This is a genomic window from Nonomuraea sp. NPDC002799, from assembly GCF_053592075.1.
Genome location: NZ_JBSFVA010000004.1, coordinates 115344 through 170241, shown reverse-complemented (window position 1 = coordinate 170241; position 54898 = coordinate 115344). Strand labels below are relative to the sequence as shown.

The 54898-nt window shown below is 69.7% G+C and carries 59 protein-coding genes and 1 pseudogene (2 of these 60 only partly in view); 22 read left to right on the top strand and 38 right to left on the bottom strand.

The genetic code is table 11. From position 1 onward, the window contains the following. Both ACWD0F_RS10140 and ACWD0F_RS10135 read left to right on the top strand, forming a co-directional pair. Positions 1–2012, top strand: the 3' portion of a protein-coding gene (locus tag ACWD0F_RS10140) for a SpoIIE family protein phosphatase (RefSeq protein ID WP_449873836.1). 31 nt of this gene lie to the left of the window's left edge; the window shows 2012 of its 2043 coding nt (coding positions 32–2043); the start codon falls outside the window, past its left edge; it ends in the stop codon at positions 2010–2012. A 303-nt stretch (positions 2013–2315) separates the two neighbouring features. Next, on the top strand, positions 2316–2756 hold the full coding sequence (locus ACWD0F_RS10135) for a hypothetical protein (RefSeq protein WP_449873834.1): 441 nt from the start codon (positions 2316–2318) through the stop codon (positions 2754–2756). Between the two features lie 164 nt (positions 2757–2920). On the opposite strand, the gene ACWD0F_RS10130 is transcribed toward ACWD0F_RS10135, so the two are convergent. Then, positions 2921–4081, bottom strand: coding sequence for a glycerophosphodiester phosphodiesterase (locus tag ACWD0F_RS10130; protein WP_449873832.1), 1161 nt, complete (start codon positions 4079–4081; stop codon positions 2921–2923). A gap of 327 nt (positions 4082–4408) precedes the next feature. On the opposite strand from ACWD0F_RS10130, the gene ACWD0F_RS10125 reads away from it, so the two are divergent. From ACWD0F_RS10125 to ACWD0F_RS10110, 4 genes are all read left to right on the top strand, one after another. Next, positions 4409–4777 carry an STAS domain-containing protein gene (locus tag ACWD0F_RS10125; protein ID WP_449873830.1) on the top strand — a complete coding sequence of 123 codons (369 nt, stop codon included), beginning with the start codon at positions 4409–4411 and terminating at the stop codon, positions 4775–4777. Next, complete coding sequence (locus ACWD0F_RS10120) at positions 4774–5163, top strand: STAS domain-containing protein (RefSeq protein ID WP_449873828.1); 390 nt, start codon at positions 4774–4776, stop codon at positions 5161–5163. Before ACWD0F_RS10125 ends, ACWD0F_RS10120 begins: the two co-directional genes overlap by 4 nt. Positions 5164–5382: 219 nt before the next feature. Next, on the top strand, positions 5383–6213 hold the full coding sequence (locus ACWD0F_RS10115) for a hypothetical protein (protein WP_449873826.1): 831 nt from the start codon (positions 5383–5385) through the stop codon (positions 6211–6213). A 12-nt stretch (positions 6214–6225) separates the two neighbouring features. Then, positions 6226–7122: a hypothetical protein gene (locus ACWD0F_RS10110; protein ID WP_449873824.1), complete on the top strand. Its 897-nt coding sequence runs from the start codon at positions 6226–6228 to the stop codon at positions 7120–7122. Between the two features lie 105 nt (positions 7123–7227). Here the strand turns inward: ACWD0F_RS10110 and ACWD0F_RS10105 are convergent, their stop codons facing one another. Next, positions 7228–8370: a N(5)-(carboxyethyl)ornithine synthase gene (locus tag ACWD0F_RS10105; protein WP_449873822.1), complete on the bottom strand. Its 1143-nt coding sequence runs from the start codon at positions 8368–8370 to the stop codon at positions 7228–7230. 408 nt (positions 8371–8778) lie between these two features. Here ACWD0F_RS10105 and ACWD0F_RS10100 point away from each other — a divergent pair, with 408 nt between their 5' ends. Genes ACWD0F_RS10100 through ACWD0F_RS10085 form a run of 4 tightly spaced genes read left to right on the top strand, consistent with a single transcriptional unit; the run spans position 8779 to position 11030 of the window. Then, positions 8779–9129, top strand: a complete 351-nt coding sequence (locus ACWD0F_RS10100; protein ID WP_449873820.1) for a GntR family transcriptional regulator — start codon at positions 8779–8781, stop codon at positions 9127–9129. Next, complete coding sequence (locus tag ACWD0F_RS10095; RefSeq protein WP_449873818.1) at positions 9126–9281, top strand: hypothetical protein; 156 nt, start codon at positions 9126–9128, stop codon at positions 9279–9281. The genes ACWD0F_RS10100 and ACWD0F_RS10095 overlap by 4 nt, the downstream gene beginning before the upstream one ends. Beyond that, positions 9268–10218 (top strand): ABC transporter ATP-binding protein, encoded by a 951-nt coding sequence (locus ACWD0F_RS10090; protein WP_449873816.1) that lies wholly within the window; start codon positions 9268–9270, stop codon positions 10216–10218. Before ACWD0F_RS10095 ends, ACWD0F_RS10090 begins: the two co-directional genes overlap by 14 nt. Further along, positions 10215–11030 carry an ABC transporter permease subunit gene (locus ACWD0F_RS10085; protein ID WP_449873814.1) on the top strand — a complete coding sequence of 272 codons (816 nt, stop codon included), beginning with the start codon at positions 10215–10217 and terminating at the stop codon, positions 11028–11030. The genes ACWD0F_RS10090 and ACWD0F_RS10085 overlap by 4 nt, the downstream gene beginning before the upstream one ends. 97 nt (positions 11031–11127) lie before the next feature. On the opposite strand, the gene ACWD0F_RS10080 is transcribed toward ACWD0F_RS10085, so the two are convergent. From ACWD0F_RS10080 to ACWD0F_RS10025, 12 genes are all read right to left on the bottom strand, one after another. Next, the gene (locus tag ACWD0F_RS10080) at positions 11128–11589 is read right to left on the bottom strand and encodes a S24/S26 family peptidase (RefSeq protein WP_449873812.1); all 462 of its coding nucleotides are present in this window, start codon (positions 11587–11589) and stop codon (positions 11128–11130) included. Then, positions 11586–13598 carry an ABC transporter ATP-binding protein gene (locus ACWD0F_RS10075; protein ID WP_449873810.1) on the bottom strand — a complete coding sequence of 671 codons (2013 nt, stop codon included), beginning with the start codon at positions 13596–13598 and terminating at the stop codon, positions 11586–11588. Before ACWD0F_RS10075 ends, ACWD0F_RS10080 begins: the two co-directional genes overlap by 4 nt. Next, on the bottom strand, positions 13595–14167 hold the full coding sequence (locus ACWD0F_RS10070; RefSeq protein ID WP_449873808.1) for a peroxiredoxin family protein: 573 nt from the start codon (positions 14165–14167) through the stop codon (positions 13595–13597). The genes ACWD0F_RS10075 and ACWD0F_RS10070 overlap by 4 nt, the downstream gene beginning before the upstream one ends. 28 nt (positions 14168–14195) lie before the next feature. Then, on the bottom strand, positions 14196–14738 hold the full coding sequence (locus ACWD0F_RS10065) for a MauE/DoxX family redox-associated membrane protein (protein ID WP_449873806.1): 543 nt from the start codon (positions 14736–14738) through the stop codon (positions 14196–14198). A 140-nt stretch (positions 14739–14878) separates the two neighbouring features. Continuing rightward, positions 14879–15082: a hypothetical protein gene (locus ACWD0F_RS10060; RefSeq protein ID WP_449873804.1), complete on the bottom strand. Its 204-nt coding sequence runs from the start codon at positions 15080–15082 to the stop codon at positions 14879–14881. A gap of 105 nt (positions 15083–15187) precedes the next feature. After that, on the bottom strand, positions 15188–15739 hold the full coding sequence (locus tag ACWD0F_RS10055; protein ID WP_449873802.1) for a peroxiredoxin family protein: 552 nt from the start codon (positions 15737–15739) through the stop codon (positions 15188–15190). 137 nt (positions 15740–15876) lie between these two features. Further along, entirely contained in the window at positions 15877–16845 is a 969-nt protein-coding gene (locus tag ACWD0F_RS10050; protein ID WP_449873801.1) for an alpha/beta hydrolase, read from the bottom strand. Between the two features lie 428 nt (positions 16846–17273). Beyond that, complete coding sequence (locus ACWD0F_RS10045) at positions 17274–17579, bottom strand: hypothetical protein (protein WP_449873799.1); 306 nt, start codon at positions 17577–17579, stop codon at positions 17274–17276. Further along, a complete protein-coding gene (locus ACWD0F_RS10040; protein WP_449873798.1) occupies positions 17576–17866 on the bottom strand; it encodes a hypothetical protein in 291 nt (96 codons plus the stop codon). The genes ACWD0F_RS10045 and ACWD0F_RS10040 overlap by 4 nt, the downstream gene beginning before the upstream one ends. A 736-nt stretch (positions 17867–18602) precedes the next feature. Further along, on the bottom strand, positions 18603–19457 hold the full coding sequence (locus tag ACWD0F_RS10035; protein ID WP_449873796.1) for a hypothetical protein: 855 nt from the start codon (positions 19455–19457) through the stop codon (positions 18603–18605). A gap of 34 nt (positions 19458–19491) precedes the next feature. Beyond that, positions 19492–19692: a hypothetical protein gene (locus ACWD0F_RS10030; protein WP_449873794.1), complete on the bottom strand. Its 201-nt coding sequence runs from the start codon at positions 19690–19692 to the stop codon at positions 19492–19494. A 39-nt stretch (positions 19693–19731) separates the two neighbouring features. Then, the gene (locus ACWD0F_RS10025; RefSeq protein WP_449873792.1) at positions 19732–20481 is read right to left on the bottom strand and encodes a metallophosphoesterase; all 750 of its coding nucleotides are present in this window, start codon (positions 20479–20481) and stop codon (positions 19732–19734) included. 97 nt (positions 20482–20578) lie between these two features. On the opposite strand from ACWD0F_RS10025, the gene ACWD0F_RS10020 reads away from it, so the two are divergent. The 5 genes from ACWD0F_RS10020 to ACWD0F_RS10000 all read left to right on the top strand — a co-directional run bounded on the left by ACWD0F_RS10020 (position 20579) and on the right by ACWD0F_RS10000 (position 24333). Beyond that, positions 20579–21184, top strand: coding sequence for a CGNR zinc finger domain-containing protein (locus tag ACWD0F_RS10020; protein WP_449873790.1), 606 nt, complete (start codon positions 20579–20581; stop codon positions 21182–21184). Positions 21185–21202: 18 nt separating this feature from the next. Beyond that, a complete protein-coding gene (locus ACWD0F_RS10015) occupies positions 21203–21808 on the top strand; it encodes a hypothetical protein (RefSeq protein WP_449873788.1) in 606 nt (201 codons plus the stop codon). 127 nt (positions 21809–21935) lie between these two features. Continuing rightward, a complete protein-coding gene (locus tag ACWD0F_RS10010) occupies positions 21936–22556 on the top strand; it encodes an L-threonylcarbamoyladenylate synthase (protein WP_449873786.1) in 621 nt (206 codons plus the stop codon). A 170-nt stretch (positions 22557–22726) separates the two neighbouring features. Next, positions 22727–23260 (top strand): SigE family RNA polymerase sigma factor, encoded by a 534-nt coding sequence (locus ACWD0F_RS10005; RefSeq protein WP_449873784.1) that lies wholly within the window; start codon positions 22727–22729, stop codon positions 23258–23260. After that, positions 23257–24333 (top strand): ABC transporter substrate-binding protein, encoded by a 1077-nt coding sequence (locus tag ACWD0F_RS10000; protein ID WP_449873782.1) that lies wholly within the window; start codon positions 23257–23259, stop codon positions 24331–24333. Before ACWD0F_RS10005 ends, ACWD0F_RS10000 begins: the two co-directional genes overlap by 4 nt. On the opposite strand, the gene ACWD0F_RS09995 is transcribed toward ACWD0F_RS10000, so the two are convergent. The 7 genes from ACWD0F_RS09995 to ACWD0F_RS09965 form a co-directional block, all read right to left on the bottom strand. Continuing rightward, positions 24330–25811, bottom strand: coding sequence for an apolipoprotein N-acyltransferase (locus tag ACWD0F_RS09995; protein WP_449873780.1), 1482 nt, complete (start codon positions 25809–25811; stop codon positions 24330–24332). The two genes, ACWD0F_RS10000 and ACWD0F_RS09995, sit on opposite strands and share 4 nt — an antisense overlap. A gap of 100 nt (positions 25812–25911) precedes the next feature. Continuing rightward, the gene (locus tag ACWD0F_RS09990; protein WP_449873779.1) at positions 25912–26253 is read right to left on the bottom strand and encodes a histone-like nucleoid-structuring protein Lsr2; all 342 of its coding nucleotides are present in this window, start codon (positions 26251–26253) and stop codon (positions 25912–25914) included. Between the two features lie 711 nt (positions 26254–26964). After that, positions 26965–27945, bottom strand: coding sequence for a SpoIIE family protein phosphatase (locus tag ACWD0F_RS09985; RefSeq protein WP_449873777.1), 981 nt, complete (start codon positions 27943–27945; stop codon positions 26965–26967). After that, positions 27942–28340 carry an ATP-binding protein gene (locus ACWD0F_RS09980; RefSeq protein WP_449873775.1) on the bottom strand — a complete coding sequence of 133 codons (399 nt, stop codon included), beginning with the start codon at positions 28338–28340 and terminating at the stop codon, positions 27942–27944. The genes ACWD0F_RS09985 and ACWD0F_RS09980 overlap by 4 nt, the downstream gene beginning before the upstream one ends. Beyond that, positions 28340–28720: an STAS domain-containing protein gene (locus ACWD0F_RS09975; RefSeq protein ID WP_449873773.1), complete on the bottom strand. Its 381-nt coding sequence runs from the start codon at positions 28718–28720 to the stop codon at positions 28340–28342. The genes ACWD0F_RS09980 and ACWD0F_RS09975 overlap by 1 nt, the downstream gene beginning before the upstream one ends. Next, the gene (locus ACWD0F_RS09970; protein WP_449873771.1) at positions 28720–29586 is read right to left on the bottom strand and encodes an STAS domain-containing protein; all 867 of its coding nucleotides are present in this window, start codon (positions 29584–29586) and stop codon (positions 28720–28722) included. The genes ACWD0F_RS09975 and ACWD0F_RS09970 overlap by 1 nt, the downstream gene beginning before the upstream one ends. 195 nt (positions 29587–29781) lie before the next feature. Further along, positions 29782–30132 (bottom strand): PRC-barrel domain-containing protein, encoded by a 351-nt coding sequence (locus ACWD0F_RS09965; RefSeq protein WP_449873769.1) that lies wholly within the window; start codon positions 30130–30132, stop codon positions 29782–29784. A 295-nt stretch (positions 30133–30427) separates the two neighbouring features. Here ACWD0F_RS09965 and ACWD0F_RS09960 point away from each other — a divergent pair, with 295 nt between their 5' ends. The 3 genes and pseudogenes from ACWD0F_RS09960 to ACWD0F_RS09950 all read left to right on the top strand — a co-directional run bounded on the left by ACWD0F_RS09960 (position 30428) and on the right by ACWD0F_RS09950 (position 32413). Further along, a complete protein-coding gene (locus tag ACWD0F_RS09960) occupies positions 30428–30793 on the top strand; it encodes a hypothetical protein (protein ID WP_449873768.1) in 366 nt (121 codons plus the stop codon). After that, positions 30790–31572 (top strand): annotated as a pseudogene (locus ACWD0F_RS09955) (NB-ARC domain-containing protein); the annotation flags it as partial. The gene ACWD0F_RS09960 and the pseudogene ACWD0F_RS09955, both read left to right, overlap by 4 nt. Before the next feature lie 13 nt (positions 31573–31585). Then, positions 31586–32413 (top strand): tetratricopeptide repeat protein, encoded by an 828-nt coding sequence (locus tag ACWD0F_RS09950; RefSeq protein ID WP_449873766.1) that lies wholly within the window; start codon positions 31586–31588, stop codon positions 32411–32413. Between the two features lie 169 nt (positions 32414–32582). Here the strand turns inward: ACWD0F_RS09950 and ACWD0F_RS09945 are convergent, their stop codons facing one another. From ACWD0F_RS09945 to sigJ, 5 genes are all read right to left on the bottom strand, one after another. Beyond that, complete coding sequence (locus tag ACWD0F_RS09945) at positions 32583–32993, bottom strand: HIT family protein (RefSeq protein ID WP_449873764.1); 411 nt, start codon at positions 32991–32993, stop codon at positions 32583–32585. Positions 32994–33201: 208 nt separating this feature from the next. Further along, the gene (locus tag ACWD0F_RS09940; protein ID WP_449873762.1) at positions 33202–33453 is read right to left on the bottom strand and encodes a hypothetical protein; all 252 of its coding nucleotides are present in this window, start codon (positions 33451–33453) and stop codon (positions 33202–33204) included. A gap of 202 nt (positions 33454–33655) precedes the next feature. Beyond that, complete coding sequence (locus ACWD0F_RS09935; RefSeq protein WP_449873760.1) at positions 33656–34210, bottom strand: GNAT family N-acetyltransferase; 555 nt, start codon at positions 34208–34210, stop codon at positions 33656–33658. A gap of 38 nt (positions 34211–34248) precedes the next feature. Next, entirely contained in the window at positions 34249–35436 is a 1188-nt protein-coding gene (locus ACWD0F_RS09930; RefSeq protein ID WP_449873758.1) for an NAD(P)/FAD-dependent oxidoreductase, read from the bottom strand. A 93-nt stretch (positions 35437–35529) separates the two neighbouring features. Beyond that, positions 35530–36474: an RNA polymerase sigma factor SigJ gene (gene sigJ / locus ACWD0F_RS09925; protein ID WP_449873757.1), complete on the bottom strand. Its 945-nt coding sequence runs from the start codon at positions 36472–36474 to the stop codon at positions 35530–35532. 87 nt (positions 36475–36561) lie between these two features. Here sigJ and ACWD0F_RS09920 point away from each other — a divergent pair, with 87 nt between their 5' ends. Beyond that, entirely contained in the window at positions 36562–36831 is a 270-nt protein-coding gene (locus ACWD0F_RS09920; RefSeq protein ID WP_449873755.1) for a hypothetical protein, read from the top strand. A 454-nt stretch (positions 36832–37285) separates the two neighbouring features. On the opposite strand, the gene ACWD0F_RS09915 is transcribed toward ACWD0F_RS09920, so the two are convergent. Together ACWD0F_RS09915 and ACWD0F_RS09910 are read right to left on the bottom strand one after the other, a co-directional pair. Next, the gene (locus ACWD0F_RS09915; RefSeq protein ID WP_449873754.1) at positions 37286–37990 is read right to left on the bottom strand and encodes a TetR/AcrR family transcriptional regulator; all 705 of its coding nucleotides are present in this window, start codon (positions 37988–37990) and stop codon (positions 37286–37288) included. Further along, positions 37981–39288: a cytochrome P450 gene (locus ACWD0F_RS09910; RefSeq protein WP_449873753.1), complete on the bottom strand. Its 1308-nt coding sequence runs from the start codon at positions 39286–39288 to the stop codon at positions 37981–37983. Before ACWD0F_RS09910 ends, ACWD0F_RS09915 begins: the two co-directional genes overlap by 10 nt. Before the next feature lie 192 nt (positions 39289–39480). Between ACWD0F_RS09910 and ACWD0F_RS09905 the strand changes: the two genes are divergently transcribed. After that, positions 39481–39603, top strand: a complete 123-nt coding sequence (locus ACWD0F_RS09905; protein WP_449873751.1) for a hypothetical protein — start codon at positions 39481–39483, stop codon at positions 39601–39603. Here ACWD0F_RS09905 and ACWD0F_RS09900 read toward each other — a convergent pair. Together ACWD0F_RS09900 and ACWD0F_RS09895 are read right to left on the bottom strand one after the other, a co-directional pair. After that, complete coding sequence (locus tag ACWD0F_RS09900; RefSeq protein WP_449873750.1) at positions 39600–41537, bottom strand: ABC transporter ATP-binding protein; 1938 nt, start codon at positions 41535–41537, stop codon at positions 39600–39602. The genes ACWD0F_RS09905 and ACWD0F_RS09900 overlap by 4 nt on opposite strands. After that, the gene (locus ACWD0F_RS09895; protein ID WP_449874282.1) at positions 41534–43252 is read right to left on the bottom strand and encodes an ABC transporter ATP-binding protein; all 1719 of its coding nucleotides are present in this window, start codon (positions 43250–43252) and stop codon (positions 41534–41536) included. Before ACWD0F_RS09895 ends, ACWD0F_RS09900 begins: the two co-directional genes overlap by 4 nt. 203 nt (positions 43253–43455) lie before the next feature. Here ACWD0F_RS09895 and ACWD0F_RS09890 point away from each other — a divergent pair, with 203 nt between their 5' ends. Further along, a complete protein-coding gene (locus ACWD0F_RS09890; RefSeq protein ID WP_449873748.1) occupies positions 43456–44172 on the top strand; it encodes a PIG-L deacetylase family protein in 717 nt (238 codons plus the stop codon). A 74-nt stretch (positions 44173–44246) separates the two neighbouring features. Here the strand turns inward: ACWD0F_RS09890 and ACWD0F_RS09885 are convergent, their stop codons facing one another. From ACWD0F_RS09885 to ACWD0F_RS09850, 8 genes are all read right to left on the bottom strand, one after another. Beyond that, complete coding sequence (locus ACWD0F_RS09885; protein ID WP_449873746.1) at positions 44247–44837, bottom strand: Crp/Fnr family transcriptional regulator; 591 nt, start codon at positions 44835–44837, stop codon at positions 44247–44249. A gap of 209 nt (positions 44838–45046) precedes the next feature. Continuing rightward, on the bottom strand, positions 45047–46261 hold the full coding sequence (locus ACWD0F_RS09880) for an alpha/beta fold hydrolase (protein ID WP_449873745.1): 1215 nt from the start codon (positions 46259–46261) through the stop codon (positions 45047–45049). A gap of 45 nt (positions 46262–46306) precedes the next feature. Next, positions 46307–47254, bottom strand: a complete 948-nt coding sequence (locus ACWD0F_RS09875) for a chlorinating enzyme (protein WP_449873743.1) — start codon at positions 47252–47254, stop codon at positions 46307–46309. Between the two features lie 3 nt (positions 47255–47257). Continuing rightward, positions 47258–48994: an amino acid adenylation domain-containing protein gene (locus ACWD0F_RS09870; RefSeq protein ID WP_449873741.1), complete on the bottom strand. Its 1737-nt coding sequence runs from the start codon at positions 48992–48994 to the stop codon at positions 47258–47260. Then, positions 48991–49890 carry a DUF6039 family protein gene (locus tag ACWD0F_RS09865; RefSeq protein WP_449873739.1) on the bottom strand — a complete coding sequence of 300 codons (900 nt, stop codon included), beginning with the start codon at positions 49888–49890 and terminating at the stop codon, positions 48991–48993. The genes ACWD0F_RS09870 and ACWD0F_RS09865 overlap by 4 nt, the downstream gene beginning before the upstream one ends. Before the next feature lie 79 nt (positions 49891–49969). Continuing rightward, positions 49970–51343, bottom strand: a complete 1374-nt coding sequence (locus tag ACWD0F_RS09860) for an acyl-CoA carboxylase subunit beta (RefSeq protein WP_449873738.1) — start codon at positions 51341–51343, stop codon at positions 49970–49972. Then, on the bottom strand, positions 51340–52533 hold the full coding sequence (locus ACWD0F_RS09855) for a cytochrome P450 (RefSeq protein WP_449873737.1): 1194 nt from the start codon (positions 52531–52533) through the stop codon (positions 51340–51342). The genes ACWD0F_RS09860 and ACWD0F_RS09855 overlap by 4 nt, the downstream gene beginning before the upstream one ends. 98 nt (positions 52534–52631) lie before the next feature. Further along, positions 52632–54113 carry an MFS transporter gene (locus tag ACWD0F_RS09850; protein WP_449873735.1) on the bottom strand — a complete coding sequence of 494 codons (1482 nt, stop codon included), beginning with the start codon at positions 54111–54113 and terminating at the stop codon, positions 52632–52634. A gap of 139 nt (positions 54114–54252) precedes the next feature. Between ACWD0F_RS09850 and ACWD0F_RS09845 the strand changes: the two genes are divergently transcribed. Then, a protein-coding gene (locus ACWD0F_RS09845; RefSeq protein WP_449873733.1) for a class I adenylate-forming enzyme family protein crosses the window boundary here: on the top strand, positions 54253–54898 show its 5' portion. Its footprint extends 674 nt past the window's final position; the window shows 646 of its 1320 coding nt (coding positions 1–646); the start codon lies at positions 54253–54255; its stop codon lies beyond the right edge, outside the window.

Below are 54898 nucleotides of genomic sequence, written 5' to 3'. Positions count from 1 at the left end.
GGCTGGCGTTCGAGGTGCTTGATGCGGCGCCGGTGAGTGTGGCGGTGACGCGTGGAGCCGATCACCGGCTGCTGTATACCAACACGATGTACCGGTCACAGTTCGGTGACCGCCTGATCGGGGCCGCGCATCCGGAGGCGTTCGCCGAGCCGCTGCGGCACCGCTACGGTCCGCTGTTCGACCAGGTGTTCACGACGGGGGAGCCTGCCGTTCTCACCGCCGCGCCCCTGAGCACGGCCGGCGGGCGCCCCGAGGAGGCGGAGCGGTTCTTCACCGCCAGCCTGTCGCGGATCTCCTTCGGGCCCGGCGACCACGGTGTGCTGGTGATGGCGATGGAGGTCACCGAGCAGATCGCCGCCGCACGGCAGGTTCAGGAGCGGGCCGACGAACGCAGTCACATCCTGCGGCGTTATCAGAGCCTGATGCAGGTCAGCGCGCAGATCGTGTGGGTGGCCGACCCCGAGGGCGACGTGATCGAGCCGAGCCCCAGCTGGGAGCGGGTGACCGGTCAGCCGTGGCACGAGTTTCGCGGGCCGGGCTGGCTGCGGGTGGTTCATCCCGATGACCGTGCCGAGACTTCGACGGTGTGGGCGGCGGCCCTCAACAGCGTGGCGAAGGAGTATGACCACGTCTACCGGCTGCGCACCGCCGACGGCGGCTACCGGCACTTCCGGGTGCGCGCCGTGCCGATCTACGAGAACGGCGAGCTGGTGGAGTGGGTGGGGGCCTGCAGCGACATCGAGCAGCAGTGGCAGGAGCAACGCTGCCAGGACCTGCTCGACCGGGCCGCCGCGGTGACGGCCGACCTGTCGAACCTGCCGGACATGCTCGGCGCCCTGGCCAACGTGATCGTGCCGGAGCTGGCCGACGGTTGCAGCGTCCATCTGATCACCGATCTCACCGGAGAGCAGCGGGGTGCCCCGTTCATCGTCGAGCGGGTCGCGACCGCGGCGCGAACCGGCCTGCCCCGGTTGTCGTCCTACAGCGAGGAGCGGCTGGGAGCCGAGAACGCCTTCGTCAGAGCCGTGCGACGGCGGCGTCCGGTGCTGCGGCAGTTCCCGCCGGGCTCTCCGCCGCCCGATCTCGCCCCCTCGGGGACGCAGTCGTGGATGACGGCGAATGCCGCCAACAGCCTGCTGATCCTCCCCGTCGTGGTGGACGGCGCGGTCCCCACGGCGGTCACCGCCGCGACCTGCGGGGACCGGACGCCGATCAGCGGGGCCGACATCGCGCTGCTGAGCCGGATGTTCGACCACGCGCACGACGCCTTGAGCAGCGCCATCCGCTTCCAGCGGGCGCAGCAGATCGCCTTGGCGCTCCAGCACGGCATGCTCTCCGAGCCGCCACGCCTGCCCGACCTGAACATCGTCGCCCGCTACCGGGCCAGCCCGTCCGCGGCCGAGGTGGGCGGAGACTGGTACGACTCCTTCGTGCTGCCCGACGGCGCCACCATGATGGCCATCGGCGACGTGGCCGGCCACGACCTGTACGCCGCCGTCGGCATGAGCCAGCTGCGGAACATGTTGCGGGCGCTGGCCATGGACCGCTGCGAGCCGCCAGGGGAGATTCTCACCCGGCTCAACACCGTGATGGAGTCGCTGTCGGCGGATGTCACGGCCACCTGCGTGCTCGCCCGCGTCGAGGCGTTCGACGGCGGTCATCGGCTGCACTACGCGATAGCCGGCCACCCGCCGCCCCTGCTCGTCACCCATGAGGGCTCGGGCTCTTTCCTGGACGCCGTCCCCAGCCCGCTGCTCGGTGTCCCGCACGACCAGGGCCGGCCTTCCTCGGTGATTCCGCTGCCGCCGCGCAGCACGCTGCTGCTCTACACCGACGGCCTCGTCGAACGGCCGCGCGAGCACCTCGACCGAGGTCTGCGGCGGCTGCGTGAGCTGGCCGAGACGCTGGCGGACGAGCCGGTGGAACGATTCTGCGATCAGCTGCTCGGCGGGCTGCCCACCACGGGGCTGGACGACATCGCCGTCATAGCGCTGCGGCTGCCGGACGAGTGACGCCTGCCTCTCAAACGCCCGGCTGCTGGACAGGCCCTCGGCCACCAGGCGGACGACCTCGCGCTCGCGGGCGGTGAGCACCGTGAGGGCATCGCGGCTCACCAGGGCGGGCCGGTGGCTGAACTGCTCGACCACCCGCCGCGTGACGCTCGGCGACAGCAGTGCCCCTCCCGCGGCCACCACCGATCGGTGTACGCACACTCGGGAAGCGTCTCGGTATTGCTACACATCGACGTGCGGCCCACGCGGAGGCCCGGTCAGGAGGAGACTACGACGAACAGACTGACCTTCTGGAGGACCGACATGAGCTGGAAGGATCACGACCTGCCCGTACTCAAGGCGATCGTGCAGATGGCGGACGAAGGGATGGCTCCGATCCAGCCGCACCAGATCGTCGACCGGTTGCACATGGATCCGGCGGACGTGCGGCGGGCCCTTGCCGCGCTCGCCGGGGAGAGGCCGCCCTTCTTCCAGTTCACCGACGTCACCGGCGCCGGTTCGGCGGAGCGGGAGATCGACGGTGTGCACAGCCCGACCGGAGAGGCTCGCCGGGTGGTGGGCACCCTGCCGGCCGAGATGCTGGCCAGGCACATCGTCGCCGGTCTGGAAGCCGCCGCCGAGGCCGAGCCGGACGAGGAGAAGCGGAGCGAACTCAAGCAGACGGCACAGTTCCTGGGCGGGACGGGCTGGTCCGTCCTGCTCGGAGTGGCGGGAAACGCCGCGTCCGCCGGCATCGGCCTGTGACGGAACCGTCGACCGGGATCGGGCGACCCTGGTGCGGTCAGGACCGTGGCCGGAGAGGTTTGTGGATCCGCCACCTGCTCGGCTCGGACCTCTCGCGGTAATTACGGTCGTGACCATAATTTGGAGCCGGAACGGCCGCCTCCCCCGGAGGCGGCCACCCCCGCCTACGCCTGGCCCTCCTCCGGCAGCCCGTTGTCGAACTGCCGGGGCTGCACGTGCTCGCCCGGCTTGCCCCGCTCGGCCCTGGCCAGGGCGGCGGCGTCGGGGTAGTCGGTGACGAAGGCGTCCACACCCTGGTCCAGGTGCGCGCGATACTCCGCCAGCGCGTCACCGTGGTCGGTCGGGAGCTGGCCTCGGCGCAGTTGCAGCGGCAGGTACTGGTTCTCGGTGCGGAAGGTGTACACCCCGATCTTCAGCCCGGCCTTGTGCGTGTCGGACACCAGCGTCGTCGGGGCGCCCCAGCTGCCGTCCGGGTTGAGCGGGAGCACCGAGGACTTGTCCGGGCCGATCCACTGCGCGTACTGCGCGATCTTCGCCAGCCCCTCGGGCTTCATCATGTCCGCGTAGGTCGTCGGGTCTCCGGCCACCGTCAGGTCGTACGGCCGGCCGCCGGTGCCCAGCGCCTGCCACAGCGGCACCCGCAGTTCCTTGCCCACCCGCTTCAGGCTGGACGGTTCGAAGGACTGCACCACCACCGCGCCCTTCTGCCGGTCGAGCCCGTTGCGCTTGACGGTCTCGATCAGCGGCTCCTCCAGCGGCAGCCCGATGGACCTGAAGTAGGTCGGGTGCTTGGTCTCGGGGAAGACGCCGACCTGCTTGCCGTACTGGCGGGAGAGCCGCTTGGCCAGGTCGATCACCTCCTGGAAGGTGAGCACCTGGTAGTAGCCGTTGTACACGGTGTTGCGCTGCCGGATCGCGGGCAGCCGCTCGACCGCCCGCAACGTCTTCAGCTCGGCCAGTGTGAAGTCCTCGGTGAACCAGCCGGTCACGTCGCGCCCGTCGACGACCTTGGTGGTCTTGCGCGCGGCGAACTCCGGGCGCAGGGACACGTCGGTGGTGCCGGAGATCTCGTTCTCATGCCTGACGACCAGCACGTGGTCCTTGGTCGGCACCAGGTCGGGCTCGATCCAGTCGGCGCCCAGGGCCACGGCGAGCTCATAGCCGCCCTGCGTGTGCTCGGGGCGGTGGCCCGCCGAGCCGCGGTGGCCGATGATGACGACCTGCGACCGGTCGGGTGCGGACTCGGCCCCCGCCGCGGCCGGAGCCGCGCCGGCTCCGGCGAGAGGGGTGAGGATGGCGATGCCGGCGGCTGCGATCTTTCGCACGTGACGCTCCCAGCGGTAGCTGCACCGGAGACTCTCACCGGTGATCACCGCGGCGATTATGGTACAGACCGAAATCGACCTATGGGCCAATTTTCTCGAAATCTCCGGCGAACAGCTTGACTGACGGAGTGATAGAGAGGCCGCCCGGACGTACTTCTCCAGAGATCAAATGCCGAAGCGTCTTTCCGGTATCTGTCTACCGGATTAGGCTGAGACGACGGCAACCCGCCGTCGGCCCGGTTGACCTACTCACGAGGACGCCATGCTGGTCACCGTCGCGCAGCCGCCGCGCTGAAGTCGCCAGGTCGAGACATTCCGATGTCGCCCTTGAGCCTGGAGTGCCGCTGGCTGGCCGGCGGCGTGCTGATCACCGTCAGCGGTGAGGTCGATCACACCAACGCCGACCGGCTGGAGTCCTACGCCGGCCGCGTGCGCCAGCCCGGCCGGCCGCTGCTTCTCGACCTCGGCCGCCTGACCTTCATGGACAGCAAGGGCCTGTACGTACTGCTGCGCCTGAACGCCGCCACCCGCGAGCAGGGCGGCGGCCTGCACCTGGTGGCGGTGCACGACGTACCGGCCCACCTGCTGGCGATCACCGGTGTGTGGGACGCCCTCACCACTCATGACAGCCTGGCGCAGGCCCTCGCCACCCTGGCCGGCACACCGTCCACGCCCGCCCCGGGGAAGATCACGTGAACCTCGCCTCTCATCGCCGCCTGGACCGGGTCACCGTGATAAGCGTCGCCGGGGAAGTGGACGCCACCAGCTCCGCCCGGTTGGAAACCTACATCGACGACGTCCGCCCGCGACTGGACGAGCACCTGATCATCGACGCGGGCCGGCTGGTCTTTCTGGACAGTTCCGGCCTGTCCGTGCTGGTCGCCGCCGCGGCGAACGCCCGCGTACACGGCGCAGGACTGCATCTGGCCGCACTCCAGCCACGCGTGGCCCGGCTGCTGGCGATCACGGGCGCCTGGCGGGTGATGAGCGTCTACGACCACGTCGAGCAGGCCGTCGCCGCGGTGGAGGCGATCATCGGGCCGCAACCGCCGGAAACCGTCCGGCCGGCTGAGCCCGTATAGCCCGCCGGCCGGCACGGGGACGCCTCCCCCACGAGGGGGTCAGCCGTCGTAGCGGGCCTGGCCGGCGCCGGGCACCCGCTCGCGGGCAAGGGCAAGGATTCACCTGCTCATGGTGATCGGTGGGTTCTGCGGGAGTACATCCCGCCCTGGTGCGGTACGACGTGGTTTTGACGGCAGCATGCGATCGGGGGAACGGTGGGAAGGACCTGGCCGGTTGTGGTGACGGTGTTCGCTGCCGCCGTGCTGCTGACGAGCGGCTGCGGCCCGGAAAGGTCCGGAACAAGCGGATCCGGCCCCGGCGAGGCCGGGCCCGGCTCGCCCGGCCAGGCCCAGCCGGTCATCACGCCGGAAGGCCGGCTGGTCTCCTCCGAAGACAGCGGGGACCTGCCCGAGGCCACGGCGCAGGTGGGGCTGGACTGCCAGAAGCTGCTGGACAACCGTGATTTCACGGGTGCGGCCACCAAGATGGACGAAGTGGCGGCCGCGGCCGGCAGCTCAGACGGCGAGCGCGCTGTCGCGCAGGTCTGCGGGGCGGCGGCGAAGGCGAACCTGCGGCAATGGGATCAGGCGCTCGAAGACGTCGACGCGGCCAACGAGCACCCCGAAGACCTGCCTCCGCAGATGCGCCCGCAACTGAGGATGTTGCTCGACGAGACGGAGCTGGTCAGCGCCGTCGCCTTGGACGACCGCGACCGGGTCCGCAGGGTGGTCGCCCGCCTCAAGAAGCTCGGCCGCATTCCGGACGAACACCTCAGGAACGCCTGCTTGGTGGCGTCCGATCCCGCCACGCTCCCAGAGTGCGCGGCGATCACACCTTCATCCGCCACGACCGGGCCCCCGCCGGGCGGAGAGTCTCCGTCGAACGAGCCGACGCCCCGGCCCGAGGAGTCCGGCACCGAGCCGACCACTGGGCCGACCACTGGGCCGACCACTGAGCCGACCACTGGGCCGACGTCTGAGCCGACGGAGACCGGCGGCGCCACCGAGCCGCCCGATGAGGACGATTCCACGCCGCAGGACGACACCGGCCCAGCGCCGAACGAGTCGTAGAGATCTCCGTCCATGAGCACCTCCGCACGTAAGGGTGACGGCGCGGTCGGTCAGGACTTCTCCCGCATGTGGGGCATCCTCGCCCACATCGTGACACCCACCACCTTCGTCACCGCGATCATGATGTATTTCGGCGCCGTGCGCGCCAACACCATGTACGGACGCCTCGGCGTGGATCAGAGCATGCTGGGCCTGTCCATCCAGGACTACGTCCTGCGCAGTGTCACCCTGACGATCGAACCGCTGGTCCTGGTCCTGATGGTGGCCCTGATCGCGCCCCCGGCGCACGCGTGGCTGGTCCGGTCCGCCGGCCGGCATCGCACCGCCGCGACGCGGGCGATCGCGGCGGCGGCCGTGCTCGGAGTCGCGGGCGCCGTGGTGGGGATCCTGGGGATGGCCGGCTGGGCGGGACTCCCGCCGTTCGTCATGCCGATCTGCCTGGGCCTCGGCATCTTCGTGCTCGTCTACAGCGCCTCCCTGTACCGCAGGGTCGACCCGCGGCCGACTGCCTCCGGCACCGACCAGACCGTCCGGCGCACCGTCTGCGTGGCGCTCCTCCTGGTCCTGCTCCTGTGGGCGGTCACCGAGTTCGCCCAGCTGAGAGGACGGGAGGCGGCCGACCGGTATCGCATGGACCCGGGCAGGCTGCCGAGCACGGTGGTCTACGCGGCGCGACGCCTGTACTTGGAGGGCCCCGGCATCACGGAGACCACGCTGCCGGACCCCCAGGCGATGTTCCGCTACCGATACACCGGCCTGCGCCTGCTGATCCATTCGAACCAGCGCTACTTCCTCCTCCCCGCCTGCTGGGCGACGAGCCCGTGGGCCCGGGCGATAGCGCTGCCCGCCGACGCTTCGGTGCGGCTGGAGTTCTTCGTGCTCAAGGTGCCGCCGGTGTGCCCGCGCTGATCGACGTTCAGGGTTCGGCGCCCCCGCGCGGGCAGCCCGCTGCGGACCGACCACCTCCTCCGGGCGGGGACGCGACCTGTGCATGTCACCTCGCCGCATCGGGCTCTACTCGTGCGGATGCGGGTAGGCGGGTGAGCGGTGCTGGAAGGACAGAATGGCGGGGTTCTGGATGACACCGTCCCGGATCTCGATGGCCCGCCGGACGGTGTCGGCCTCGTCCCACGCCTTGGGGCCGCTGAGCACGGTGCGCAGGTGTGGCAGCAATGCCGCGCTGATCTCCCAGGTGGCCGAGTCCCACAGGTACGACGGGCTGTGGTCGACGCCGTAATAGTCGATGTTGTCGCCCACCTTGAGCATCGGCTCGGTGAACGACGTGGGCCGTGCCCAGCTGAAGCCCATCCCCTCATCGCAGGACACGTCGATGATGAGCGTGCCCGGCGCGAAGGCGGCCAGATCATCCTCGGTGACGAACGTCAGCGGGTCGTCGGTGTTCTGCAGCACGCAGTTGACGACGATGTCGTGGTCGGCGATGAAGGACGCGAGCGGCACCCGGCCGTCGTCGGTCAGCGCGTAACTGCGGTTGAGGTCGTCGGCCTCGTGCTCGAAGCGTACGATGCGCGCCGAGTGGATCGGCGAGGCGACCGCGGCGACGTCACGGATGGTGAGCAGGTCGATGTCGTGCACACCGTGCGCGCTGAGGGCCGTGACCGCTCCCCTGCCGGTCGCCCCGAAGCAGATGACGACCGCGCGCAGGCGCCGGCCGTAGTCCCCCGTGGTCCCGGTGAGCGCCATGGCGTGCAGGACCGAGCAGTAGCCCGCCAGCTCGTTGTTCTTGTGCAGAACGTGCAGGTTGAACGTGCCGTCGCTCTTCCAGTGGTTCATCGCTTCGAAGGCGATCAGCGTGAGCCGCCGGTCGATCGCCGACTGCGTGACCTCCGCGTCCTGGACACAGTGCGGCCACCCCCACAGGATCTGCCCCTCGCGCAGCTCCCTGAGGTCCTGGACCAGCGGCTTGGGCAACAGGATGACGTCACACTCCGCTACCAGACGCTCCCGCGAGAGGAAGCCCGCGACGTACGGTGCCAGGTGCTTGTCGGAGATGCCGAATCGCCGGCCATAGTCGTGTTCGAGGTAGATACGGTCCCGGAGATCGGCGTCGATCCGATCGAAGTGCAGCGGGTGGATCGCCAGCCGGTGCTCGTTCTCCTTGCGCGACTGTGACACGACTCCGAGACTGAGCTGATCCATGGGGCTCCCTCTATCGCCCCCACACGCCACACCCGGGACATCAGGCGACGTTCCATCACATGCTCACGTATGGGAGGTCAGCCAGAGTACTGCCGGAGCCGACCGGCCGATGCCTCAGATGCGGTTCGACCCCTGCGGAAGACGGCGGCTACCTCGGGGAACACACCCTTCCGGAAGCTGGTGAGGTACTGGAAGGTACCGAGGACATCTCGTGCGCCGGCACTCAGGCCGGCCCTGACCGCTCCGCGCCCGCACATGTCCCGGCTGCTGCACATCACCGGTCTGGACCGGGGTCTGCCGATGGTGATCGACCTGTAGTCTCCGTACCCCCGAAGGCCAATAGTCCTAGTTGCGATAGGACTATTGGGTTAGCGTTTCGCCCCTTGCGAGGAAGGCTCAGGTGTCCTGATGCTGATTTCCATCGATCCGGCGGACGGCACTCCTCTGTTCGAGCAGATCGCCGCCGCGGTTCGCTCCGGGATCGTGGCCGGCTCGATTCGCAGCGGGGAGCGGATGCCGACCGCGCGAGAGTTGTGCGCGTCGCTCGGCGTGAACCGGAACACCGTCCTGCACGCCTACCAGATGCTGCGTGACGAAGGGCTGATCGAGCTGAGGCGGGGGCGCGGGGCCACGGTCACGGCGCAGGCGGAGCAGCTCAGCCGGTTGTCGGCCGCCGTGGGCCTGCTCGTGAACGAGGCGCGGGAGCTGGGCGTCTCGGCTGAGACACTGTCCCGTCTCGTGAAGGAGTCGTACGCGTGAGGTTGTCCGCGGCGTTCTTCCTCTGGGCGGTCCACCGCGCGACGTGGACCGAGGCCGGCATCCAGGCTCGGCCGCTGATCGCTCGACCCGCGTTCACGTACTCGCCGAACGCCATCCACCACGAAACGGTGAACCACCATGAACAGCCCTGACCAGACACTGACGGCGACGGGCCTGACCAAGCACTTCGGCAGTCGCGAGGCCGTATCGGACCTCTCGTTCGAGGTCCGTGCCGGCCGGGCCTTCGGACTCCTCGGACCGAACGGCACCGGAAAAACCACCACCGTGCGGCTCCTGACCGGCCTGCTCACCCCGACCCGCGGTTCGGTGACCCTGTTCGGTCAGACGCTCAGCCGCTCCAACGCAGACGCGCTGCGGGCCCGCGTGGGTGTCCAGACGGACACCCGCCTCTACGAGAATCTCAGCGTCCGCGACAACCTGCGGACCTGGGGGGCGCTGTACGGGCTCGCCCCGCGCGTCATCGAGCGACGGATCGGGGAAGTGCTGGAGGTGCTCGGCCTGTCCGACCGCATCGGCTCGCTGGCCGGGGAACTGAGCAAGGGCATGCGGCAGAAACTGTCGGTCGGCCGAGCGGTGCTGCACGAGCCCGACCTCCTCTTCCTCGACGAACCGACCGCCGGACTCGACCCCGAGGCCGCGATCGAGCTGATCGACTACGTCAGGGGCATGATCGAGACTCTGCGCACCACGGTCGTCATCTGCACCCACCAGCTCCACGGCCTCGAAACGCTCTGCGATGACGTCGGCATCCTCAACAAAGGTCGCCTCGCCGTGACCGGCGAGGTGCGAACACTGCTACGTCAGCGCTGGCCGGAACACCGCTACCTCCTCGAAGTCGACGGTGATCCCGCCTCGGCCCGCGACGTCATCTCCTCCGCCATGGGCAGAGCGGTGGAGTTCTCGACCGTCGAGGGCCGGCTGAGCTTCGCCCTGAGCAAGGAGGAGACGATCTCGTCGGGCGTCGCCGCACTGGTGCACAGCCGCATCCAGGTCCGAGCCGTCATCCCCCGCCGGCCCACGATCCAGGACCTCTACTTCGCCACCATCAACGACGGAAGCACAACATGATCAATCGCTACCGGCTCCAGGCCCTGATGCGCAAGGACTGGCGCGAGCTCGCCCGCAACAAGCAGGTCATCGCCCCCCTCGTCATCCTGCCGCTGGTATTCGTCGTCATCATCCCGGGGGCCGTGCTCCTGCTGGGAAACAACTCCGCCGCCCTGACGACGACGGTCGCCGGCCTGCAAGGTTTCCTCGACAACCTGCCCGCGCAGGCCCTGCCGGCCGGATACTCCTCCGAGCAGCTCATGGTGTACGCGATCATCGTCTACTTCATGGCCCCGTTCTTCCTGCTGATCCCGGTGATCGTGGCGAGCCTCACCGCCAGCTCCAGCTTCGTCGGGGAAAAGGAACGCGGAACCATCGAGGGACTTCTCTACACGCCTCTCACCGACCGCGAACTCGTGCTGGGCAAGGTGCTCGCCTCCGTGATCCCCTCCGTCCTGCTCACCTGGGCGTCCTTCCTGGTCTACACCGTGCTCGTCAACACGCTCGGGGCGTCACTGATGGGCGGCCTCTTCTTCCCCACCTGGACGTGGGCGATCAACATCTTCGCGCTGGCACCGCTCGTGGCGTTCCTGGCGACCTGCCTCATCGTGGCGATCTCCGGGCGCTCCACCACCATGCAGGGCGCTCAGGGGACGGTGGTCCTCATCGTCGTGCCCGTCATCGCACTGATCGTCGGTCAGGCGACCGGACTCATGCTGTTCGACACCGTGATCGCGGGCGTCGTCGCCGCCGGGCTCCTCGTGATCGACGTCGCGATCTTCATCCTGGCCGTCGGCCGATTCCAGCGAGAGCGCATCGTCACCCGCCTGTAGCCACCTGGCGCGGACCTCCCCCGAGCAACCGGCCCGGAGTGACCGGGTGACCGGCCCCGGGTGACCGGCCCGGAGTGACCGGCCTCGGGTGCGCCGGTCAGGCGGCGGCACGCTCGCCTCCGGTGGACAACCGCAGCAGTACCACCCCGTACATGCGGTCCGCCGGGCACAGACCCCACTGTTTGGAGTCCTCCGAGCTTGGGTGCTCTCCGCGCAGCACCAGCATGCCCGGCGGCACGCGGGCGGGCCGGTCCCCCGCCACCCAGGGCGGCACCGGGTCCCCGGCCACCGCGACGACCCGTTTGACGTACCATCCGGCGGCTCCGGAGAGGTCGATGGGACTGTTCCACCCGGTATGACGGTCGGGCCGCTGGACGACCACGATCTGGCCGGGCCGGGCCCGGCGGCGATGGCGCAGCACCAGCAGCACATCACCGTGCAGCAGGGCCGGGGTCATGCTGCCGCCCCGCACGGTGACGGTGGACAGCAGCAGCCGGGCCGCCAGCCCGGCCCCGATGACCAGTGCCGCCACGCCGGCCCAGCTCAGAACCTGGTTCATCCGGCGCCCACCACAGTCGACGCCTCACCGCTCGCCCCGCGCGACACCTCACCGCTCACCCCGGGCGGTGGCCCGACGCTCGCCCCAGGCGGTGGCCCGGCGTTGCCCGCCGACGGGGCCGGGGACTCCCGGTAGCCCTCCGCCTGGGTGCGGAAGAGCTGGGCGTAGACGCCGTCCGGCGCCACGGTGAGGGAGTCGTGGTCGCCGCTCTCCAGGACCCGGCCGTCCTGCACGACGACGATCCGGTCGGCCCGGCGGACGGCGCCGAGCCGGTGGGAGATCAGGACGCTGGTGGAGCCGGCGCGCAACTCCCGCAGCCGGTCGTGGACCGCCGCCTCGGCCACGGCGTCGAGGCCGGAGCTGGGCTCGTCCAGGATCATCAGGTCGCGGCCCTGACGCATGAGCCCGCGGGCCAGCGCCAGGCGCTGCCACTGCCCGCCGGAGAGGTGCACGCCGCTCACCAGCGCGGCCTCCGCACTGCCGTCCGCACTGCCGTCCGCGCTTTCCGCGTGGAACAGCCTGCTCAGCATCGTCCGGTAGCCGGCCGGCAGTTGCTCGACGGTCTCGTGGACCCCGGCGCGCTCGGCGGCGGCCCGGATCCGGTCCTGATCGTCGATCGCCGCCAGGTCCCCGAGCCCGATGTTCTCGGCGGCGGTGAGGTCGTAGTCCATGTAGTCCTGGAACACCGCGCCGATCCGCTGACGCAGTTGCGCCACCGGCACGTCGCGGATGTCCACCCCGTCCCACAACACGGAGCCGCGCTGCGGATCGTAGAACCGGCAGAGCAGCTTGACGAGTGTGCTCTTGCCGGCCCCGTTGAGCCCGACCACGGCCAGGCTGGTGCCGTACGGGATGGTCAGGTTCAGCCCGCGCAGCACCCACGGGAAGTCCTCGCCGTAACGGAACCACACGTCGCGCAGTTCGATGGCGTGGGCGAGCGGGGGCAGCTCGCGGGGTCGCGAGGGCGCGGCCAGGTCGTCCTTGACCCCGACCACCGTCAGATAGTGGTGGAAGACCAGAGTGGACTGATGTCCCGACGCGATGCCCTGCACCAGGACGCTGAGCCCGGACTGGAGCCCGGCCAGGGAGGCGATGAAGATCGACACATCACCGATGCTGATCGTCCTGGCGGCTGCGGCCTGCACGGCCCACAACAGCCCGGCGGCCGACAGCAGCGCCCCGAGGGCGGCGAGGCAGACCTGGACGCGCACCACGCCCCGCTCCAGCCGGTCTTCGGCGTTGTTGGCCGCGCGCAGTTCGGTGAGCATCCGGCCGTGCAGGAACTTGCCCAGCCCGAACAGGCGAACCTCCTTGGCGGCCTGTAAATCCGTCAGCAACATCTGGTAGAAGAGCTTGCGCCGCATGCCGGGGCTGGTGCGCCACATCAGCCCCGCCCGCCGCCGGCTCAGCGTCAGATGGGCGATCATCGCGGGTGCGGCGGCCACCAGCGCGGCACCCGCCATGACCGGGCTGATCGCCACCAGGGTGCCCAGGAACCCGGCGATGCCCAGGATCCCCTGCAGGGTGGACAGGCCCATCTGGACAAGCTGGTCCGGGGCGTGTTCGGCGGACTGCTGGGCCAGCCGCAGCCGGTCGTGGAAGCGCGGCTCCTCCAGGCGTGCCAGCCCGCCCATCCGGCTGACCGCGTTGAACAGCCGGTCTTGTGAGTGCAGGCCGATGGCGCGCCGGGCGCGCCCCTGCGCATAGGTGGTGACGGCCGAGGTGGCGGCCATCGCGATGCCGAGAGCACCGATGCCGGCCGCCATCCACACCAGCGCCCCGGTACGGGGGGTGGGGGCGGCGAGTTCGTCGAGCGCGACCTTGGTCAGCCAGGCGGCGGCCACCGGCGCGATGCCACCGATCACCGCCGTGACACCTTGGAGGAGCAGCATGCCGGGGCTGGCCTGCCAGGCCAGCGCGTAGGCCGCCTTCATCCCGCGAACGACGGAGGCACCGGGCTCCGTACCGGAATCGTCGCCGCTCACGGCACCGGAATCGTCGCCGCTCATGGCGCTGACGGCCGTGCGGTCTCGCCCAGCCCCTGCAGGCCGACGCTGGCGGCGGTGACGACCCCGTCGGAGCCGTAGTGCGCGAACCCGGGATAGAAGCGGGCCCCGAAAAGAGCGCCGACCGGCGCGTCGAGGAATTCGGGCACCACATAGTCCGCGACGCCCGCGAGCCGGGCGGTCAGCTCGCCGCCGGCCGCGTCGACGCCGACCACCGTGGCCAGCACCCGGCCTCCCGCGGCACGCACCCGGCGCGCGTGCTCGCCGAATTCGGGCACGCTGTCGTCGCAGCCCGAGCAGTCGAGCGACAGGAAGGCGATCAACGCCAGCCGGCCTGCCAGCTCCGCACGGGTGACCGTCGTGCCGTCGGCGGTGGTCGCGGTGAAGTCGGGCATCCGGTCTCCGGGCGCGATGCCCAGCTCCGGGTCACCGGCGGAGACGGGACCGTGCTGGTGGGCGCCCGGCGGAGCGCTCGGACGGGCCCGCCGGCGACGGACCACGGCCAAGGTCAGCACGACGTTCAGCGCGGTGAGCGCCGCGACCAGCAGCAGTCCTGCGACGAGGTATTCCACGAATGTCCTTTCCGGCGCCGGTGCCGTCTCACCGGCCGCTGTTCCCGGCCGTGACCGGGGACGCGAAGAGCGCGGCGATGTCATCGACGAAGACGATCAAAGTGGTGAGCACGCCGGCCGAGACCACGGCCAGCACGATCCCCGGTATCTGGCCGGGAACGCCGTCGCCGAGACGCGTCGCCACGAACGCGCCCAGGCTCGCCGCCGTCAGCAGCACCGCGTTGCGGGCGATGTGCCAGCCGCCCATGGTGACCTCACTGGCACCGAAGCAGGCGCACGTCACCTTCTTCCCGCGGGCCACGACGAGGACCGGGACGGCCGTCAGGCCGCAGCAGAACAGCGCGGCGGCGAGGAACCCGGCCGTGACGGTGGCCGGCAGGGCCAGCAGCAGCGCGATGAGCAGCTCGGCGGCCGGGACCAGCACGGCCAGCGGGCGGCGCAGGCGCGCGGGGATGAAGTCGAAGCCTGCCAGGGAGGCGGCGAAGACACCTGAGGAGCGCAGCTTGGCCACCGCCGCGAGTGTCATCACCGCCGCCAGGGTGAGGCGGCAGGCGAACGATACGTACAGCACGGAAGCTCCTGGAGGTGGTGGTGCGCGAACGCACGGCCACGCGCGTCCGGGGAATGCCGGGGCCGGTGTGGCCGCCCTCGGCGAGGGCGGCCACACCGGCGCGATCAAGCAGGTGTCACGCAAGCCGGCCGGGGTGGGTATCAGCAGTAGTTGTTGCTGTAGCTGTACCAGGTGCCGTAGTGGACCGAGCAGTTGCCGCTGGTCGAGACGACGCGGCCGAAACAGACACCGTTGATGTACTTGTACTGCATCCACGAGTCCGGGGGGCAGCCGGCGTCGGCGGTGGCCTGGGGAAGCAGCGCCTCGACGGCGCGGGTGACACGCTGGGTCACACTTCGCATCATGGTTTCTCCTTGGGGGTGAGGTGATCTGTTTCCGCACACGGGACGAACGCCGCCGAAGAAGGGGCGAACGCGGCCCGCGAGGGCATGGGGGGTGCCTTCGAGAGGCTAGGGAGAGACCAGCTCGGACCGCAGGGCGGCGAGGCCCGCGCCCGCCGAGGTCACCATGCTGTCGGGTCCGTACCAGGCGTAGCTCGGGTAGTGCTTGGCTCCGTACCGCGTCGACAGCTCGGCTCCGGAGTCCTCGGCGATCACGATGTCCATCACGGCGCCGAGCCTGGCGGCCAATTCGCTGCCGGCCGAGTCGTCGCCGTGGACGATCGCCAGGGACGTCCCGCCGGCGGCCCGCAGCCGCTCGGCGTGCCCGGCGAAGACGGGCACCGCCTCGGCGCAGGCCTTGCAGGTGAGGGAGAAGAACCCGACCAGGATCTCCTTGCCGAGCAGGGTGCGCTCCGTCACGACGGTGCCGTCGAGGGCACGGGCGGAGAAGCTCGGGATCCGATCGATCATCCGGACGGTGGACGCGGCTCCGGCCGGGGGGAAGCCAGGACCGCCTGTCGCCTCCAGCTCTCGCCATCGGCGGAGCACGACCAGCAGGATCGCCAGGTTCAGTACGCTGACGACGCCGACCAGCACCAGCCCCACTACAGCGAACGTCACGACATGGGTCCTCTCCCCGAACCTATGGGCACCGGTACACCGTGGCCACTTGTCAGATGATCTACTAGAGGAGCCCTCAGCCGCAATGCCCGGTATTTGCGGCATTGTCATGATTCCGTGGCAAACAGCGGATCGCGTCAGGGGTTCAGGGCCTTGCGCAGCGCGGCGGTGACCAGCTCCATCGCGGTCCTGGTGGCGTTGGTGTCGCGCAGCAGATCGACCATGGCGAAGTCGTGCACCATTCCGCCCAGGCGGACCGCGGTGACGTCCACGCCGGCTTCGCGCATCTTGGCGGCGTACGCTTCGCCCTCATCGCGCAGCACGTCGGCCTCGCCGTTGAGCACCAGCGCCGGCGGCAGGCCGCGCAACTGGTCGAGTTCGGCCCGCAGCGGTGAGGCGTAGATCTCGGCCCGCTGCTTCGGGTCGGTGGTGTACTGGTCCCAGAACCACTTCATGCCGTCGCGGTTGAGGTAGTAGCCGGTGGCGAACTGCTTGTACGACTCGGTGTCGAAGTCGGCGTTGGTCACCGGATAGAGCAGCACCTGGCACTTCAGGTCCACATCGCCGCGCTCCTTGGCCTGCAGGGCGAGGACGGCCGACATGTTGCCGCCGACCGAGTCGCCGACGACGGCCATGCGGGAGGGATCCAGCCCCCGTTCCCGGCCGTGGGTCATCACCCATTGAGCGGCGGCGTAGTTCTGCTCGATCTGGGTGGGGTACTTGGCCTCGGGCGCACGGTCGTACTCGGGAAAGACCACGGCGGCGTTCACCCGGGTGGCCAGCTCGCGCACCAGCCGGTCGTGGGTGTGGGCCGAGCCGAACACCCAGCCGGCGCCGTGGATGTAGAAGATGACCGGCAGGTCGCCGGTGGCGCCCTTGGGCTTGACGATGCGGATCGGGATCACCCCGGTGGGGCCGCCTTCGACCTGGATCCAGTCCTCGTCGATGTCCGGCTTGGGGACGCTCGCGTCGGACTGGAGCTTCTCCAGCACGTCGCGGCCCTGCTCGGGCGGCAGCTCGTAGATGAACGGGCGTTTGGCGTTGGCGTCGGCGAACTGCTGAGCGGCCTGCTCCAGGACGACCTTCTTGCTGATGACGCTGGTCATGTCGTGTTCCTCTCATCAAGCTGGAAGGGCGCGGCCCACCAGCCGATGCCCCCCGGAAGGTGTGTGTGGCGGTTGATGGCGCCGGTCAGACGGGGAAGGCGGCCACGTCGCGGCCGGCCTCGCCCGTGCGGTTCGCGTGCCGGCGGAAGCCGTCGCGGCTGTCGTTCGGCTCTGCGGCAGCGGGTCGCCGGTGACGTCGAGGCCCGGGACCACGCCGGCGGTGCGGCAGGCTGCTGCCGCTTGCCGTCGTTGCTGTCGAACACGGATCCGGCCCCCACGGTCAGATGTCGTCTGCCGGGGGATTCAGGCCGGTTCTTACCCGGCTCTTCTCCGCTCAATCTGTCGCGAAGCCGACGCCCGCCCTGTCCTGCAGATCGACGCATGACCAGCTTCGGCAGGACCGCGGCGACACCATCGAGGTCGCCGGCTCAGGTACGTCGCTTCGAGCGCACGGCATGCTGACGGCTGGGCGCGGAGTCACCGGACGAGGCGATCCGGGTGACCAGGGAGCGGGCGGCGTCATCATCGAGCAGCAGGTCCAGCAGGCTCAGGTAGAGCTCCTCCCTGTTGACAGGGGTCTCGTAATAGCCCTTGCGCCCGCGGTGCTCCCGCAACCTGCCCCACAGTTGGCTGAGCGCGCAGTGCGCCTCTTCGGCCCCGGAGGCGTCGAAACCGCCCGCGTAGACGGCCGACCAGAGCGACGTGGCGACGTCGGAGAGCCCGGTGTCATTCATGGCGCACCCTTGTCGCCGTTCACGGGTGCGGGCTCGTTCGCCACCTCGATGGCGTCACCCGGTGCGGTGACGATGAGGGCGAGCATCGTCTCCGGCGCTTTCAGCGTCTTTCTCATCGCGCTGCAGGAGAGCAGCCGCCTGACCTGGACGACCGCTTGTCCGGCGAAGCCGTTGGCCGCCTGCGAGACCACCTCTTCGTGCACGGCCGCCCGCAGCCGGAGCCGCGTCGCGCCGTTGTAGTGGACCAGTAACCGGTGCAGATGTCTACCGGTATCTAGCGGCTTCATCCGCATTGCATACTCCATCGAGGAATTGCCGTGATCTGATGAGAAACCCTTGCACATGATTCAGCCGGAAAAAGCCTGTCAGTACGCATTTTGTCAGCCGGGCGGAGACAATTGACCGGGCTTGAGGACGATCACTCGCTTGCATCTCGTCGTAGCGATCCCACGGTCGCGCAAGCAGCGCATGGCCCTGCCGGCCGCAGCTCCCCGTTACACCTGGGTGAGATCCACGCCCAGGTCGTACCCTTCTCCGACAGGTCGGCCGTGGCGGTCGAACAGGTCGAACAGGGCGGCCAGGACGCAGGCTGAACCGTGGAGGACGCGAGGGCGAGCAGTTCCCGGCCGAGCTCAGGACCCAAATCGGCCATAAAGGTATTCGCAAGCCATTCGGCTCGATAGTGGCGTCGCATCGCCCTCCGAAAAGGTTCAGGTCCGCGAGGATCCTCCGTGCCCCAGAAAATTAATTCATGTTACCCACTTGGCGCAACTAGAATCTCATTCCACATTACCCCTCCGACGCCCCTAAAAGGACAGCAGGCACAGGATCGGACAATATCCTGCAATAACCCGCAAAATCGCCGATGGCACGGGCGACCTGGACTGAATCCCCACCAATTCCACGAAAAATCATGAAGATTATTCGCGATTTACGCTATGCGGATCAGCCGGGGCAACCCCGTCGCTCGGCCGCCCCGGACAAGGACACCGTACGGTTCGTGCGACGGGGCTGCCCCGGTCGTCAGCGGGAGATCGCCGGGTGGGGCAGGACGGGCGCGGCCACGTCCAGGGGGAGGTGGACGATGCTGGGGCGGTGCCGCGAGCCGAGCATGGCCAGGCTCGTCACGAGGAGCCCGTCGCCGACCACGGCGATCGCGCTGGGGCCGTCCAGGCCGTCGGCCTCGGTGGCCAGCACGGTCCTGACACCGTCCGGGGTGATGCGCAGGACCGTGTCGCGCGGGTGCACGGCGAGGTAGAGGGCGCCGGAGGAGTCGAAGGCGAAGTCGTCGGCGGGGATGCCGGCGTGCACCTGCGTTATCTCGTCAGGATGCTCCCCTTTGATGCCGATGCGCAGAACGGTGCCCTGGGCCGTGTTGGTCGCCCACAGAGCGCCGTCCCAGACCTTGAGCCCGTTCACGCCCGTGGCCGAGACCGCGTCTTCCCGCGAGGTCGGCGCCAGGCGTTCGTCGACGAGCCAGCGGCGCAGCGTGTCCTGGCCGGGAGGGCAGCAGAGGATCTCGCCGTGGACGGAATCCGCGGCGAACAGGGTGCCGTCTTCGGCGAAGGTGATGCCGTTGAGCCCGGCCCGGGTGTCCGCGGCGGCGAACCGGCTCCAGCGTCGCGGAGCCGTACGCCGCCAGATCCCCGCCACGTTGTCGTCCGCGCTGCGCACCGCGGCGTAGAGCCGGTGGCCGGCGTCCGAGGCGAGTCCCACCGTGATCGCGTCGGCCCCTTCCGGGGCCACCCGTTCGGACTCGCCGCTGGACAGCCAGACGGCACCGGCCATCAGCAACGTCGCGCAGATCGTGCCGTCCGCGAGGACCACGATGTTCTCCGGCATCTCCCCGGCGCGGTAATCGAAGGTTTTGACAATCATGGAATCCATCATCCAGGGCCCTGCGACACATCGGTCAGGTCGTGGCCGCCCGGAGGCCGAGGACGACGAGCATCACCCCCGTCACCCTGCCGGCCGCACGCTTGAAGCGGGGCCTGCGCACCACCTGTGCCCCCTGGTGGATCAGCACCGTCCAGGTCAGCAACCACACCGCCATCAGCAGGGCGTGCGCGGTGGCCAGCGTGAGGATCTGCCCGGCCACGGTACGGCCGGGCACGATGAACTGCGGGACCAGAGTCAGGCGCGTACGGATGGATCACGCCGGGAGCACGACGCGGTAGTGCGTGGTGAGGCGGCGGTCGTCGTCCAGGATGTGGAAGGCGAGGCCGGGCGGCTGCTCGCGATCGGCGGGCCGGTCGCCCTCCCACGGCAGGCGCAGGGTCCAGGTGACGGCCGGTCCGACGATCAGGGGACGGCCGGCGAAGGTGGAGGCGGCCGCGGTGTGCGCGTGGCCGGTGAGCACGGCGACGACCTGGGGGTGGGCGTCGAGCAGCGCGGCCAGGTCGCCGGGCTCCTCCAGCCGGCCGGAGTCGGGCAACGGGTGGTGCAGCTCGACGGGCGACTGGTGGAAGGCGATCAGCGCGGGCGTGTCCGGGGCGAGCCCGTCGAGGGTGGCGTGCATCCAGGCGAGGGTTTCGGGGTCGAGGCGGCCTTCGTCGCGCCCGGGGATGGTGGAGTCGCACATCAGGATGGCGGTGCCGGCGATGTGGTGCACCTCGTTGATGGGGCCGGAGCCGGGTGTCCTTCGCAGCAGGGCCTTGCGGTAGGCCGGGCGGACGTCGTGGTTGCCGGGGCAGGTGAGCACGGGGAAGCCGGCGGTCAGGATCTGGGCGGCCTGCTCGTACTCGGGCTCCGTGCCGTGATCGGCGATGTCGCCGGTGACCAGCAAGGCGTCGACCGGGCGGGGCAGGGCCCGCAGGTAGTCCATGATCCGGGTGGCGCGCCGGGTGGCCCTTTCGGTGCCGTCGAGGTGCAGGTCGCTGATCTGAGCCAGCAGCAACATCATCGCGGGGTCTCCCAACCAAGCCTCTAATGGTTTAATTCTTTTTAGCGTTAGGGACCCTAGGCTATGGATGAGGACATCGGCAACGAGAGGAGGCGGCGTGGAGCGCTGGCCGGCCTTGGAACTGGCGAGCACGATCCGCCACGACGGCGACGGCGGTGTCGCCGACGACCTGGCCACGTCGCAGAGCATGACCCGCTGGATCCAGCAGCAGGCCGAGCCGCTGGCCGGCCACGTCGATGTCGCGGCGGTCACGGTGAGCGAGGGGCTCAGGAGCGAGATCGTCGAGCTGCGCCGGGCCGTACGAGCGCTGTTCGCGCAGGCGGTCAGCCCGGCGCCGCCGAGCCGGGCCGACGCCCACCGGCTGATGCCCGCCGAGCAGGCGCTGGCCCACCTCAACGCGGCCGCCGCCCGCGAAGCCATCGTCCCGCAGCTCCACTGGCCCGCGGATGAAGCGCCCCGGACGGCAGTCCTGTCCACCGAACCCGACGCGAACGTCCGGCTGACCGCCGCGCTGGCGCGCGCCGCCATCGACTTCCTGAGCGGTCCGCAACGCGAGCGGTTGCGGGCCTGCGGCGCGCCGCGCTGCGTCCGCTACTTCGTCCAGAGCCACGGGCGGCAGGAGTGGTGCAAGCCGTCATGCGGCAACCGGGCGCGGGTGGCACGCCACTACCAGCGGCGCAACGCCGCGCCACACCCGGAATAGCAGGGGCCCAGGAGTCACGTGATCTCGGACGAAACACCGCTGCTGCCCGACGCGGTCCGGGCCTACCCGTTCTCCTGGGGCTCAGGTTTCCTCTGGCCGCCGGAAACAGCGGAGAGCGAGGAGAACCTGGCGTATGCGCGGGCCGTGCTCGAAGCATGCCTGCCCCAGGCCGTCCTCCCCTCGCCCGAGCCCCCGGAGCAGCCGCCCATGTGGGAGGACGAATACCCCGAGTGGACCAGCATTCGGGCTGTTCTGCGCGGACGTATGCCCTACGCCCGGCACGTCACCGCCGGGCGCATGGCCGCGGCCAAGGCCGAGTGCGCCCGCCAGGGCATGGACACCGCGGACTTCGAGGAGATCTGGACCCGGCGGATCATCGCCTGGATCGCCGGGCAGACCCTGCACTGGTGCGGCCTCATGGTCGATGACGAAAAGGTGCTCACGCCCTGGCTCATGGAGCTCGCGGAGTCGTACGCGCGGCGGGGGATGGCCGCCGAGGAGGCCGTGGGGGCACTCCGCTGCACCAAAGGCGTGCCCGAGAGCCGTGCGGCCCTGACGCGGCTGGCCGCGTACGAGGGGCTGCCGGACGAGATCCGTGAGCAGATCGTCTACGAACTGCGCTGATGATCCGGCATCAGCAGGTGGCGGTCTCCCCCACCTTGCAGACCTTGCTGGGCATCGTGCCGCACGCCCGCGCTCGACGCACGTCGTGTGGCATACGCCGGTAGTTTTCGCTTCTAAGCTCGCATACATGGCAAGGTACTTCGATGTGCATCCGGACAACCCGCAACCTCGGATGATCCGGCAGGTGGTCGATCTCCTCAGCGCGGACGGGCTGATCGCGTACCCGACGGACTCGTGCTACGCGCTGGGGTGCCGACTGGGCAACAAGGAGGGCATCGACCGGATCAGGGAGATCCGCCGCCTCGACGGCGACCATCACTTCACCCTGGTGTGCAAGGATTTCGCGCAGTTCGGCCAGTTCGTGCACGTGAACAACGCGCTGTTCCGCTCGCTCAAGGCGGCGACCCCGGGCGGCTACACGTTCATTCTGCCCGCGACGAAGGAGGTGCCGCGACGGTTGCTCCATCCCAGGAAGAAGACGGTCGGCGTGCGCATCCCCGATCACGTCGTCACCCAGGCCCTGCTCACCGAACTCGGCGAGCCGCTGCTGTCCAGCACCCTGCTGCTGCCCGATGAGACCGAGCCCATGACGCAGGGCTGGGAGATCAAGGAACAACTGGACCACGTGCTGGACGCTGTGATCGACTCCGGCGAGTGCGGCGCGGTGCCGACGACGGTGATCGACTTCTCACAGGACGAGCCCGAGATCCTGCGCCGGGGCGCCGGAGACCCCTCCCTCTTCGAGTAGGCGATCGAGGTCTTCGCCCGGCGACGTCGTTCTCGTCACACGCGACGACGGCCGGGCGATCCCGGTTCGGCAGGCGGGCCGCTCCTCCACGTCCGGAAACGCGATGGCGATCAGTGCCAACCTTTTGGGCCGCTGATCGCGTCTGGAGGTTACCTACCTGAGGAGAGACGTTGGAGCGCAATGCCGGTTTCCGGGCGTTCGTCGATGCTCACCAACGCCCATTGCTGCGCTTGGCCTACCTGCTCACCGGCGAGGTTCACCTCGCGGAGGACCTGCTGCAGAGTGTGCTGGTCCGGATGGTCGGGCGGTGGGGGAGATTACGCCACATCGACAATCTGGAGGCCTACGCGCGCAAGGCCCTGGTGAATCAGTACATCTCGTGGCGACGGCGCCGAGGCTCGGACGAGTTACCGAGCGCCGACCTGCCCGAGCGGGCCCACTGGCCCGAAGACGCCACCGTCCTGCGGATCGTCCTGCACCAGGCGCTCATGCGGCTGACCCGCAAGCAGCGTACGGTGCTCGTCCTGCGCTTCTACGAGGACCGGACGGAACGCGACGTCGCCGACCTGCTGGGGTGCTCGATCGGCACCGTGAAGAGCCAGGCCCATCACGCTCTGGCCCGCCTGCGCACACTGGCGCCGGAGCTGGCGCCCAGACTCGCCGCCCTGGACGACCCGGCCCGTAGCAAGGAGGCACGCCGATGACCTGGTTTGGAGATGAGCTCGGCCGCATCGCGGACGACATGCCGGAGCGGGACCTGGGCGCGCGGGCGATCGAGATCCACCAGCGCAGGCGGCGCAATCTCATGGCCGTGTCCGCGGCCGCGGTGGTCGTCGTCACCGTGCTCGCCGCCACGGTCGGGGGGAAGGTGCTGTCCGCCGAGCCGCAGGACGCCGTCGCCCCGCCCGGTCCCCCGGAGCAGACCATCCTCAAGATCGGCGTGGTGCCGACCGTCGAGGCGGCGCCGCTGTACCTGGCTCAGGCCAGGGGATACTTCAGGCAGGAGGGCCTGACGGTACGACCGACCATCGTCACCTCCAGCGCCATGGCCATGCCCGAGGTGCGCAAGGGCAGGCTGGACATCGCGCAGACCGACTACCTCGTAGCGTTCGCCGCGCACAACCGGGGCCTGGACATCAAGGTCGTCGGAAGCCTCTACCAGGCCGGGCGAGGGAGCTTCGCTCTCATGGTCAAGGCCAAGTCGGCGATCCGGACCGTGGGCGACCTCAAGGGCAAGAAGGTCGGAATCTCACAGCTGAACGGCCTCGGGACGCTCTCCATGGCCGCCATGCTGAAGCGGTCCGGGCTGAGGACGGACGACGTCAAGCTGATCGAAATGTCTCTTCCCCGCATGAACGATTCGCTGGCCGACGGCTACTTGGACGCCATCCTGACGGCCGAGCCGTACATCACCACCGGTGTCCGCGAAGGACGCACACGCGTCCTGACAGACGCGATGGACGGGCCGTTCGCGAAGTTGCACACCGCGGGCTGGATGGCCACGGGCGACTGGAGCCGGCGCAATCCCCGCACCCTCGCGGCGTTCCAGCGCGCGCTGGCCAAGGCGCACCGCCTGATCGCGAGCGACCCCGCACAGGTCCGGGAGATCCTCCCCAGCTACCTCAAGGTCGACAAGCCGATAGCGGCCGATGTCGCCCTCGGGTCCTATCCCGCTCAGCTGAACCTGCGGGAACTGCAGCGGGTGGCCGACCTGGCCCGCGAACACGACCACCTCAAGGACTGGCTCGACGTCAGGAGCGTCGTCTCGGCGGGCTAGCGGACGGCGGGCAAGGGCGCCTTGGGACGCAGGGCCGCGACCGCGAGGACGGCCAGGCCGCCGAGACAGAGCCAGGCGAACAGGTCGCCGATCCGCGCGTACAGCGTCGGAGATCCGGCGACGGGCACGTACGCGGTCATCGTCTGCTGGGTGGTGGTGAAGTAGTCGGCCGAGGTGAGCATCCGGCCCTGCGGATCGAAGACGGCGGCCAGGCCGTTGCCGGCCTGGCGGATCAGCGAGTAGCCGTTCTCCACCGCCCGGATCGCCGCCTTCTCGGTGTGCGCGGCGCCGAAGCCGTACCAGTCGTTGGACGGCACCAGCATCAGGTCCACCTCCCGGGCCTGCCTCATCAGGCCGGGGAAGTCGGCGTCGAAGCAGATGACGTTCGCCAGGCGGCCGAAGGGGGTGTCGGCGGTCGGCACCCGGCCGTCCCCAGGGTCGATCCGGTCCATGCCCGGCACCGGATGGGCTTTCTCGTACGTCCATCGGACGTGCCCGCCGGGGTCGACGAGGACCGTCTCGTTACGCAGGTACGGCGGCGTACCCGTGATCACGATCAGTCCGGCGTTCACATAGGCGCCGGTCCTGACGGCGACCGCGGCGATCTCGCCGATCAGACGCTGCCGATCGGCCTCGCGTGCCGCGCCGCCTGCCTCCGGCCAGAGGACGATCTCGGCTCCGGCGTTCGCCTCCCGTTCGGTGGCGGCCAGCAGAGAGTCGTTGACGGGGGCGAACGCCTGCCGGACCAGGCTCGGGTCCGCCCGGGCGAGCCGCTCGGGTGCGCGGACACCGTTCAGGGCTCGCCCGGACGCCTCCAGGACCGAACGGGCGGGGCTGACCCCTGCCACCCGCACGGTCTCACCCGCGGGCGCCGCGAAGGCCAGGCGCACGCTGCCGCCGGCGAGCACCAGCACCAGAGCGGTTCCGAAGGGCGCGGCCCGCCGCCAGGCGAACCCGCCCTGCCACAGGTCGGCGCAGACGGCGGCGAACCAGGCGATGAGGAAGCTGACGCCGTAGCTCCCGGTCACCGAGGCGACTTGGAGCAGCGGCAGGTTGTCGTGCTGGGTGGCGGCCAGGGAGCTCAAGATGTTGCCGACCGGGCTGAGGCTCGCCAGCGCGTACTCCACGCCGACGACCCCCGCCGGGAACACCAACGTGGCCCACACGCGGGGCAGACGAGCCGCGATCAGCCGGTCCAGAAGGTACGGCACCACGCTCGCCGAAGCCATGACCAGGGAGAGCAGCAACACCGGGCTCAACACCGGCAGCCCGCTCTCATAGAGCCAGAACGTGGTGGCCACCATGGTGGCCAGCGCGATGCCGCCGAGTGCGGGCAGCGCCTGGCCGGTGCGGGAGAACCGTAACAGGAAGATCAGGTAGATCCAGGCCGCCCCGGCCAGCTCCCACCGGCCGTGCGCGGCCACGAGCGACAGGGCGGTTCCGGCAGCGAGCAAGGTCCAGCGACTCAGCCGATTCACGTGGCGACTATAGAAAGCCCCGCTCCTCGCCCCCATCCCGCACGCCCCCGGATCAGGGGTAGGGAACACCCCCCAGCACGGAGCACGTCCGGCGGCTCCCTTAGTGGGCTGCCTCGTACTGCTCCACGACGGTGGCGGCGATGCGGCCTCGCTCGCTCACCGGCAGGCCCTGAGCCTTGGCCCACTGCCGGATCTCCGTGGACTTCTCGCGGCTGACGATCCGGGCGGAGCCGGTGCTGCCGCGTCGTCCGCGAACGCCTCTGTCGGCACGGACCGCGCGAGCCTTGGTGATAAAGGGAGCGAGTGCCTTCTCCAGCTCCTCCCGGTTCGAGCCCGACAGGTCGATCTCGTAGCTCGTGCCGTCGAGGCCGAACTTCGTGGTTCCCTCGGCATCGCTGCCGTCGATGTCATCGACAAAGGACTCAACAATACGCTTCGCCATAGGGATGCTCCAAAATACGTCTCGGTTGCAGGTACTGTAGCCCCCTTCAGCAAATCATGCATCCCCACGGCCGCCGCGCCCACGCAAAGGAACCGTTCGTAGGCGATGTCGCGGCTACATCCCTTTCGCGCGGGTAACCCCATGCTCGTGGTCTGCGGCCCAGCATTCATCGGCACCATCTCAGTCCGTGGGCGATCAGCGAACATCCCAGAAACTTCATCCGCGCGAAACATGCTTCAATATCGGCACGAGACCTACTCCTTCCTGCTCACCGGCCATAAGCCGGGAGCGGTCGGCGGCATCGTCCTGGACGGACACATGCACCCGACTTCGGGCACTCCCCTACTCCAACCACGACACACCCTGGTGAGTGTGAAAGGCGCTTGCGCCGGTTCATCCCCCGCCTCGCTGATCCTTCAGCCCACCGGCGGCTCTCAGCCTTGCGGTCATGCCGGGCTTCATTCTCCGGTCAATAACGATGAAGCCGCTATGTTGAAGTTCCATTCAAGTCTCCGGCCCGAAGCGCCCTTGATCGATCGCCTGGAAAACGCCTTGAACGTCCGCACCCACCTCGACGCCTGTCAGCGCGCACGGTCATCCGGGCGGCGGGTGGCGGCGGAAGAGCAGCAGGGCCACGTCGTCCTCACGGGTGCCGAGACCGCCGATGCGCCGGTCGGTGGACACCTCCAGATCGTCGCGGTCCCGTCTCGCTCATGAGGTGACCTTCACGGTCAGGATGCCGGCGTCGTCTCTGCGCGTGCCGGCATCGCGCAGCAGCGTGGCGGCCACGACGGCCGGGGAGCGTGCCGTCAGGCCGGGAAAGGCGGAGATGTCCCACCGATCGGTCAGCCCGTCGGAGTGCATGACGATCATGCTGTACGGCGGCGCGACGTACTCGTACTCGCGCACGGTCCTGCCCTGGTGACCGGCGATGCCCGGCACGGAGATCATGCCCTGCCGGCCCTCGGGGTGGACGATCCAGCCCGCCACGTTGCCCAGCCCGGCGTAGCGGACGACCCTGCTGCCGCGATCGAGCCTGGCCACGGCCACGGCGCCGCCTCTGGTCCCGGCGAGGGCGCGGTGGATGTGCTCCACGAGCGCGCCCGGCGGCAGGTCGCTGCGCTCGGTGAAGGCCCGCACCGCCTTGCGTGAGGCCAGGGCCGCCAGTTCGCCGTGACCGAGCCCGTCGCACACCATCGCGACCGACGTTCCAGGGCTGTCCAGGCAAGCGAAGGCGTCGCCGCAGACGCTCTCCTCCCCGATGGGGCGGGTCAGACCACTCACGCGGGAGGCCGGTGGAGGCGTCGCCCCGGCGGTGAACCACATGACCATCACGGTGCCGCGCCCGGGCACCGAGTAGACCTCGTGCTGCGCGGGCGTGCCCGCGGTGACGTGGTCATCGCGCAGCGCCCGGCCGAAGTCCGCCATACCCGGCCCCTTGTCCACGACGACGACTTCGACGGCCGCGGGCGCCTCCGGGGCCGGCCCCGGGTGCTGCCGGATCAGGATTCTGCCCTCGGCCGCGTGCTTGAACAGGTTGGAGGCCGCCTCACTGACCGCCAGCGTCACCCGGCCGGACTCGTGCGCGCCGAAGCCCAGCGACTCCGCCAGCGCCTGCGCGGCGCGCCGGGCCGCTCCCACGGCGCTGAAGTCCTCGATCCGGATCCATGCCTCGCCGGTGGAGCGGATCATCTGGCCCATTTCACCACCGTCACCCGGGTCCCCGCTCCGGGCGCGGACTCCAGGTCGAACTCGTCGACCAGACGGCGGGAGCCACTCAACCCCAGCCCGAGGCCGCCGCCCGTGCTCCACCCATCGGTCAGCGCCTGGTCCAGATCACCGATCCCCGGGCCCTCGTCGATGAACGACAACCGCAGCCCACGGCGACGGCCGCCGTCGAGCGCCTCCATCCGCATCAGGCCGCCGCCGCCGTACACCAGGGTGTTGCGGGCCAGTTCGCTGGCGGCGGTCACCACCTTGGTCAGATCCACCAGGGACAGACCGATCTGCTGGGCGTACGTGCGCACCTGCTGACGCACCACCACCACGTCACCGGTGCCGGCGATGGGCACCTCGATGGCGTCCATCACCAACGCACCGCGACGGCGCTGACTCTGTCGCCGTCCTGGAGCATCGCGACGCCTTTCTCCAGGTTGAGCGCGGTGCGCACACCACCGAGGGACAGGCCGAGCTCGACCAGGGTGATCGCGACCGCGGGCCGCATGCCCACCACGATCGTCTCCGCGTCCAGCATCCGCGAGATCGACGCGATCGTGGACAACATGCGGCCGATGAAGGAGTCGACGATCTCCACAGCGGTGATGTCGATGATCACGCCGCGGGCGCCGGTCTTGACGACCGCGTCGGCCAGATCCTCCTGCAGCACCAAGACGCCCTGGTCCTGCAGATCGATCTGGATGGAGACGATGAGGATGTCGCCGAGTTTGAGTACGGGCACGCGATCCATCAGGCCCGCTCCATGCCCACCACGACACGCTTGCCGGCCCCGTGCGTGACCTGCACGCCGCTGCGGCGCAGCGCATGCGACAGCGCCTCGGCCAGCGAGGACTTGGTCACGATGTCACCGAACTCGATGCCCAGGGTGACGATGGTCTGAGCGGTCTGCGGGCTGATGCCGGAGATCACGCACTCGGCTCCCATCAGCCGCGCGGCCACCACCGTCTTGAGCAGATGCTGCGCCACCTGGGTGTCCACGGCCGGCACCCCGGTGATGTCGATCACCGCGTGCTCCGAGCCGGTGTCCACCAGCGCCTGCAGCAGCTTCTCCATGACCACCTGCGTGCGGGCCGAGTCCAGCGTGCCGACCAGAGGCACCGCCAGAATGCCCTGCCACAACTTCACCACCGGGGTGGAAAGCTCCAGAAGCTGCTCGGCCTGATCGATGATGATCTTCTCACGGGCCGTCACGAAGGTCTCGAACGTGTACAGGCCCAGGTCGTCGACGAACTTGGAGAACCAGATGTAGCCCCGCAGGGTCGCCGAGTCGTCCTCGGCCCCGATGACCTCATAGACCGCTTCCTTGACGCCGAACACGACGACAGCGGTCTCCGACGGGGTGAAACCCTCCCGGGCCTGCATACGCGACAGCTCCGCCAGCAGACCGCGCAGATCGCTCGCGTCGCCGCCCTGGATCAGGGAGTGCCGCAGCGCCTGGTAGATCTCGCGCAGCCGATCGGCCAGTATCCCGCGATCGGTGTGCCCGCCGGCGGTCGCGGCCGCGAGATCGACCCACCGCTTGACGATGCGTTCCTCCTGCTCTCGCAGGAGCACACCGATACCGAGGCGGTCGGCCTCATCATGAACAGTCATCATGCACTTCCGCACTGTGGGGATGAATGGAGCAAATCCTCGCAAGGCTAGCGCCGTCTGCGGCTCGCCACCCGCTACCTGCGTAAACACCGAAGAGCACCCTGTTCCACGCCGGAATCACGAGCGTGTGGGGCTCCTCCCAGCGAGGGAAGGAGCCCCACACGATCCGTTCATGGGTGCGCCCGGCGGGCGGAGGGGTCAGGGCAGATCGGGGTAGCGGCCGTAGTAGTCGCCGACCTGCTGCCGGTAGCCGGGGTCGGTATAAGTCGCCTCATCGTACTCGGGCGCGTTCTTGATCTCGTCCTTCGTCCGTGCCAGGAAGACCTTCTTGTTCTGGGGGTCGACCTCGGTCACGGTGCCGGCCGGCAGGACGACCTTCTTGCCGAAGATCCAGAAGCCGGTGTCGACGACCAGGTGGCTGTCGCCGACGGCGTTGCTCTCCTCGTCCACCGACCCGATCTTGCCGTCGGTGGCTTCGACGTCGAAGCCGATCAGGCTGAGGCTCGTGTCGGAGAAGACGCCCTCGCGATAGCTCCACGGCTGACTCATAAGCGGGTTGCTCCTGTCCTCGATGGTGTGACCCCCAGATCGCTACCCGAGCCTGACCGCGCAAACGTGGCGTATCTCACGGCTGTCCACGACCAGCCGACGCCGCGCGAGAAGGCGATGCCACCCTCACGATGCCGGCTTCGGCACGCCGCACCCCTGCTTTCGCGACCGGCTCGTGCCCGTGTGCGCCCACCTGTTCGAAGCCGACGACCGGCGGGATCCGCCGCCCCATAGGTAACGACAGTGCATCTGGGGAGTAACTGCCTTCCACGGCCGGCATGGGAAGAGACGGGAAATGAGCGTGTCAGAAGTGGCGGCAGCGGTGGCCCTGATCGCGGGCACGGGCGCCGTCTCCGGCCTGAGTGAGCAGGCGGCGCTGAACATGGTGACAACGATTCGCGAGCGGATCCGCACGATCTTCGGCGACGACACACCTGCGGTGCGCAAGCTGGAGCGCGCGGTCGAGCAGGGCGACGACGAGGACGCGGTGCGAGATCTGGCGGAAGCGCTGTGCTCGTACGCCGAGCAAGACGAGAATTTCGCTGCGGAACTTGCCGGGTGGGCACAGCAACGCCCGCCCGCCGGGTCGGTGACACAGACAGTCCGGGCAGGCCGGGACGCCTATACGGCGGGCCGAGACCTGACTGTCAGACGGCAATGACCGCTCCCGAAAACCCGGGTGTACACCAGAACGCCAGCCCACAGCGCGATGCGTACACCGCTGCCAGGGATGTGCACATTCACGCTGGAGCGAGCGGCTCGAACCCGTGGTGGCCGCCGTCAGGCCAGTTGTCCGGACATCCCACACCCCGGCAGTTACCGCGGGACATCACGTATTTCACGGGTCGCGAGTCGGACCTGGAAATGCTCGACGTTCTGCTCGCAAGGGCTGCAAGCGAACCGACCGCCGTGATCGTGACCGCCCTCACCGGACTTGCGGGTGTCGGCAAAACGGCACTCGCCGTGCACTGGGCGCATCGTTGCCGGGATCAGTTCCCGGACGGCGACCTGTACGTGAACCTTCAAGGCTATGGTCCTGGTCCGCCGCTCTCACCCAATGACGTCATCGGCAATCTCCTGAAGGTTATCGGCGTACCGCCCGAGAGCATCCCACTCGAGTTGCACATGCGCGCGGCCCTGTTCCGCTCCGTACTGAGTGGCAGGCGGATGTTGATCGTCCTGGACAATGCCAACAGCGCTCGACAAATCCGTCCTCTCCTGCCGGGCTCTTCGGGACCATTAGTGGTGGTCACCAGCCGGAGTCTGCTTCCCGGCCTGATATCCGGCGACGGCGCCCGCCGCATCATCGTGGACATGCTCCCGCCTCGCGAAGCGCTCGATCTCGTGACCAAAATCATCGGCAGAACACGTGTCGCCGCCGAACCCGAGGCGGCGAGCAGTATCGTCCGCTACTGCTCGCACCTACCTCTCGCACTCCGCATAGTCGCCGAACATGGCCGCCGTGCAACAAGCCGTCGGCCACGGGCGATTCGACCTGGGCTGCTGGCTGGTCGTAGCCATTCAGCCTTACTTCAATCGCCGAAGGGACTCTCATTCATGGATTCGTATGCATCTGATCGGCTTGGAGGCCGCGCGCACCGCCCAGGACGTGCAGGCCGAGGCCGAACTTCACCGCGGCCTTGGCGGCGCCTACTACTACAGCGGCCAGTACGAGAAGTCCTACCATCATCAGCGCACCGCACTCGACTGTTACAGAAGGCTCGGCTGGGAGGGAGAAATACTGCTTGTCAACTTAGGCAGCGCGGCCGCGGCCCTCGGCCGCTATGACGAGTCATTCGAATACCTGCATAAGGCGCTGGCCACGTCTCGCGAAACAGGGTACCGAAATGTAGAGGGGTATGCGCTGCAAAGCCTCGGTGCCACGCACCAACGCGTAGGGCAGTACGAAGAAGCAACGGATTGCTGCCGGCAAGCAGTCCAGGTATTCCAGGCGACGGGCGATCAATTCGGACTGAATATCGCTCTTTGTCGAATGGCCTACTCATACTTGCGGCGACGCATGCTGCAGCAGGCGACCGACCATCTCCAGCAGGCCCTCCAGCACGCTCGGAGCATTGACGACTGGCCTGGCGAAGCCTGGATACTCGAAACCCTGGGAGGCGCCGCGCATGAAGCCGGCCGGCAGGATACGGCCCGCGAATTTTGGCAGGCATCGCTGGCCGTCTATGAGAGGCTCCTGGATGCGGAGAGCATCGCATACGTACGGGCTCGCCTCGCGAACATCGCCCGAACACCGATCACACCAAGACCACGCCCATAGAATGGTGACTCCTCAGACACAGAAAACCATCGATTCTTCCGGTCTTTTCGCCGGACAACGCTGCTGGCATACGGCTCGTCCAGCCGCCTCATGCGCAGGGCGGGGCGGGCCTGACACACGTCGATGCGGCCGGCGGCCGTTCGTGCGGACACGGTTGCCGGTCGGAGGGTCATCGAGCCGCGGTGATCCGCGCCAGCATCTCCTGGAGCTCCTCAGGCGAAGCACGCCGGGACCGCCACATCATCCTCGCGTCGTCGCCCTGCCAGCGCGGGACGACGTGAGCGTGGAAGTGAAAGACCTCCTGCCCGGCCGCCTCCCCTGTGGCGTGGGTGACCGACAAGCCGTCCGGAGCCAGCGCCGCCCGCAGCAGCGCGCTCACGCGATGCACCAGCCGAGCGACCTGTGCGCAGGCGTCCTCCGACAGTTCCCACAGGTCCCGGGCATGCCCACGAGGCACGATCAGCGTATGACCCGGCGTGGCGGGGGCGATGTCCAGGAACGCGACCGCGTGGTCGTCCTCCGTCACCCGATAGGCGGAGGCCCGGCCGGCGACGATCTGGCAAAAGACACATTCGTCCACCTGCCGATGATCGCACCGAGCGGCCCCATGCCGTGGCGCTTGGTCAGCATCGGTCGCGGCATGGCGGCCTCACCGGGCGGAACTCCGGTCTGCGGGTGCGCGTCCTCCTCGGCGTCGCCGTGGTGGGCGCTCTTCCGCGGATCGCGGCCGCCCTCCGCGGCCGGGCACGGCGCTGACTCCGGCCAATGGCGCAACCACAGGCCGTCGCTCATGACGCCCGCAGCAGGGCGGACCAGGTGTTCTCGCCGATGAGCGCGTCTTCGTCGAGCTTCTCGATCCGCTGAAAACCGCGCATGAGACCGGCCAGCTCAGGATCGTAGGTGGTGCGGTCGAGCCACGCCTTCAGCCCCACGGTGGCGTACACGGCCTCCGGCAAGTAGCCGCGGGCGTTCAACGCCCCTCTGACGGTCTTGACGTCGTAGTTGTCGTCCCCGGGTTTGAGCAGCGGCAGACTTGTCACAAGGGTCTCCGTCCATGCAGTGGCCTTCGCCGGCGCCGCGGGTCCACCCTGCGGCGAGGCCGCAACGTCTTCCCTGAAGCGGGCCAAGTTCACGCTGTACGGGCCGGGCTTTTACGTAGTGACCTCTTTGTGACCCTGCGCCTGCTCGCGGTCCAGCGTGTGCACGCCTCTCGAATCCACCGCCGCACCCCTGAGCGGTCCTTCAATCGCCACGCATTCCTGCTTCGCCCGGAGCCGTTCGCGCACTGTGCAGTCGATAGAGAGCGCGGCTGCCTCTGGCGAGGGGGATCATGCCATCGAGTCGCAGGCCCACCTGTTCCGCGACCCGGACCGACGGGGTGTTCGCCGGGTTGATCACGGCCACCACCGGTGCTCCGGAAACGGTCTCGGCGGCCAGTACGATCGCCTCTCGCGCCATTTCCTGCGCCAAACCCCGCCCCCATGCCGAGGGCCGGAACCGGTAATAGAGATTCAGCATGACGCCGTGGCCATAGTCGCGGTAGACGACGCCGCCGAAGCCGATGACCTGTCCGTCCGCTCTCGTGCGGACCGTCCAGTAGCCGAATCCGTGCTCTTCCCAGTGGGCGGCCCATTCGCTCAACTCCGCTTCGCTGTCCGCCGGTGAGGCGAGCGGCCCCGCGGGGTTGAAACGATGGGTCTCGGGATCTCCGTGGATTTCGTAGTGCGCGGTCACGTCCGCGAAGGTGGGCCGGTCCAGCCGCAGTCGTTCGGTGAGCCGGGAAACCGCTGGTGTCATTCCTGAGCCGGCCTTTCTGGTCCGTCGCGGGGCCACCCTCAGTTGACCCGCGCGTCCGCCGCCGCCCGCTCGCGCGTGACGCGCCGGCGCCGGGTCGGCACCCCGAGCATCGGGTTGGCGACGCCCCAGGCGGCGCCCTTGCAGATGAGCTCCTTGTAGACGGCGGCGAGCCGTCCGGTCAGGACCGCAGGCCGGGCGCGGTCGTCGGCGGTGACGTACTGGATCAGGCCCTCCTTGCGGCCCAGTGAGATGCACTGGTTGAAGTAGTGGATCGGCGCGGCCGAGGGCTTGCCGCCGGTCAGGCGCGCCGCGATCGCGTCGGCGGCCCGCCACGCGGCCGGAGTTCCGGAGGCGCACGACATCCGCAGCGGCTTGTTCCCGTGGCCCAGCGCCATGGCCGCGTCGCCGATGGCGTACACGTCCGGGTGCGAGACCGAGCGCATCGTGCCGTCGACCACGATCTGGCCGGTGCCGGTGACCTTCAGGGCGGTCGCGCTCGCGATCGGGTGGACCGCGAAGCCGGTGGTCCACACGGTGACGGCGGCCGGGATGGCCGCGCCGTCGGCGGTGACGACGCGGCCGGCTTCGACAGCGGCGACGGCGGCCCGTTCGTGCACGGTGATCCCGAGCTTGCCGCAGACGTGCCGTACGTGCTCGCGGCCCTTGGGCGAGAGCCAGTCGCCGAGGCCGCCGCGGGCGGCGAGGGCGACGTCGAGGTCCGGGCGGGCTTCGGCGATCTCGGTCGCGGCCTCCAGGCCGGTTAGGCCGCCGCCGACGACGACCACGCTCTGCCCGGCGTCGAGGCGGGCCAGGCGCTCGCGCAGCCGAAGCGCTCCGGGGCGACCGGCGATCTCATAGGCGTGCTCGGCGGTCCCGGGGACGCCTTGGGCGTTCCAGCCGCTGCCGAGGGCGTAGATGAGCGTGTCGTAGGCGAGCTCTCCCGCGCCGTTCGCGTCGGTGACGGCGACGGTCTTGCGGTCGACGTCGACGCCGGTGACCTTCGCGAGCCTCAGCTCGACGCCGGTGCCCGCGAACATCTCGCTGAACGGCCGGGGCTTGATCTCCTGCCCGGTCGCCAGCTGGTGCATGCGGACACGTTCCACGAAGTCGGGCTCGGCGTTGACGAGGGTGATGGAGACGTCCTCGCGGTGCAGCCGCTTGGCGAGGCGGCCGGCGGCGATGGCGCCGGTGTATCCGGCTCCGAGGACGACGATGCGATGCTGCATTTCGTTGCTCCTGTCTAGCGCGGGTTCGCCACTTGAACCGGATGGCCCGGCGTTTCCTGACAGGTACGCGATGTGAAGCACCTCACACCACGCTCAGAAGGCGTTGAACAGGGGCTCTCCCCGGTCGGCGGCCGCCCATTGCGCGGTCGCGCGGCCGAGCTTGTCGGGGTTGGCCTGGCTGCGGAACGCGACGATGCCCTCGGCGGTCACCTCCAGGCACATGACGCCGACGACCCGGCCGTTCACGACGGCCACGACGGCGGGGTCGCCGTTGGCGATCCAGGCGTAGACCCCGGGCGCGCCGCCGACCAGGGCGCGCTTGGCCTCGCCTGGCCGGAACAGGCCGCGCAGGAACTTCGCGACCGCGACGGCGCCCTCGAACGCCTTGGTGCGAGCCGGAACCTTCCCGCCGCCGTCGCCGACCGAGATGGCGTCCCCGGTGAGCAGGCGGATGAGCGGCTCGGTCTTGCCGCTGGTGGCGGCCGCCAGGAACTCCTCGACGATCCGCCGGGCGACGGCCTCGTCGATCTCGGTACGGGCCTTGCCGGCCGCGACGTGCTTCTTGGCACGGTGGAAGATCTGCTGGCTGGCGGCCTCGGTGACGTCGAGGATCTCGGCGATCTCCCGGTGCGGGTAGTCGAAGGCCTCCCGCAGCACGTACACCGCCCGTTCGCTGGGCGAGAGGCGCTCCATGAGGGTGAGGACCGCGTACGAGACCGACTCGCGCTGCTCGGCCGTGTCGGCCGGGCCGAGCATCGGGTCCCCGGCGAGCAGCGGCTCGGGGAGCCACTGGCCCACGTAGGTCTCGCGGCGCGCCCGCGCGGAGGTGAGCTGGTTGAGGCACAGGTTGGTGAGGACCTTCGTCAGCCAGGCCTCGGGGACCTCGATGCGGCTGACATCGGCGGCCTGCCAGCGCAGGAACGTCTCCTGCACGGCGTCCTCGGCCTCCCCGGCGGAGCCGAGGAGGCGGTAGGCGATGGTCTCCAGGCGCGACCTGGAGGTCTCGAACCGGTCGACGTCCTGCGCGGTCAAGGGCATGGGCCGATCCTAAGCGCGTCTTCCGGATCCGGCGTGCGGCTCGGGCCCAGGGTCTTCGCACCTCTGGTGGCGGCTCCGCTTGGATCAATGGAATCGGTCGCCATGGCGACCGTCCTCGACCTCTCCTTATGGGCCCTGATCTTGACGGCAGTGGCCGTCCTCGCGGCCGGGTTCAGCACCGCGCGCAGCTCCGGATACCGCTTCCACGGCGCCCCCTTCACCATGGCTCTGGTGGGCGCCTGCTTGATGGTGTCCGCCTGGGTGGTCGCCCTGGCCGAGCTGGAGGACATGGAGCAGCTCCCGGCGACGCGGATGGTGTGGTTGCGGGAGGACCCTCCAGGTCGTGGGCTTAATTAGCCTTTGCCCCTTTGACGATTCGCTCCTCCGCCGCAGTTGCCGTACTCCACCGATCCGGCGGAGGCGGAGAGCGGTGATGCGACAAGGGTGGTGGTGAGCAGGGCTGCTGACGCGAACCGTGCCACGTCTCTGCTGATCATGAACGTCCTCTCGTGTCGTGACAGACTGCCTGGTCCTGCACTCCCGGGCGATGATCGCCTGGCATCTCCGAGGCTGCGGCGCGCGGCCGGTTGTCCGTAACCGTTCGACGCGAAGTCCCAGGTCGATTCCGGACAATGAGTTGTCCGCGGACAACCGTTGGTGCTGCACTGATCGTTGGAAGAAGGGGGCGACGGTGGTGAACCGCTGGGCGGGCCGGCCCCAGGGCGGACCGAGGGGCAGCACGAACGAGGCGAACGCGCTGGCGGAGTTCCTGCTGACGCTGACCGGCGGGATGACCTGGCGGCCGGACAGGTTAGCCGGCGTCCGCCGGCCCGGGCCGGTCCAGCCCGGCGGCGAGGGCGTCGATCGCCTGGTCGATCTCCTGGCGCAGGATGGCCATGGGCGGCCTCTCGTCGGGGCCGCCGGCGTGTTCGAGCCACCGGCGCAGCACGACGCGCAGCGCGGTGAGCGCGGTCGCGGCGCACAACGCCGGATAGATCCCGGTGGGGGCGGGGTGGAGGCGGTCGGTGATGGCGTCGGCGAGTGCGCTTTCCTGGGCGGCCAGCAGGGCCAGCTCATGGGGCAGCAGCGACGGCGTCCGGCGAATGAGCTGGATCGCCCTGATGTAGTCGCGGCCGGCCGCGACATCGTGGTCGACGATGGTGAGCACCGCTTGGCGCAGCGCCTGGAGCACCGACTCGGTGCCGGGCCGGGCGCGGAATTCGGCGATGAGCGCTTCGGCGCCGGCCGCGGCGGCCGCCACCACCGCCTCCTCCTTGCTGGAGAAGTAGTTGAAGAAGGTCCGCAGCGCGATGTCGGCCTCGGTGGCGATCTTCTCGACGGTGATGCTCTCCACACCGTGGCGCAGCGCCAGGCGCAGCGCCGCTTCCCGGATGGCGGCCCGGGTGGCCAGCTTCTTACGCTCGCGGCGCCCCATCACGACCGTGCCCCCGCCGACCGCGTTAGCCGGACCGGCCGCGGCCTCGCTGACCGCGCCGGCCGGACCGGTCAGGCCCATGTGACCGGCAGGGAGTGCACCCCGAAGATGAGCATCTCGTTACGCAGCGGCACCTTGTCGGCGGGTACGGCGAGGCGCAGGTCCGGCATCCGGGTGATCAGCTCGCTCAGCCCGACCTTCATCTCCGCCCGGGCGAGCTGCTGGCCCAGGCACTGGTGGATCCCGTGGCCGAAGGCCAGGTGCGTGGCGCGGGACCGGTGCACGTCGAGGCGGTCGGGGTCGTCCCAGTGGCGAGGGTCACGGTTGGCCTCGGGCGTGGCGATGATCACCGTGGCACCGGCGGGGATCTTGACGTCGGCGACCGTGACGTCCTCGATGGCCACCCGGCTGACGCCCATCTGGATGATGGACAGGTAGCGCAGCAGCTCCTCGATCGCGTTGTCCATCAGCGCCGGGTCGGAGCGCAGCGCGGCGAGCTGCTCGGGGTGCTCCAGCAACGCGAAGGTGCCCAGGCCCAGCATGTTGGCGGTGGTCTCGTGACCGGCGCCGAGCAGCACCAGGGCCACGTCGGTGAGCTGCGTGTCGGTCAGCGGCGGGTCGGCGTCGTGGACGAGGCCGGACAGGATGTCGTCGCCCGGCTCGGCCCGCTTGGCCGCCACCAGTCCCTGGATGAAGCCGTACAGCTCAAGGCCGGCGCGGAGCCGCTCCTCTTCTGGGGTGTCGGAGTTCAGGGCGATGGCGGTGCGCGTCTGGAACTCGGCCCGGTCGGCGTAGTCGACGCCGAGCAGCTCGCAGATCGCCAGTGAGGGGATCGGCAGCGCGTACGCGGGCACCAGGTCGGCCTCGGTGCCGGCCGCCCGCATGGCCTCGATGTGCTCCACGGCGATCTCGCGCAGGCGCGATTCCAGCGCCTTCATCCGCCGGACGGTGAACTGGCCGGTCAGCAGCCGCCGCAGGCGCGTGTGCTCGGGCGGGTCCATGAAGACGAACATCCCGTCGGTGCGGCTCTCCACCTTCGGCGCGACGCTGGTGGCGGACCCGGTCCGCGCCGCGGCGGTCATCTGCTCGATTTCGTGCGGCTGCAGCTTGGTGACGTCGGGGTACCGTACCCGATCCGAGCTGAAGCGGGGGTCGGCGAGGACGGCGCGGGCTTCCTGCAGACCGGTGACCAGCCAGGCGGGAGCACCGTTGAGCAGCTCGATCGACTGGACCGCTCCCTGGTCGCGCCGCTCCCGCAGGCCGGAGGGCGGATCGAACGGGCAGCCGCCCCGCTCCACCATGTCGGCCGGCAACATCCGGCGCATCTGTGTCGGGGATTCCGTCACCCGCTTCTCGCTTCGCTCACTGGGAGTCGCCATCACTCGTCCTCCTGTCGGGCAGCACGCTGCGTCCACCCCCACAGTAGCGGGTAACCTGCACAACGCGCATCAATGCACAACGTGCATGTTCACCCGCGACAGCCCGGCCCGCGAGATCCTCAGCCGCGACCCCTACACCGCGGCCGACGCCTACGACGTCGTGCTGCTGAAGGAGTGGACGCCCATCCTGCCGTGACCGTGGCCCGCCAGGTGGCCGGACGGACCACGGTCATCACGAAGGAAGCAATGCGCGGAGCGGAGATCAGGCCGCTGTGGCTGCTCGATCTGTCTCGCCACAACCGGCTCTCCGGCTAATCCGCCGCCACCAGCGGCTGCCTGAATTGCGCGGCGTACATGCGGGCGTACGGGCCTTTCGCCGCGAGCAGCTCTTCGTGGGTGCCCTGCTCCACGATCGTGCCGTGCCCCATCATGAGGATCAGATCCGCGTCCCGGATCGTGGAGAGCCGGTGGGCGATGACGAAGCTCGTCCGGCCCTGGCCGGCCCGCGCCATGGCCTGCTGGACCAGCAGCTCCGTCCGTGTGTCGACCGAGCTCGTCGCCTCGTCGAGCACCAGGATCGCCGGGTTCGCGACGATGGCCCTGGCAATGGTGATCATCTGCCGCTCGCCGCCGCTCACCCCCGAGCCCTCGTCGTCGATCACCGCGTCGTAGCCCTGGGACAACGTGCGGACGAGGTGGTCCACGTGCGCGACCCGCGCCGCGGCGCTGATCTCCTCGTCACTGACCGCGCCGGGGCGGCCGTAGGCGATGTTCTCCCGGATCGTCCCGCCGAACAGCCATGCCTCCTGGGGAACCATGCCGATCGCCGATCTCAGGTCGTCGCGGTCCATGTCCCGGATGTCCACACCGTCCACGGTGATACGGCCGGCCGTCACCTCGTAGAACCGCAGCAGGAGATCGACCAGCGTGGTCTTGCCGGCGCCCGTGGGGCCGACGATGGCGACGGTGGCGCCGGGCTCGACGGTCAGCGAGAAGTCCTCGATGAGCGGCTGGTCAGGGTCGTACCGAAAGGAGACCGACTCGAAGGCGACCCGTCCCCGGACCTCTCCGACGACGGCCGGGCGCGCGGCGGACGGCGGCTCCTCCTCGGCGTCCAGGAAGGCGAAGACCCGCTCGGCGGAGGCGACCCCGGACTGCACGAGGTTCGACAGGTTCGCCAGCCCCATCAGCGGCTGGGTGAACTGGCGGGAGTACTGGACGAACGCCTGGACCGCGCCGATCGACAGACCGCCGGCGATCAGCCGCAACCCGCCGATCACCGCGATCAGCACGTAGCTCAGGTTGCCGATGAGGGTGGTGGCCGGGCCGATGACGCCGCTGATGAACTGGGCGCGGGCGGCGGACCGGGAGAGTTGTTCGTTCCGCACCGCGAAGGCGGCGGCGCTTTCGCGCTCGCGGCCGTAGACCTTGACCAGGTCGTGCGCCGTGTAGGCCTCCTCGACGTGCGCGTTCAGCTCGCCGGTCGCCTTCCACTGCCGCGCGAACTGCCGCTGCGCGCGCTTGCCGACCACCCTCGTCATCAGGATCGACAGCGGGATCGCGACCAGGGCGACCATCGCGAGCAGGGGCGAGAGCCAGAACATCATCGCCAGCACGCCGAGCAGCAGGAGCGAGGAGTTGGTGATCTGGCTCAGGGTCTGCTGCATGCACTGGGCGACGTTGTCGATGTCGTTGGTGGTGCGGCTGAGCACCTCTCCGCGCGGTCGCCGGTCGAAGTACGACACCGGTAGCCGCCCGAGCTTGCCTGCCGCGTCCCTGCGCAGGCGGAAGACGGTGTGCTGAACGACTCCGGTGGCATGACGGCCCTGCAGGATCCAGAACATTCCGGACGCGACGTGCACGGTGAACGCCGCGACCAGGGTGAGCCCCAGCGCGCGGAAGTCGATGCCCTGCCCGGGCCGGAAGTCGACCGAGCCGATCAGCGACACCAGGACGCTCTCGCCCTGCTGCCGCAGCCGTTCGACGACGTCCGCCTTGGTGGCCTCCGGGGCGAACTGCTGACCGATCGCCCCGGAGAAGATGAGGTTCGTGGCGTGCCCGAGCAGCAGCGGACCGCAGACATTGAGGACGATGCTGGCGAACCCCAGCGCCGCCACACCCCAGAGGCGGCGGAACGGGCGCAGCAGGCCCAGCAGTCTCAGTGCCGTCCGGCCGAAGTCGGCCGGCGGCTCGCCGGAGCCGGACGGTGTCGCCGGCACCTGCTGCGCGGACGCGGGCCGGACGCTCACCTCTGCCGCCCCTCTTCGAGCTGGGACCGCGCGATCTCCTGGTAGACCGGGCTGGCACGCATCAGCTCCTCGTGCGTACCGGTGCCGGCGACCCTGCCTTCGTCGAGCACCAGGATGCGTTCCGCGGTTTTGACGGTGTGCACCCGCTGGGCGACGACGATGAACGTGGCGCCGGCCATCTCGCGTTTCAGGGCCTGCCGCAGGGCCGCGTCGGTGGTGTGGTCGAGCGATGAGAAGGAGTCGTCGAAGAGGTAGATCGGCGGCCGCCTGACCAGGGCGCGGGCGATCGCCAGCCGTTGCCGCTGCCCGCCCGACAGGTCGGCGCCGCCCTGGGCGACGGCCGCCGTCAGCCGCCCGTCCATCCGCTCCACGAAGTCCCGCGCCTGCGCGATCTCCAGTGCCCGCCACAACTCCTCGTCGGTGGCCTCGGGCCGCCCGTAGCGCAGGTTGGAGGCCACGGTGCCGGAGAAGAGGAACGACTGCTGCGCGACCAGGCCCATGGACTCCGACAGCGCCTGCGGACTCAGTGTCCGCACGTCCTCACCGCCGACCAGCACCTGACCCTCGGTGGCGTCGAAGAGCCGGCAGATCAGCCCGATCAGCGCGCTCTTCCCGCTGCCGGTGGAGCCGACGATCGCGGTGGTCGTGCCCGGCAGGGCGACGAGATCGACGCCGTGCAGCACGTCGTCCTCCGCTCCCGGGTAGCGCCAGCGCACGCCGCGCAGCTCCACCTGACCGGGGGCTCTGCAGCGGGTGACCGGGGCGGCGGGCGGGACGAGGCTCGGTTCGGTCCGCAGGACCTCCTCGATGCGGGCGGCGCAGACCTCGGCGCGCGGCAGGTTCATGATCACGGAAGCGGCGGAGAGCACCGCCGTCTGGATCATGACGAGGTAGGTGAGAAACGCGGCCAGCGCGCCGATCCGCATGTCGCCGTTCGCGACCCGGTGTCCCCCCGCCCAGATCAGCAGCACGCCGGCGACGTTGATGATGTTGACGACGAACGGCAGCAGCATGGTGGTGACCTTGCCGAGCCGTATCGAGATGTCCGTGAGCCCCTCATTGGCGCGCTCGAAGCGTTCCCGCTCGAACTCCTGCTTGACGAAGGCCCGGGTGACCCGGAAACCCGTGATCTGCTCGCGCAGCACACGGTTGACGGCGTCGATCCTGACCTGCACGCCTCTGGCCGGCGGCCGCATCCGCGCGATCAGCAGGGCCACCACGACGCCGAGGACGGGCACCAGCGCCAGCATCAGCCACGCGAGCACCACGTCCTGCGCCAGGGCCAGGGCGACGCCGCCGACGGCCATGACGGGAGCCGTCACGGCCACCGTCATCAGCGAGACGAGCAGCGTCTGCACCTGCTGAACGTCGTTGGTGGTCCGGGTGATCAACGACGGCACGCCGAGGTGTCCCATCTCCTGGGCAGAGAAGCGCTGCACGCGCAGGAAGACGGCCGCACGCAGGTCGTGGCCGACGGCCATCGCCGTGCGCGCGCTCAGGTAGACCGCGCCGACGGTGGCGCCGCCCTGCACGAGCGACATCGCGATCATGATGGCGCCCAGCCGGAAGATGAGGCCGACGTCGCCCCGCACGACGCCTTCGTCGATGATGTCGGCGTTGAGCCTGGGCAGGTAGAGCAGGGCCATCGTCTGGAACACCTGGAGGACGACGACGGCGGCGAGGGCCCGGCGATGGGGCCGGGCATGCGCCGCCAGCAGCCTGATCAGCGCTCTGTCGCTTTCACCGTGGCGTCAACTCCGACAGGTCGAGGTTCGAGCCGGTCACCCGCATCATGCCAGGCGAGGTCCGGTGGCTTCCGTACAGATCGCCGAAAGCGGAATCCGCCGGTGGGACAGCACCGGCGTTCCATCGGGGAAGACGATGTTTAACGATCACCGTGCATGTCAGGGGAAATGGCATGACGGACGACTTACAGCCCATGCCCGATGACTGGACGAGAGCCCTGGCCGTCGTGGCCCATCCCGACGACATGGAGTTCGGCAGCGCCGGCGCCGTGGCCGCCTGGACCGCGGCCGGCAAGCAGGTCGGCTACCTCCTGCTCACCCGAGGAGAGGCGGGCATCGACTCGATGCCGCCGGAGCAGGCGCGCAAGGTGCGGGAGGAGGAGCAGCACGCCAGCGCCGCCATCGTCGGCGTCTCCTCGGTCGAGTTCCTCGACCATCCGGACGGCGGGATCGAGCGCTCGCCCCGGCTCCGGCACGACCTCGTGGCCGCGCTCCGCCGGCACCGGCCCGAACTGGTGATCACCTTCAACCACCACGACTTCACCTTCACCGGCAAGTGGAACAGCCCCGATCACCGCAACACCGGGCGGGCCGTGCTGGACGCGGTCCTCGACGCGGGCAACCGGTGGATCCTGCCCGACGCCGGCGCCGAACCCTGGGGCGGTGTCGCATACGTGGCGATCGCCGGCTCCGTCCAGCCGACGCACGCGGTGGACGTGACCGGGCATCTGGACGCGGCGCTGGCCTCGGTCGAGGCGCACGCCGCGTATCTGGCCGCGCTGGGCGTGCCCCCGGGTGGTGCGCGGGCGCCGCTCGAAGGCTTCGTGAACGCGGCCGGCCAGCGCTTCGGCGGGCGTCCGGCGGTTCCCTTCGAGCTGATCACCTGCTGAGACCGGTACGCGAAGGCGGCCGCCCCCCGACGGCCGCCTGGACCGGCCCCCGACGGCCGGTCCAGCCGTCCCGATCAGTTGACCTCGTCGACGTACTCGGCCAGGAGTTCCTCGTTCACGACGAGGAACGGGTCCGAGGTCGGCAGGACCAGACCGGCGTCCTTGAATCGCTTCAGAAAGAAGCCGACGCGAGATCTGGTGGTGCCGACCATGCCGGACAGTTCTTCTTGGGTGATACGTTCCTCAATGGCGCGCACATTTGGCGCGCGGCGTTTTCCGATTTTTCTGGATAAACGTAAGAGGACGGAGGCGAGACGCTGCTCGCTGTCCATTGTCACCATCGTCGCGATGACTTCCTGCTGCTCTCGCAGCCGCAACGCGAGATAGTCGACGAAGCCGTCCATGAGCTCGTTGTCGACCATGGCCGCGCGGAACCGGCCGGCCGGGATGCGGCGCACCCAGGTCGTCCGCATGGCGGTCGCCGTCTCACTCCGTTCGGCCCCGAGCAGCGAGGACTCGCCGAAGATGTCGCCGGCCGTGAAGATCGACAGCAGGCACTCCTTGCCGCAGCGAGCGTACATCTGCGTTTTGATCTGCCCGCTCTCGATCACGTAGATATTGCCGTCGCGCTGCCCGCAATTGTAGATGTTGGCGCGCTTCGGCACCCTGACAGAACATGCTCCTGACGTATCATGCGCAATAAAGGAACGGAGGCCGTCCCTCAGTCGCGCGACCTCTGTTGACCTCATTTGTCTCGCCCCTCGTACATTTTGCCACGAATACCCTAGCCCTACCCGTCAAGCGACTGATTAACAGAAGGCCGAAGGATTTCCAGGTTTGATGACGAAGTTGACAGAGAGGCAGACTCATTCGTTTATCGGCCCGCCGCGGAATCAATAAAATCGCGGGCCATATTCATCAGGTCCGGGTCTCCCTTGAAGAGCGAGATGTGATCGCCATGCGGTCTGACGTGCAGCATGGCGTCGGGCAGCGTCCTCGCGACCGTCTTCGACCCCTCCGGATGCGCGGTCTCGTCGTCACGGCTGGTGACCACCAGCGCGGGCCGGTCGATGCCGGCCAGCCAGGAGGTCACGTCGGTCTTCATGATCTCCCCGTTCAGCCGGCAGTAACGGTGCAGGAGCTCGGCCGTCGCGTACGGATAGACCACCAGGTGTGCCAGGTCCGGCGGCACCGAGGAGAGCATCGTCTGGCAGAGCACGGGATGGATGGCGGCGGCCCGGTCGGGGCCGGTCGCGCCCATCTCCATGAGCGCCACCAGGTTCTGCTGGTGATGGGTTCGCTCGGACCCCGCGACGGCGGCGAAATCGCCGTGCCAGAGGCTGAGCGAGTCCACGCGGGCAAGGTCGCGGTGCGCCGCGGCCAGGCCGATGACGGCTCCGCCGCACAGGCACATCAGGTGCGCGCGCCGGACGCCGAAGTGGTCCATGACCGCGAAGAGGTCGCCGGCCTGCGCCGCCACCCCCGCCTGCGGGCAGTCGTCCGCGCCTGGGCCGAACAGGCCGCGGGTCTCCCACGTGACCACGTAGTGGGTCGGGGACAGGAAGCGCATCCACCGCTCGCACAGCCGGGCCGGCATGCCGCAGGCGGCGACGATCACGACGGCCGGGGCCGCCGGGTCGCCGGCCGCGTAGGCGGGCAGCGGCGCGCCCCCGTCCGCCGGTTTGACCTCATTGCGGATGCACAGTCCCTCGAAGCCGTCCTTCGCCGCGTCGTCCACGATGTCGTCGACGACGCCGGGCGGCAGGTCCTCCCCCATGCCCTCGCGCACCGCGAGATGGTCGCTGACCAGGCGCTCGAAGGTGCCGAGCGAGCCCTGGCCGTCATCGTCATCGTGGTCGTGGCCGTCATCGTGGTCGTGGCCGTCATCGTGGTCGTGGTCGTCATCGTGGTCGTGGTCGTGGTCGTGGTCGTCGAGTGCGAACTCCGGTGCGCCCAGCCGTCGGGTCACCCGGCTCAAGAGGGAGGCGAGGCCGGGCGGGCCGGCCAGGCGCACCGGATGCCGCAGGACGTCCACCAGCGGCCGCGTGTCCTGCACGGCCCGCGTCAGACGTCTGAGTTCGGCGGTCACGGGATGATCACCGCGTTCCGTGGGTTGCGAGATGTCACGATGGCCTCACCGTGTCGTGAAGGCGTGCCCGGTGGTGGTGGCGGTCGCGATCCGGTTGCGCGGATTGCCGTTCTGCCCGGCCACCAGGACCGCGCCGTACCGCTCCAGGCTGACCCGGCCGCCGTACTCCTCGATCTCGTCCGTGTCGGGGTAGACGTCCACCTTGGTCGGCACGTAGCGCGAGGCGAAGCCGAGGCGCATCTCCTCGGTGCTGCCGTTGTGCGGCAGCGAGGCGTGCATGAGCGTCGACCAGAACAGGATGGCCTCGCCCGGCCGCATGACCATGGAGACGGCCTGCGACTCGTCGGGCTTCCAGTCGGGGTCGATCTGCAGGTCGCGGTAGTCGTAGCCGAAGAAGCCGCGCCGGACGCCCTCCTTGTCCGCCTCGTTGATCGTGTTGGGGTCGTAGTGCATGCGCTTGGTCTCGTCGTAGAACATCGTCTGGTGGGTGCCGGGGATGAACTGCAGGCAGCCGGTGTCCTCGTTCGCCTCGGTGAAGGCGGTCCAGACGGTGATGGTGCCGCCGAACTCCTCGGCCTCCGGCCAGATGATCTGCGGCTTGCCCGAGGCGTTGGCGAAGGTGTCCGCCTGGTGCCAGTCGGTGCCCTCGTCGCCGGGGTACTTGGGGAAGAACTCCGTACGCCAGCAGAGCACGTCCGGGCCGAGCACGCTGACCACCCGGTCCACGATCTGCGGCCGGCTGATGTGGTCGGCGAGGAAGGCGGAGTCCAGGTGCCGGTCGTAGTTGGAGATGTTGGTGTTGCCCGACGCGGCGGCCTCGTCCTGGTAGACGGCGTTGCTGCGGTCCATGAGACGCATGCGCTCACGCCGCCAGTTCTCGCGCATCTCGTCGATCTCGCAGACCTTGAACGGCCCGAAATAGCCCTGGGTGTGGAAGCTCTTCAGCTCCTCGGGGCTCATCGAGTGCTCGCCGCGCAATCTGGTCTCTGGCATGGTCTATCCCCTCACGGTCAGTTGTTCCTCGACGCAGGAGGCCAGGTTGGCGACCGACGCCCCCTCCTCCAGCTCACGTCCCGTCAGCTCCAGCCCGAAGCGCTCGTTCACCTGGGCGATGATGCGGGTCATCGCCAGCGAGGTGGCGCCCAGGTCGAACAGGTCCACCTGGGGTGGCACCTCGTCGCGTTCGAGCACGTCCTCGGCGATGCGCTGCACGACCTTGGCGGCCGACGATGCCTGCGCGGACCTGGCCAGAGCGGCACGGTCCGCCTTTCCCTGCGGCGTCATAGGGATCTCCGACACGATGTGGTAGGTGGACGGGCGGGCGTGCGCCGGAAGCCGGTCCGCGGCCCGCTCGGTGAGTCGCTCGATCAGGTCCGGGCCGGGGTCGCCGTCCGCGACGACGAAAGCCAGCAGCCGGACGTCGCCCTCTCCGTAGTCGCGGTGGGCCACCACCGCGTGGGCGACCCCCGGATGGCCCAGGAGGCACAACTCGATCTCCCGGGGCTCCAGGCGGAACCCGCGGACCTTGATCTGGTCGTCGGACCGCCCCAGGTAGGCGTACTCGCCGCCGGGCAGCCGGGTGACGACGTCGCCCGAGTCGTAGCGGCGCCCGCCGTCCGGCAGGACCGCGAAGCGCTCGGCGGTCAGGTCGGGCCGGTCGAGGTAGCCGCGGGCCAGCCCGGGGCCGGAGACGTGCAGGTTCCCGGTCGTGGCCGGGCGTCCGTGCTCGTCGAGCACGTCGAGCCGGAGGTCCGGGATGGGCTCGCCGATCGGGCTCAGCTCCGGGTGGCCGAGGTCGGCCGCGCGGACGCGGCGGTAGGTCACGTGGACGGTGGTCTCGGTGATGCCGTACATGTTGGCCAGCCGCGGACGGTCGTCGCCGTAGCGGGCGATCCACGGTTCGAGCAGCTCCAGGTCCAGCCGCTCGCCGCCGAAGGCGACGTGCCGCAGGCGGTACGGCGCGGCCCGCTCCTGCCGGGCGTCGGCGGCCACCAGGTGCCGGAAGGCGGAGGGCGTCTGGTTCAGCACGGTGACGCCCTCGTCCAGCAGCAGGCGGCGCAGCGCCTCCGGTGACCTGGCCACCTCGGCCGGGACGATCACCAGCCGGCCGCCGTAGAGCAGCGCGCCCCAGATCTCCCACACCGAGAAGTCGAAGCTGACGGAGTGGAAGAGCGTCCAGACGTCGTCCTCGCCGAAGCCGAACCACTGCTCGGTCCGCTCGAAGAGACGCACGACGTTGCGGTGCTCGACCAGCACCCCCTTGGGCGCGCCGGTCGAGCCCGAGGTGTAGATGACGTAGGCCAGATCGGTGTCGGAGGCCGTGGCCGCCGGGCGGCCCGCGGGCGGCTCGGCGTCGGCGAGCACGAGCTCGTCCGGCAGGACGCCGTCGAGCCGGGCGGCCACGTCCGACGTCGTCACGACCGTGCGGACGCCGCTGTCTTCCAGCAGGTACACGATCCGCTCGGCCGGGTAGGCGGGGTCGATCGGCACGTAGGCGCCGCCCGCCTTGAGAATCGCGAGCAGCCCCGCCACCAGGTCGATGCCGCGGTCCGCGCAGAGCCCCACCAGCACGCCAGGGCCGGTTCCGGTGGCCTGCAACCGGCAGGCGAGCCGGTCGGCCCGGGCGTCCAGGTCGCCGTAGGAGATCTCCTCGGCACCGCAGATCACGGCGATCCGCTCGGGGGCCGCCGCGGCCCGCTCGGCGAAGATCTCGTGCAGGCAGCGGCCGGTCATGTCGCGTACATCCCCCAGTGGTGCGGGGTGAGGCCGGTGTCCGCCATGCTGCCGGGCAGGAACATCCTGGCCCAGGTGCCGCCGCCACGCTCGGGCGCGATGCGCTCCTGGAAGTACAGATCCCGCACCTTCTCGTCCTTCACGTGCAGCGCCAGCACCTTGTAGTACGTGCTCAGCGACTTCATGTGGATGAACCAGTGGATGCGGTCGGCCGCGCCGAAGGCCTCCTCGTAGACGAAGACGGTCGCCTCGCCGGGCAGGTTCTCGTTGATGGACTCGGCGGCCTCGCGGGCGAACGTGCGCCCCTCCGACCGGAAGTCGTAGTCGAGCTGGGCGGTGCGGTGCAGCAGGAGACCGCAGTTGCCCGAGTGGACGAGCTGCTCGTAGGGCTGCGGCACCTGCTCAAGGGCGCCGGGCAGCCCGGTGATCTCGCCCTGCTGCTGGTAGACCGCGGACTGCTTCTCGCGCTCGCCGTCGACCTTGGTGCCGTACATGCCCCAGAACTGCGGCAGCAGCACCGTCTCCTGCATGCTGCCGTCGACGAAGATCTCCTCCCAGCCGCTGTCCGTGGTGTTTTCGCGGTATTCGCCGTCGGAGGTGCCCATGTGCACCATCTGCTCGTACGCGTGCAACGAGCTGAGGTGGATGAGCCAGTGCAGCCGGTCCTTGGTCCCGAACGTCTCCTCATACACGAAGACGCTGGCGACTCCCACCTGCTTGGCGGTCACCATCTCCGCCATCATGCGGGCGAACTTGCGCCCTTTGGCATGGAAGCCGTTCTTGACCTGCGCCGTCCGCTCGACGATCACGCCGGCCGTGGCCGAGTTGATCAGATCACCCGCGGGCACCGAGATCTGGTGCTCGGCGGGCGGGATGACGGTATTCGGATGGGTCATCGCTCCACTCCGTCTGTCGGACTTGTTCTTCACGCTATTCACGGGCCGCCGTACTGCCTGCTCAATAGTGAGCAGGGCTTCACAGCGGGATGTTCGTGTGGCTGCCGCGCAGCGGCGCGGCGTGCAGCAGGGCGTCGGCGAGCCGGCGCCGGGTGTCGGCGGGCTCGATCACCTCGTCCACGACGCCGATCTCCACGGCCTTGCCGACGCCGCCGGCCTCCTCCTCGTGCTCGGCGATGAGCCGACGGCGCAGCTCCTCGCGCCCGTCCTCCGGGCCGTCGCGCAGCTTTCTGCGGTGCAGGATGTCCACGGCCGCCTCGGCGCCCATGACGGCCACCTCGGCGGTGGGCCAGGCGAAGACCGCCGAGGCGCCCAGTGCCCGGGAGTTCATGGCGACGTACGCGCCGCCGTACGACTTGCGGATCACCAGCGTCACCCGGGGCACCACGGCCTCGGCGAAGGCGTGCAGCAGCTTGGCGCCGCGCCGGACCACGCCGTCCCACTCCTGCCGGACGCCGGGCAGGTAGCCGGGCACGTCCACGAGCACGACGAGGGGGACGCCGAGGGAGTCGCACATGCGCACGAACCGCGCCCCCTTCTCGGCGGCGGACGCGTCGAGGCAGCCGCCCTTGCGCAGGGGGTTGTTGGCGATGACGCCGACGGTCCTGCCGGTCAGCCGGCCGAGCATGGTCACGAGGTTCGGCGCCCACTTCGGGTGCAGCTCCTCGCCGGGGCCGTCGAGCAGCCTGGCGATGATGCGGTGCACGTCGTAGGCGCGGTTGGCGCGTTCGGGGAGCAGCTCGCCGAGCCCGGCGTCGGGGCGGGCGTCGCCGGGGTGCGGCTCGCCCTGGCCGCCGAGCAGGGTGGTGACCCGGCGGGCGGCGTCGATGGCGCCCTCGTCGTCGGGGGCGGTCAGGTGGGCCAGGCCGCTGCGCCTGCTGTGCGGTTCGGGGCCGCCGAGGTGCGCCATGTCGACGTCCTCGCCGGTGACCTTGCGGACGACATCCGGGCCGGTGACGAAGACGCGCCCGCTCTCGCTCATGATCACCACGTCGGTGAGCGCCGGGCCGTAGGCCGCGCCGCCCGCGGCGGGGCCGAGCACGACGGAGATCTGCGGGACGGTGCCGGAGGCCCGGACCATCGCGGCGAACATCTGGCCGACGCCGTCGAGCGCCGTGACGCCCTCGCCCAGCCGCGCGCCGCCGGAGTGCCAGAGGCCGACGACGGGTATCCGCTCCCGGACGCCGAGGTCGATGGTGTCGACGATGCCGGCGCAGCCCTCGGCGCCCATCGCGCCGCCCATCCGGTTGGGGTCGGTCGCGTAGGCGACGGCCGGGCCGCCGCCGATGTCGCCCCGGGCGGCGAGCACGCCGCAGGCGTCGTCGCCCGGCAGCGGCCGGACGGTCCCCGGATCGAAGAGGGCGCGGACCCGGTCCCGCGGGTCGCGGCTCATTCCCAGGTCACCGGGAGCGCGTGGACGCCGTACACGAACATGTCCGAGCGGAACGGCACCTCGTCGAGCGGCACCGCGAGACGCAGCCCCGGAAGCCGGGCGAACAGGGTGGACCAGGCGACCTCCAACTGGGCGCGGGCCAGCAACTGGCCCATGCACTGGTGGACGCCGAAGCCGAAGGAGAGGTGCTCCTGCCGCTCGGCGGGGTCGCCGAACCGGCCGAAGTCGAGCCGGTCGGGGTCGGCCCAGACCTCCTCGTCGCGGTTGGCCGCGGCCAGCACCACCACCACGCCCTCGCCCTGCCTGATGACCTGGCCGCCGACCTCGACGTCGGCGGTGGCGGCGCGGCGGGCGCCGTAGTCGATGACGGTCTGGTGGCGGATGATCTCCTCGATGGCGGCGGGCAGCGCCTCGGGCCGCGCACGCAGCTCGGCCAGCCGGTCGGGGTTCTCCAGCAGCGCCACGGTGCCCACGCCGATCTGGTTGGCGATGGTCTCGTAGCCGGCCACCATCAGCAGCGTCGCGATGCCGACGACCTCCTCACGGCTGACCTTGGCCGCCTCCCGGGCCGCGCCGAGGCGGCTGAGCAGGTCGTCCACCGGCCGCTGCTCGCGCTCGGCCACCAGTCGCTCCAGGTAGTGCCGCAGGTCCTCGCGGACCTTCATGCGCTGCTCGGGCTCCACGTTGCGGTCGCCGATGACCTTGGTGGTCTCGTGGAAGTAGTCCCGATCCTCGTACGGCACCCCGAGCAGTTCGGTGATGACCTGGGACGGCAGCGGCAGGGCCAGCGCCTCGACCAGGTCCGCCGGCGGCCCCTGCGCGGCCATGTCGTCGATGAGCGTCCCGGCGATGCGCTGGATCACCGGGCGCATCGCCTCGACCCGCCTGCGGTTGAACTCCGGCAGCAGCAGGCGGCGCAGCCGCGAGTGGTCGGGCGGGTCCATCCTGATGAAGGTGCCAGGCCCGGGAGGTTGCGAGGTGAGCCGGGCCGGGAAGCCGGGGGTGGCGAAGTCGGAGCTGAACCTGGCGTCGCCGAGCACCGCGCGGGCGTCCTCGTACCGCGTCACCAGCCAGACCTCGCTCCCGTCGAAGTCCAGCCGCACGCGGGTGACAGGCTGCCCCGATTGCAGGTCCCGGTATGCGGACGGCGGATCCAGCGGGCACGTCCTGGGGATCGGGTAGGAATCCATAGCGACAGACTCGCCCGCGCGCCCGCGCCCGTCTGCTCAACTGTGAGCAGGCACGGCGATGGCGGGGCCGCGCACGGCCCCGCCACCCGAAACCAAGGTCACGCCCTGGCGGTACGGTCCTGCTTCTGCGAGCCCTGCTGACCCGCCTTCGGCTTTCCCATGGACATGTCGCGCAACGGGATCTCCTTCAGGAACAGGCTGGCCACCAGGCCGATGCCCACCGCGATGGCGCACGCGAGGAACAGGTCGCCCAGCGCGTCCGCGAGCACCGGCGCGGCCACCCCCTCGCCGCCCTGCCCGGCGGCGCCGAGCCGGCTCGACATGATCGTGCCGAGGATCGCCAGTGAGACCGGCCCGGCGATCATCCGCCAGAACTGGATCTGGCTGGTGCCGGCGCCCATCTGCTCCATCGGGATCGCGCTCTGCACGACGGCCGTGGCCATCGGGAAGGCGATGCCGATGCCGACGCCGATGAGCACCATGGCGGTGATCGGCAGGCCCTGGCCGCTGCCCGGCTCGACGGCCGACAGGATCAGCAGCCCGGCGACGATGGCGGCCATGGCGAACACGCCGAGGATCCGGTAGCGCGGCAGGGCCGTCATGGCCTTGCCGGCGATCGGGGCCATGAGCATCAGGCCGAGCATCATCGGGATGAGCAGGGTGCCGGAGTGGGTCGCGCTCACGCCGAGCACGCCCTGGTAGAGCAGCGGCACGTAGAAGGTCGTGCCCATCATGGCGAACGCGGAGAAGAAGGCCACCACGGCCATGATGGAAACCTGGTTGCTGCGGAACAGCGCGAACGGCACCAGCGGATTCTTGGCCACCCGCGTTTCCACGAAGTAGAACGCCACGAGCAGCGCGGCGCCGCCGATCAGCAGCGCGAGCACCTCGGGCGAGGTCCAGGCGTGCCCGTCGCCGGTGAGCGTGAGCCCGATCAGGAGCGGGACCAGCCCGGCCACGAGCGTGATGACGCCGGCGAAGTCGATGTCGCGCCAGCTCGCGCCGCTGCGCACGAACGGGACGCCGATCAGCACGGCGGCGATCGCGAGCACGCCGATGGGCACGTTCACGTAGAAGACCCAGCGCCAGCTCCAGTTGTCGGTGATGACACCGCCGAGCGGCGGCCCGATCACCATGCTGAGGCCGGAGAAGCCGAAGAAGACACCCTGCATCTGGGTGCGCCGCTCCGGCGTGTAGATGTCGGCCAGCAGCGTGAAGACGTTGGCCATCAGCACGCCGCCGAACAGCCCCGCCAGCCCTCGCGCGCCGACCAGCTGGGGCATCGTCTGGGCCGCGCCGCAGAGCCACGACGCCACCAGGAAGCCCGTCAGGCCCACGAGGAGCACCGGTTTGCGGCCGAACAGGTCGCCGAACTTGCCGGCGATCGGCACGACGACGGCGGCCGCGACCGCGTAGGAGACCCCCACCCACGCGTACAGCGACAGGCCGTTCAGGTCGTCGGCGATCCGGGGCATGGCCGCCCCCACCACCGAGACGTCGATCGAGGCCAGAGCCAGGGCCAGGAGTGCGCCGATGGTGGCGAACAGTTGGCCGCGGGTACTCGAACCGGTTTGTTTCATGTCATCGCCTCCCTTTGTTCTTGGCAGCCGTCCCACTTGCTTTTCGGACCCATGCCGACTTCAGCTCACACGAAGCCGCCTTCCGGGTCTGCTCAACACTGAGCATCCGCAGAGCGGCCGGCTTCCTACGATCGGCCGCATGATGACGACCCCGGCAGACCTGGTCAGCGCCCGAGCGGGCGATCATGTGGCGCTCGTCGTGGACGGCGAGCACGAGCTGAGCGTGGCGGACTGGACCGACCGGTCGCAGGAGCTGGCCGGGCGGCTGGCCCCGGTCAGGACGGCGCTGCGGCACGACGACTGGATCGAGCACGCCGTGGCCGCCCTGGCCGTGCACCTGGCCGGTGGCACCGTGCTCGGCCTGCCGCCCGAGCTGCCGGACAGGGAGCTGCGCGCCCGCCTGGCCGAGTGCGCGGCGGACCAGGTGCTGCCCGGCCCGATCGGTGACCACGCGGGCGCGCGGGACGATGACGTCGCCGAGATCCTCTACACCTCGGGCACGACCGGCCGGCCCAAGGCCGTGGCGGTCCCCGTCGCGAACCTCACCTACGGCCACGAGGGCCGCGGGAAGTTGTTCACCGGTGTGGACGGGGTGCTCGCCGCCGTCCCGCTGGGCACGAACGCCGGGCACAGCGCGCTGATGACGGCGATGACCGCCCCGGCCACCACGCACGTGCTGACCGACCTCGGGCCGCAGAACGTGGCCCGCATGCTGGAGAAACTGCGGGTGCCGATGGCGATCGTCCCGCCGTCCACCATGACCCGCATGGTGGCGCACGGGTGGC

Excerpts from the sequence above, each read along its gene's own strand:
- ACWD0F_RS09865 (WP_449873739.1), bottom strand. The coding sequence starts at position 49,890 with ATGACCCATCCGAATACCGTCATCCCGCCCGCCGAGCACCAGATCTCG.
- ACWD0F_RS09985 (WP_449873777.1), bottom strand. The coding sequence starts at position 27,945 with ATGATCCGCTCCACCGGCGAGGCATGGATCCGGATCGAGGACTTCAGC.
- ACWD0F_RS10000 (WP_449873782.1), top strand. The coding sequence starts at position 23,257 with ATGACCTGGTTTGGAGATGAGCTCGGCCGCATCGCGGACGACATGCCG.
- ACWD0F_RS09950 (WP_449873766.1), top strand. The coding sequence starts at position 31,586 with ATGGCCGCCGTGCAACAAGCCGTCGGCCACGGGCGATTCGACCTGGGC.
- ACWD0F_RS09930 (WP_449873758.1), bottom strand. The coding sequence starts at position 35,436 with ATGCAGCATCGCATCGTCGTCCTCGGAGCCGGATACACCGGCGCCATC.
- ACWD0F_RS10040 (WP_449873798.1), bottom strand. The coding sequence starts at position 17,866 with ATGAAGCCGCTAGATACCGGTAGACATCTGCACCGGTTACTGGTCCAC.
- ACWD0F_RS09875 (WP_449873743.1), bottom strand. The coding sequence starts at position 47,254 with ATGCCAGAGACCAGATTGCGCGGCGAGCACTCGATGAGCCCCGAGGAG.
- ACWD0F_RS09975 (WP_449873773.1), bottom strand. The coding sequence starts at position 28,720 with ATGGATCGCGTGCCCGTACTCAAACTCGGCGACATCCTCATCGTCTCC.
- ACWD0F_RS10025 (WP_449873792.1), bottom strand. The coding sequence starts at position 20,481 with ATGATGTTGCTGCTGGCTCAGATCAGCGACCTGCACCTCGACGGCACC.
- ACWD0F_RS10135 (WP_449873834.1), top strand. The coding sequence starts at position 2,316 with ATGAGCTGGAAGGATCACGACCTGCCCGTACTCAAGGCGATCGTGCAG.
- ACWD0F_RS10110 (WP_449873824.1), top strand. The coding sequence starts at position 6,226 with ATGAGCACCTCCGCACGTAAGGGTGACGGCGCGGTCGGTCAGGACTTC.
- ACWD0F_RS09915 (WP_449873754.1), bottom strand. The coding sequence starts at position 37,990 with ATGGGCCTGACCGGTCCGGCCGGCGCGGTCAGCGAGGCCGCGGCCGGT.
- ACWD0F_RS09890 (WP_449873748.1), top strand. The coding sequence starts at position 43,456 with ATGACGGACGACTTACAGCCCATGCCCGATGACTGGACGAGAGCCCTG.
- ACWD0F_RS10035 (WP_449873796.1), bottom strand. The coding sequence starts at position 19,457 with ATGATTGTCAAAACCTTCGATTACCGCGCCGGGGAGATGCCGGAGAAC.
- ACWD0F_RS10090 (WP_449873816.1), top strand. The coding sequence starts at position 9,268 with ATGAACAGCCCTGACCAGACACTGACGGCGACGGGCCTGACCAAGCAC.
- ACWD0F_RS09935 (WP_449873760.1), bottom strand. The coding sequence starts at position 34,210 with ATGACACCAGCGGTTTCCCGGCTCACCGAACGACTGCGGCTGGACCGG.
- ACWD0F_RS10010 (WP_449873786.1), top strand. The coding sequence starts at position 21,936 with ATGGCAAGGTACTTCGATGTGCATCCGGACAACCCGCAACCTCGGATG.
- ACWD0F_RS09850 (WP_449873735.1), bottom strand. The coding sequence starts at position 54,113 with ATGAAACAAACCGGTTCGAGTACCCGCGGCCAACTGTTCGCCACCATC.
- ACWD0F_RS10075 (WP_449873810.1), bottom strand. The coding sequence starts at position 13,598 with ATGAGCGGCGACGATTCCGGTGCCGTGAGCGGCGACGATTCCGGTACG.
- ACWD0F_RS09920 (WP_449873755.1), top strand. The coding sequence starts at position 36,562 with ATGGAATCGGTCGCCATGGCGACCGTCCTCGACCTCTCCTTATGGGCC.
- ACWD0F_RS09860 (WP_449873738.1), bottom strand. The coding sequence starts at position 51,343 with ATGAGCCGCGACCCGCGGGACCGGGTCCGCGCCCTCTTCGATCCGGGG.
- ACWD0F_RS09980 (WP_449873775.1), bottom strand. The coding sequence starts at position 28,340 with ATGGACGCCATCGAGGTGCCCATCGCCGGCACCGGTGACGTGGTGGTG.
- ACWD0F_RS09910 (WP_449873753.1), bottom strand. The coding sequence starts at position 39,288 with ATGGCGACTCCCAGTGAGCGAAGCGAGAAGCGGGTGACGGAATCCCCG.
- ACWD0F_RS09965 (WP_449873769.1), bottom strand. The coding sequence starts at position 30,132 with ATGAGTCAGCCGTGGAGCTATCGCGAGGGCGTCTTCTCCGACACGAGC.
- ACWD0F_RS10050 (WP_449873801.1), bottom strand. The coding sequence starts at position 16,845 with ATGACCAGCGTCATCAGCAAGAAGGTCGTCCTGGAGCAGGCCGCTCAG.
- ACWD0F_RS09970 (WP_449873771.1), bottom strand. The coding sequence starts at position 29,586 with ATGATGACTGTTCATGATGAGGCCGACCGCCTCGGTATCGGTGTGCTC.
- ACWD0F_RS09855 (WP_449873737.1), bottom strand. The coding sequence starts at position 52,533 with ATGGATTCCTACCCGATCCCCAGGACGTGCCCGCTGGATCCGCCGTCC.
- ACWD0F_RS09990 (WP_449873779.1), bottom strand. The coding sequence starts at position 26,253 with ATGGCGAAGCGTATTGTTGAGTCCTTTGTCGATGACATCGACGGCAGC.
- ACWD0F_RS10085 (WP_449873814.1), top strand. The coding sequence starts at position 10,215 with ATGATCAATCGCTACCGGCTCCAGGCCCTGATGCGCAAGGACTGGCGC.
- sigJ (WP_449873757.1), bottom strand. The coding sequence starts at position 36,474 with ATGCCCTTGACCGCGCAGGACGTCGACCGGTTCGAGACCTCCAGGTCG.
- ACWD0F_RS10105 (WP_449873822.1), bottom strand. The coding sequence starts at position 8,370 with ATGGATCAGCTCAGTCTCGGAGTCGTGTCACAGTCGCGCAAGGAGAAC.
- ACWD0F_RS10080 (WP_449873812.1), bottom strand. The coding sequence starts at position 11,589 with ATGAACCAGGTTCTGAGCTGGGCCGGCGTGGCGGCACTGGTCATCGGG.
- ACWD0F_RS10060 (WP_449873804.1), bottom strand. The coding sequence starts at position 15,082 with ATGATGCGAAGTGTGACCCAGCGTGTCACCCGCGCCGTCGAGGCGCTG.
- ACWD0F_RS09870 (WP_449873741.1), bottom strand. The coding sequence starts at position 48,994 with ATGACCGGCCGCTGCCTGCACGAGATCTTCGCCGAGCGGGCCGCGGCG.
- ACWD0F_RS09960 (WP_449873768.1), top strand. The coding sequence starts at position 30,428 with ATGAGCGTGTCAGAAGTGGCGGCAGCGGTGGCCCTGATCGCGGGCACG.
- ACWD0F_RS10045 (WP_449873799.1), bottom strand. The coding sequence starts at position 17,579 with ATGAATGACACCGGGCTCTCCGACGTCGCCACGTCGCTCTGGTCGGCC.
- ACWD0F_RS10100 (WP_449873820.1), top strand. The coding sequence starts at position 8,779 with ATGCTGATTTCCATCGATCCGGCGGACGGCACTCCTCTGTTCGAGCAG.